Source organism: Aeromicrobium panaciterrae (genome assembly GCF_039537165.1).
GTDB classification, from domain to species: domain Bacteria; phylum Actinomycetota; class Actinomycetes; order Propionibacteriales; family Nocardioidaceae; genus Aeromicrobium; species Aeromicrobium panaciterrae.
Map to the genome: position 1 here is coordinate 1913937 of NZ_BAAAZZ010000002.1, position 56519 is coordinate 1970455.

Annotated in this window: 57 protein-coding genes (2 of these 57 cut by a window edge); 35 read left to right on the forward strand and 22 right to left on the reverse strand. The window is 68.3% G+C overall.

The annotated features are described in order from the left end of the window. Window positions 1-301 carry the 3' portion of a precorrin-6A synthase (deacetylating) gene (gene cobF / locus ABD683_RS10215; RefSeq protein ID WP_344769648.1) on the forward strand. 431 nt of this gene lie to the left of the window's left edge, so 301 of the gene's 732 nt are visible here — the last part of the coding sequence; its start codon lies off the left edge, out of view; its stop codon occupies window positions 299-301. Here the strand turns inward: cobF and ABD683_RS10220 are convergent, their stop codons facing one another. Next, the gene (locus ABD683_RS10220) at window positions 302-1018 is read right to left on the reverse strand and encodes an SDR family oxidoreductase (RefSeq protein ID WP_344769650.1); all 717 of its coding nucleotides are present in this window, start codon (window positions 1016-1018) and stop codon (window positions 302-304) included. Between the two features lie 95 nt (window positions 1019-1113). On the opposite strand from ABD683_RS10220, the gene ABD683_RS10225 reads away from it, so the two are divergent. Then, window positions 1114-1671: a TetR/AcrR family transcriptional regulator gene (locus ABD683_RS10225; protein ID WP_344769652.1), complete on the forward strand. Its 558-nt coding sequence runs from the start codon at window positions 1114-1116 to the stop codon at window positions 1669-1671. A gap of 1 nt (window position 1672) precedes the next feature. Here ABD683_RS10225 and ABD683_RS10230 read toward each other — a convergent pair whose 3' ends face one another. Continuing rightward, entirely contained in the window at window positions 1673-2236 is a 564-nt protein-coding gene (locus tag ABD683_RS10230; protein WP_344769654.1) for a TetR/AcrR family transcriptional regulator, read from the reverse strand. 94 nt (window positions 2237-2330) lie between these two features. Here ABD683_RS10230 and ABD683_RS10235 point away from each other — a divergent pair, with 94 nt between their 5' ends. Beyond that, entirely contained in the window at window positions 2331-2759 is a 429-nt protein-coding gene (locus tag ABD683_RS10235) for an organic hydroperoxide resistance protein (RefSeq protein ID WP_344769656.1), read from the forward strand. Between the two features lie 3 nt (window positions 2760-2762). Here ABD683_RS10235 and ligD read toward each other — a convergent pair whose 3' ends face one another. The 3 genes from ligD to ABD683_RS10250 are packed head-to-tail and all read right to left on the reverse strand — an operon-like array spanning window position 2763 to window position 5417. After that, a complete protein-coding gene (gene ligD / locus ABD683_RS10240; protein WP_344769658.1) occupies window positions 2763-3719 on the reverse strand; it encodes a non-homologous end-joining DNA ligase in 957 nt (318 codons plus the stop codon). 17 nt (window positions 3720-3736) lie between these two features. Further along, the gene (locus tag ABD683_RS10245) at window positions 3737-4561 is read right to left on the reverse strand and encodes an SCO6745 family protein (protein ID WP_344769659.1); all 825 of its coding nucleotides are present in this window, start codon (window positions 4559-4561) and stop codon (window positions 3737-3739) included. 16 nt (window positions 4562-4577) lie between these two features. Next, a complete protein-coding gene (locus ABD683_RS10250) occupies window positions 4578-5417 on the reverse strand; it encodes an SCO6745 family protein (protein WP_344769660.1) in 840 nt (279 codons plus the stop codon). 37 nt (window positions 5418-5454) lie between these two features. Between ABD683_RS10250 and ABD683_RS10255 the strand changes: the two genes are divergently transcribed. The 3 genes from ABD683_RS10255 to ABD683_RS10265 all read left to right on the forward strand — a co-directional run bounded on the left by ABD683_RS10255 (window position 5455) and on the right by ABD683_RS10265 (window position 8028). Beyond that, window positions 5455-6483, forward strand: a complete 1029-nt coding sequence (locus ABD683_RS10255) for an NADP-dependent oxidoreductase (protein WP_344769662.1) — start codon at window positions 5455-5457, stop codon at window positions 6481-6483. Between the two features lie 172 nt (window positions 6484-6655). Further along, window positions 6656-7045 (forward strand): MerR family transcriptional regulator, encoded by a 390-nt coding sequence (locus tag ABD683_RS10260; RefSeq protein ID WP_344769664.1) that lies wholly within the window; start codon window positions 6656-6658, stop codon window positions 7043-7045. Beyond that, complete coding sequence (locus ABD683_RS10265; RefSeq protein WP_344769666.1) at window positions 7042-8028, forward strand: aldo/keto reductase; 987 nt, start codon at window positions 7042-7044, stop codon at window positions 8026-8028. The genes ABD683_RS10260 and ABD683_RS10265 overlap by 4 nt, the downstream gene beginning before the upstream one ends. Before the next feature lie 10 nt (window positions 8029-8038). On the opposite strand, the gene ABD683_RS10270 is transcribed toward ABD683_RS10265, so the two are convergent. Both ABD683_RS10270 and ABD683_RS10275 read right to left on the reverse strand, forming a co-directional pair. Further along, window positions 8039-8671, reverse strand: coding sequence for a DUF2461 domain-containing protein (locus ABD683_RS10270; protein WP_344769668.1), 633 nt, complete (start codon window positions 8669-8671; stop codon window positions 8039-8041). A 33-nt stretch (window positions 8672-8704) separates the two neighbouring features. Continuing rightward, window positions 8705-9274 (reverse strand): TetR/AcrR family transcriptional regulator, encoded by a 570-nt coding sequence (locus ABD683_RS10275; protein ID WP_344769670.1) that lies wholly within the window; start codon window positions 9272-9274, stop codon window positions 8705-8707. A gap of 49 nt (window positions 9275-9323) precedes the next feature. On the opposite strand from ABD683_RS10275, the gene ABD683_RS10280 reads away from it, so the two are divergent. Then, complete coding sequence (locus ABD683_RS10280) at window positions 9324-10292, forward strand: zinc-binding dehydrogenase (RefSeq protein ID WP_344769672.1); 969 nt, start codon at window positions 9324-9326, stop codon at window positions 10290-10292. Between the two features lie 9 nt (window positions 10293-10301). Here the strand turns inward: ABD683_RS10280 and ABD683_RS10285 are convergent, their stop codons facing one another. From ABD683_RS10285 to ABD683_RS10295, 3 genes are read right to left on the reverse strand one after another with little or no spacing between them, the layout of a single operon-like run. Beyond that, a complete protein-coding gene (locus ABD683_RS10285; protein ID WP_344769674.1) occupies window positions 10302-10853 on the reverse strand; it encodes a TetR/AcrR family transcriptional regulator in 552 nt (183 codons plus the stop codon). A 16-nt stretch (window positions 10854-10869) separates the two neighbouring features. Further along, window positions 10870-11742 (reverse strand): alpha/beta fold hydrolase, encoded by an 873-nt coding sequence (locus tag ABD683_RS10290; protein ID WP_344769676.1) that lies wholly within the window; start codon window positions 11740-11742, stop codon window positions 10870-10872. Between the two features lie 40 nt (window positions 11743-11782). Further along, the gene (locus ABD683_RS10295; protein WP_344769678.1) at window positions 11783-12742 is read right to left on the reverse strand and encodes an NADPH:quinone oxidoreductase family protein; all 960 of its coding nucleotides are present in this window, start codon (window positions 12740-12742) and stop codon (window positions 11783-11785) included. Window positions 12743-12807: 65 nt separating this feature from the next. Here ABD683_RS10295 and ABD683_RS10300 point away from each other — a divergent pair, with 65 nt between their 5' ends. Continuing rightward, the gene (locus tag ABD683_RS10300) at window positions 12808-13344 is read left to right on the forward strand and encodes a phosphatase PAP2 family protein (RefSeq protein WP_344769680.1); all 537 of its coding nucleotides are present in this window, start codon (window positions 12808-12810) and stop codon (window positions 13342-13344) included. Window positions 13345-13364: 20 nt separating this feature from the next. Further along, window positions 13365-15884, forward strand: coding sequence for a DEAD/DEAH box helicase (locus tag ABD683_RS10305; protein ID WP_344769683.1), 2520 nt, complete (start codon window positions 13365-13367; stop codon window positions 15882-15884). Window positions 15885-16074: 190 nt separating this feature from the next. On the opposite strand, the gene ABD683_RS10310 is transcribed toward ABD683_RS10305, so the two are convergent. Continuing rightward, window positions 16075-17379: a cytochrome P450 gene (locus ABD683_RS10310; RefSeq protein ID WP_344769685.1), complete on the reverse strand. Its 1305-nt coding sequence runs from the start codon at window positions 17377-17379 to the stop codon at window positions 16075-16077. A gap of 97 nt (window positions 17380-17476) precedes the next feature. Continuing rightward, complete coding sequence (locus ABD683_RS10315) at window positions 17477-18943, reverse strand: flavin-containing monooxygenase (RefSeq protein ID WP_344769687.1); 1467 nt, start codon at window positions 18941-18943, stop codon at window positions 17477-17479. A 74-nt stretch (window positions 18944-19017) separates the two neighbouring features. Here ABD683_RS10315 and ABD683_RS10320 point away from each other — a divergent pair, with 74 nt between their 5' ends. Next, complete coding sequence (locus ABD683_RS10320) at window positions 19018-19635, forward strand: TetR/AcrR family transcriptional regulator (RefSeq protein ID WP_344769689.1); 618 nt, start codon at window positions 19018-19020, stop codon at window positions 19633-19635. Here ABD683_RS10320 and ABD683_RS10325 read toward each other — a convergent pair. Then, window positions 19629-20156, reverse strand: a complete 528-nt coding sequence (locus ABD683_RS10325) for an inorganic diphosphatase (protein WP_425548532.1) — start codon at window positions 20154-20156, stop codon at window positions 19629-19631. The two genes, ABD683_RS10320 and ABD683_RS10325, sit on opposite strands and share 7 nt — an antisense overlap. Window positions 20157-20213: 57 nt before the next feature. On the opposite strand from ABD683_RS10325, the gene dacB reads away from it, so the two are divergent. The 11 genes from dacB (at window position 20214) to ABD683_RS10380 (ending at window position 29765) form a co-directional block, all read left to right on the forward strand. After that, window positions 20214-21620: a D-alanyl-D-alanine carboxypeptidase/D-alanyl-D-alanine endopeptidase gene (gene dacB, locus ABD683_RS10330; RefSeq protein WP_344769693.1), complete on the forward strand. Its 1407-nt coding sequence runs from the start codon at window positions 20214-20216 to the stop codon at window positions 21618-21620. Window positions 21621-21715: 95 nt separating this feature from the next. Next, window positions 21716-22762, forward strand: coding sequence for a zinc-dependent metalloprotease (locus ABD683_RS10335; RefSeq protein ID WP_344769695.1), 1047 nt, complete (start codon window positions 21716-21718; stop codon window positions 22760-22762). A gap of 2 nt (window positions 22763-22764) precedes the next feature. Then, window positions 22765-23715: a tRNA lysidine(34) synthetase TilS gene (gene tilS, locus ABD683_RS10340; RefSeq protein ID WP_344769697.1), complete on the forward strand. Its 951-nt coding sequence runs from the start codon at window positions 22765-22767 to the stop codon at window positions 23713-23715. A 4-nt stretch (window positions 23716-23719) separates the two neighbouring features. Then, the gene (gene hpt, locus ABD683_RS10345; protein WP_344769699.1) at window positions 23720-24277 is read left to right on the forward strand and encodes a hypoxanthine phosphoribosyltransferase; all 558 of its coding nucleotides are present in this window, start codon (window positions 23720-23722) and stop codon (window positions 24275-24277) included. Between the two features lie 152 nt (window positions 24278-24429). After that, entirely contained in the window at window positions 24430-26427 is a 1998-nt protein-coding gene (gene ftsH / locus ABD683_RS10350; protein WP_344769701.1) for an ATP-dependent zinc metalloprotease FtsH, read from the forward strand. Further along, window positions 26424-26990 carry a GTP cyclohydrolase I FolE gene (gene folE, locus ABD683_RS10355; protein WP_344769703.1) on the forward strand — a complete coding sequence of 189 codons (567 nt, stop codon included), beginning with the start codon at window positions 26424-26426 and terminating at the stop codon, window positions 26988-26990. Before ftsH ends, folE begins: the two co-directional genes overlap by 4 nt. A gap of 2 nt (window positions 26991-26992) precedes the next feature. Continuing rightward, window positions 26993-27889, forward strand: a complete 897-nt coding sequence (gene folP, locus ABD683_RS10360) for a dihydropteroate synthase (protein ID WP_344769705.1) — start codon at window positions 26993-26995, stop codon at window positions 27887-27889. Beyond that, window positions 27886-28323, forward strand: a complete 438-nt coding sequence (locus tag ABD683_RS10365; RefSeq protein ID WP_344769707.1) for a nuclear transport factor 2 family protein — start codon at window positions 27886-27888, stop codon at window positions 28321-28323. The genes folP and ABD683_RS10365 overlap by 4 nt, the downstream gene beginning before the upstream one ends. Further along, entirely contained in the window at window positions 28320-28697 is a 378-nt protein-coding gene (folB, locus tag ABD683_RS10370; RefSeq protein ID WP_344769709.1) for a dihydroneopterin aldolase, read from the forward strand. Before ABD683_RS10365 ends, folB begins: the two co-directional genes overlap by 4 nt. After that, window positions 28694-29257, forward strand: coding sequence for a 2-amino-4-hydroxy-6-hydroxymethyldihydropteridine diphosphokinase (gene folK, locus ABD683_RS10375; RefSeq protein WP_344769710.1), 564 nt, complete (start codon window positions 28694-28696; stop codon window positions 29255-29257). Before folB ends, folK begins: the two co-directional genes overlap by 4 nt. A 19-nt stretch (window positions 29258-29276) precedes the next feature. Then, on the forward strand, window positions 29277-29765 hold the full coding sequence (locus ABD683_RS10380; protein WP_344769712.1) for a DUF3180 domain-containing protein: 489 nt from the start codon (window positions 29277-29279) through the stop codon (window positions 29763-29765). Window positions 29766-29776: 11 nt separating this feature from the next. Here the strand turns inward: ABD683_RS10380 and ABD683_RS10385 are convergent, their stop codons facing one another. Further along, entirely contained in the window at window positions 29777-31441 is a 1665-nt protein-coding gene (locus tag ABD683_RS10385) for a DUF885 domain-containing protein (protein WP_344769713.1), read from the reverse strand. Window positions 31442-31463: 22 nt separating this feature from the next. Between ABD683_RS10385 and ABD683_RS10390 the strand changes: the two genes are divergently transcribed. After that, window positions 31464-31751: a hypothetical protein gene (locus ABD683_RS10390; RefSeq protein WP_344769715.1), complete on the forward strand. Its 288-nt coding sequence runs from the start codon at window positions 31464-31466 to the stop codon at window positions 31749-31751. Here ABD683_RS10390 and ABD683_RS10395 read toward each other — a convergent pair. Beyond that, window positions 31748-32752, reverse strand: coding sequence for an AraC family transcriptional regulator (locus ABD683_RS10395; protein WP_344769717.1), 1005 nt, complete (start codon window positions 32750-32752; stop codon window positions 31748-31750). The two genes, ABD683_RS10390 and ABD683_RS10395, sit on opposite strands and share 4 nt — an antisense overlap. 41 nt (window positions 32753-32793) lie before the next feature. Between ABD683_RS10395 and ABD683_RS10400 the strand changes: the two genes are divergently transcribed. Beyond that, complete coding sequence (locus ABD683_RS10400) at window positions 32794-33048, forward strand: DUF4242 domain-containing protein (protein ID WP_344769719.1); 255 nt, start codon at window positions 32794-32796, stop codon at window positions 33046-33048. After that, the gene (locus tag ABD683_RS10405) at window positions 33048-33317 is read left to right on the forward strand and encodes a hypothetical protein (RefSeq protein WP_344769721.1); all 270 of its coding nucleotides are present in this window, start codon (window positions 33048-33050) and stop codon (window positions 33315-33317) included. Before ABD683_RS10400 ends, ABD683_RS10405 begins: the two co-directional genes overlap by 1 nt. Here the strand turns inward: ABD683_RS10405 and ABD683_RS10410 are convergent. The 5 genes from ABD683_RS10410 to ABD683_RS10430 are packed head-to-tail and all read right to left on the reverse strand — an operon-like array spanning window position 33314 to window position 38866. Further along, window positions 33314-33613, reverse strand: coding sequence for a YciI family protein (locus ABD683_RS10410; protein WP_344769723.1), 300 nt, complete (start codon window positions 33611-33613; stop codon window positions 33314-33316). The genes ABD683_RS10405 and ABD683_RS10410 overlap by 4 nt on opposite strands. A gap of 31 nt (window positions 33614-33644) precedes the next feature. Beyond that, a complete protein-coding gene (locus ABD683_RS10415; RefSeq protein ID WP_344769725.1) occupies window positions 33645-34787 on the reverse strand; it encodes an NADH-quinone oxidoreductase subunit D in 1143 nt (380 codons plus the stop codon). Next, entirely contained in the window at window positions 34784-36247 is a 1464-nt protein-coding gene (locus tag ABD683_RS10420) for a polysaccharide pyruvyl transferase family protein (RefSeq protein ID WP_344769727.1), read from the reverse strand. The genes ABD683_RS10415 and ABD683_RS10420 overlap by 4 nt, the downstream gene beginning before the upstream one ends. A gap of 4 nt (window positions 36248-36251) precedes the next feature. Then, a complete protein-coding gene (locus ABD683_RS10425) occupies window positions 36252-37160 on the reverse strand; it encodes an SAM-dependent methyltransferase (RefSeq protein WP_344769729.1) in 909 nt (302 codons plus the stop codon). After that, window positions 37157-38866, reverse strand: a complete 1710-nt coding sequence (locus ABD683_RS10430) for a glycosyltransferase (protein WP_344769731.1) — start codon at window positions 38864-38866, stop codon at window positions 37157-37159. The genes ABD683_RS10425 and ABD683_RS10430 overlap by 4 nt, the downstream gene beginning before the upstream one ends. Window positions 38867-38882: 16 nt before the next feature. On the opposite strand from ABD683_RS10430, the gene ABD683_RS10435 reads away from it, so the two are divergent. The 10 genes from ABD683_RS10435 to ABD683_RS10480 all read left to right on the forward strand — a co-directional run bounded on the left by ABD683_RS10435 (window position 38883) and on the right by ABD683_RS10480 (window position 54054). After that, window positions 38883-41834 carry a bifunctional glycosyltransferase/CDP-glycerol:glycerophosphate glycerophosphotransferase gene (locus tag ABD683_RS10435; protein WP_344769733.1) on the forward strand — a complete coding sequence of 984 codons (2952 nt, stop codon included), beginning with the start codon at window positions 38883-38885 and terminating at the stop codon, window positions 41832-41834. After that, a complete protein-coding gene (locus tag ABD683_RS10440) occupies window positions 41831-42241 on the forward strand; it encodes a hypothetical protein (protein WP_344769735.1) in 411 nt (136 codons plus the stop codon). The genes ABD683_RS10435 and ABD683_RS10440 overlap by 4 nt, the downstream gene beginning before the upstream one ends. Window positions 42242-42346: 105 nt before the next feature. Continuing rightward, window positions 42347-43249: a Rossmann-like and DUF2520 domain-containing protein gene (locus tag ABD683_RS10445; protein ID WP_344769737.1), complete on the forward strand. Its 903-nt coding sequence runs from the start codon at window positions 42347-42349 to the stop codon at window positions 43247-43249. A gap of 32 nt (window positions 43250-43281) precedes the next feature. Next, on the forward strand, window positions 43282-44097 hold the full coding sequence (panC, locus tag ABD683_RS10450; protein ID WP_344769739.1) for a pantoate--beta-alanine ligase: 816 nt from the start codon (window positions 43282-43284) through the stop codon (window positions 44095-44097). Window positions 44098-44099: 2 nt separating this feature from the next. Further along, window positions 44100-44534, forward strand: coding sequence for an aspartate 1-decarboxylase (panD, locus tag ABD683_RS10455; protein WP_344769740.1), 435 nt, complete (start codon window positions 44100-44102; stop codon window positions 44532-44534). Between the two features lie 6 nt (window positions 44535-44540). Further along, window positions 44541-45317: a type III pantothenate kinase gene (locus ABD683_RS10460; RefSeq protein WP_344769742.1), complete on the forward strand. Its 777-nt coding sequence runs from the start codon at window positions 44541-44543 to the stop codon at window positions 45315-45317. A gap of 59 nt (window positions 45318-45376) precedes the next feature. After that, window positions 45377-47410 (forward strand): acyltransferase family protein, encoded by a 2034-nt coding sequence (locus ABD683_RS10465; RefSeq protein WP_344769744.1) that lies wholly within the window; start codon window positions 45377-45379, stop codon window positions 47408-47410. A gap of 62 nt (window positions 47411-47472) precedes the next feature. Next, on the forward strand, window positions 47473-48930 hold the full coding sequence (lysS, locus tag ABD683_RS10470) for a lysine--tRNA ligase (RefSeq protein WP_344771587.1): 1458 nt from the start codon (window positions 47473-47475) through the stop codon (window positions 48928-48930). Window positions 48931-48940: 10 nt separating this feature from the next. Beyond that, on the forward strand, window positions 48941-51457 hold the full coding sequence (locus ABD683_RS10475) for an AMP-binding protein (protein ID WP_344769746.1): 2517 nt from the start codon (window positions 48941-48943) through the stop codon (window positions 51455-51457). An 86-nt stretch (window positions 51458-51543) separates the two neighbouring features. Beyond that, window positions 51544-54054 (forward strand): ATP-dependent Clp protease ATP-binding subunit, encoded by a 2511-nt coding sequence (locus ABD683_RS10480; RefSeq protein WP_344769748.1) that lies wholly within the window; start codon window positions 51544-51546, stop codon window positions 54052-54054. 41 nt (window positions 54055-54095) lie between these two features. Here ABD683_RS10480 and ABD683_RS10485 read toward each other — a convergent pair whose 3' ends face one another. Then, a complete protein-coding gene (locus ABD683_RS10485; RefSeq protein WP_344769749.1) occupies window positions 54096-54968 on the reverse strand; it encodes an HhH-GPD family protein in 873 nt (290 codons plus the stop codon). Window positions 54969-55014: 46 nt separating this feature from the next. Here ABD683_RS10485 and ABD683_RS10490 point away from each other — a divergent pair, with 46 nt between their 5' ends. Beyond that, on the forward strand, window positions 55015-55698 hold the full coding sequence (locus tag ABD683_RS10490; protein WP_344769750.1) for a hypothetical protein: 684 nt from the start codon (window positions 55015-55017) through the stop codon (window positions 55696-55698). A gap of 4 nt (window positions 55699-55702) precedes the next feature. Here the strand turns inward: ABD683_RS10490 and disA are convergent, their stop codons facing one another. After that, window positions 55703-56519 carry the 3' portion of a DNA integrity scanning diadenylate cyclase DisA gene (gene disA, locus ABD683_RS10495; protein WP_344771588.1) on the reverse strand. The gene runs 284 nt beyond the window's last position, so only the last 817 of its 1101 coding nucleotides appear in the window; its start codon lies off the right edge, out of view; it ends in the stop codon at window positions 55703-55705.

Genomic DNA, 56519 nt, shown 5'->3' on the forward strand with positions numbered 1-56519 from the left:
CGCCGCGCGGCACCGCATCGTGCTGCACGAGATCGGCCAGCCGATCACGGTCACGACGGCCCGCAAGCTGGGGGAAGCCGTCGATGCGGGTGCCGACAACATCCTGGTCATGCTGAGCGCGCGTCTGGAGCTCGCCGGGCTTGAGGACTGGCACATCTGGTGGGGCGCCAACCTCGGCACTCAACACGAGCGACTCGTCGCCGGCCGGGTCGGCGAGGTGGCTGCCGAGATCGACGCAGCCCGCGCCGCCACGAAGGCTGACGCGGGCTGGGTCATGGACGCCTACCTGCTGCGGAGCTGATCAGGCGGGCTGAGCCGCCAGCTGCGGGTAGACCGCCTCGATCGGCAGGCCCGGCGCGGCCTTCGCCTGGTGACTGATCTCGTCGGCGAGCACCTCGAGGTCGCCGGCCTCGATGCCGTCGAGGGCCGAGCGCACGACGTCAGCAGGGGCCGACTTCGGCGCGTCGACACCGGCGACCATGTCGGTGTCGACATAGCCCACGTGCAGCCCGACGACCTGGACGCCTCGGGGTGCGAGCGCGAGACGGATGCCGTTCGTCGCGCTCCAGAGCGCAGCCTTGGTCGGCTCGTACGAGCCGCCGAACGAGACCCATGACAGGGCTGAGTGCATGTTGAGGATGACGCCGTTGCCGTTGTCGGCGATGCGGTCACCCAGGAGCGAGGCGAGGCGCAGGGGTCCGAAGTAGTTGGTCTCGAACTCCTGGCGGATCGCGGTCTGGTCAGCCGTCAGCAGCGGTCCGCCGGCGACGATCCCGGCGTTGTTGATCAGGACGTTGACGTCGGGGGTTGCGGCAACAGCGGCCTCGACGGACTCGGCGTCGGTCACGTCGAGCTGGAGCGCGACGACGCGCGGGTCACTCGTGTCGATCGTCGAGGCGTCGCGGGCGGTGGCGTACACCTTGGCAGCGCCGCGCTCGAGGAGCTGGAGGACGAATTCCTTGCCCATCCCGCGGTTGGCGCCGGTGACGAGGGCGGTCTGGTTGGCGAGTGAGGTCATGGTGGGTCCTAGGGTGAGAAGTAAACAGATTGGTGTACTTCGGAAGAGTACACAGATCGGTTTACTTATCGCAACCTTCCGCGTATTCTGTTGCGGTGACCACGACCATCAAGCCCAAGCCGCGCGAGCGCCTGCTCGCCGCAGCCGAGGACCTGTTCTACACCGAGGGCGTCCACATCGGCGTCGACCGGCTGTGCGACGTCGCCCAGGTGTCGAAGCGGTCGATGTACCAGCACTTCGGCAGCAAGGACGAGGTCCTCGTCGAGATGCTCAAGCTCCGGGCGTCCCACGTGATGGAGGGGCTGGACACCGCTGCGGATGCCGCACCGCGCGACCGGATCCTCGCGGTGTTCGACTCGCTCGCCGCCCAGGCGATGACGCCGCAGTTCCATGGCTGCCCGTTCGTGAACGTGGCCACCGAGCTCAAGGACCGCACGCACCCGGCCGCGGTTGCGGCGCTGGGCTACAAGCTCGAGCTCAACGCGTTCTTCGAGGAGCAGGCGCGCCTCGCGGGTGCCGGGGACCCGCAGGCCCTCGGTGTCCAGCTCACGATGATGTTCGACGGCGTCAGTGCCTACAGCGTCGTACGCGGCGAGGCGTCGCCGGCGGCCCGATCAGCCGTCGAGGTGCTGCTCGCCGCCCAGGGCATCTGAGTCAACGGCCGATCACGGCGCGGCCCGCCGTGACGAGGGTCGCGGAGACTGCCTGGGCTGAGTCGCCGACGTAGCCGGCGACCATGGCGCCGTCGCGCAGCATCATGAGCTGCTCGGCCTTGCCGTCCACGTCAGCGACGCCGAGCTCGGTGAGCAGCTCGCGGAACTGGCCGATCAGCCAGGTGCGGTGGTCGCGCACCACGCGACTGGCGGGGTGGTCGCGGGGCAGCTCGGCAGCGGCGTTGATGAAGGCGCAGCCGCGGAAACCCGGCGTGCACATCACCGAGCCGACGGATTCGGCGTACCACTCGAGCACGCCGGCCGGATCGTCCGTGAGCTCGGCGCGTTTCGCCGTCAGGGCGTCTTCGACCGCCGCGACCTGTTGCGTGAGGTAGGCGGTGATGAGGTCGTCCTTGGTCGGGAAGTGTCGGTAGAACGTGACCTTGGAGACGCCGGCCTCGGCGATGAGCCGATCGGCGCTCACCGCACGGATGCCGTCGGCGTAGTAGCGACGTGTCGCGGCATCGAGGATGCGCTCGCGCACGGGGGAGGCGGTGGTCGGCATCGTCACACTCCTTCGGGTTTGCCATCGTCCCATGATCGTGGTTTGATCTGAGGTAGACGTACTAGTTAGTCTACATCAACCCAAGGAGCTTCACATGCCCGAGCAGATCCTCTACACCGCAGTCGCCACCTCGACCGGAGATGGCCGCAACGGCCACGTACGGTCGACCGACGGCCTGGTCGACACCGACGTGCGCATGCCGGTCGAGATGGGTGGGGCCGGCGGCGCGACCAACCCTGAGCAGCTGTTCGCTGCCGGCTACGCCGCGTGCTTCCACTCCGCGCTCAAGGCCACCAAGGCGCAGCACGGCGTCGACGTCACCGACTCGGCCGTCACCGCCGAGGTCGGCATCGGCCCGAACGGCCTGGGCGGGTTCGAGCTGGCGATCACCCTGCACGTCGAGCTGTCGGGCGTCTCGCAGGCGGAAGCCGAGAAAGCCGTCGCCGTGGCGCACGAGGTGTGCCCCTACTCCAACGCGACCCGCGGCAACGTCGACGTCACCCTCGACGTCGAAGTCGCCTGAGACTCAGCTCTCCGGGTCGACCGGTGGCTCGGCGCCTCCGTGCTCGTCCCGGTCGGCCCAGTCCAGCAGCGGGGCGATGTCGAACGATGTCTGGTCGATGCCGTCGTGGAGGTCGCCCAGCTTCTGGTAGCGCGGCGGCACCGTCGCGATCGTGAAGTCGTGCGGGTCGACGTCGTCGACCTCGTCCCAGCGGATCGGCGTCGAGACGCGCCCGTCGGCGAACCCGCGGACGGAATAGGCCGCGGCGATCGTGTGGTCGCGGGCGTTCTGGTTGTAGTCGACGAACAGCTGCGCCGGGTCGCGGTCCTTGCGCCACCACGTCGTCGTGACGTCATCGGGGGCGCGTCGCTCGACCTCGCGGGCGAATGCGAGAGCAGCACGCCGTACGTCGTGGAACCCGCGATCGGGCGGGATGCGTACGTAGATGTGCAGACCCGACCCGCCGGAGGTCTTGGGGAATCCGGTGGCCCCGAGCCCGTCGAGCACCTCGTGGGCGACGTGGGCGACGCGTCGTACCGTGTCGAAGTCACACTCCGGCCCGGGGTCGAGGTCGATGCGCCACTCGTCGGGCTTCTCGGTGTCGGCGCGGCGGCTGTTCCAGGGATGGAACTCGACGGTCGACATCTGAACCGCCCAGATCACGGTCGCCAGCTCGGTCACGCAGACCTCGTGGACGATGCGGTCGTAGCGCGGGAAGTGGATGGGCACGGTCTCGAGCCACGGCGGGGCGCCCGGAGGCACCTTCTTCTGGTGCACCTTGTCGCCGGCCAGTCCCTTGGGGAACCGGTGCAGCATGCAGGGCCGCTCGTACAACGCGTTGACGATCCCGTCGCCGACCGCGAGGTAGTAGTCGATCAGGTCGTGCTTGGTCCACCCGTGCTCGGGGAAGTAGACCCGGTCGGGGTTGGTGACCCGCACGACCTTGTCGTCGACCTCGATCTCGATCGCTGGGGAAGCCATGTCTCCACGGTAGAGCGTCAGGCGGGACTGAACAGGGTCCTCAGGGCACGCGCGGCCGCCCGGATGTCCTCCGTCACGTCAACCGCGGCGGCGATGGCCTCGTCGGTCATCCACGCCTCGCAGACCTGGTCGGTACGGTCCTCGAGCTCGTTGCGGAACGCGGTGCCCGACTCGGTGAGCTGACCCGCGCCGTCGAGCCAGCCGCGCTCGCGGAGCCGCTCCTTGCCCGCGGCCCATTCCTCGTCGCTCCATCCGCGCAGCGACTGCTGGTTGGGGAACGTACGTCCGGCCGCGACGTTGAGCACGTTGGCGTCGACACCGTTGAGACCTTCCGCGAGGAGCAGCGCGATGTGGCAGTCGCCGCGGTACTCGCGTACGACGGCGTCGAGCAGCCAGAAACGTTCGAGGTCGTCCGGCGGCAGCGACAACGAGGCGTGCGCGGCCGCCAGCGGCTTGCCGGCCAGGTCGAGCCCGCCGACGACCTTCTCCAGTGCGTCTGCCAGCGGTGCCGCCTGCTCGGCGGTCACGGCTTTGCCCAGCACGCCGGTCGCCAGCTCGAGACGCGATGCGAGCACGGCCTCCGGGGTGGCGAACGACCACGCATCCGGGATCGCGCGGTGGACCAGGTGCGGCGCAAAGCCGTGGAACGTCGCGATGACGAGCTCCGGCGATGCCGCGCCCAGCGGTGCCGAGCGGGACGCGAAGTAGCCCATCCACGAGCCCTTGAGCCCGATCGCCTTGTAGTGGGTCGCGGCCTCGGGCACCAGGTAGACGAAGTTGTTGAGCGCCTCGACCGAGCGCCAGAAGGGTGTGGGGATCTTCATCGCGTCAGTCTGGCTCATGGAGGACACGTCGTTGTCACGGGTGCTGTGTCGCGGTGGGGTTGGGGAAGCTCACGACGCCCGACTTCAGCACGGCGCGGGCGAGCGTACGTAGGCCCTCCTCGACCGTGATCGCGCGCCCCGTCGCCTCCCGGTCCATCCCGGCAGCGCACACACGGTCGGTGGCGTCCTCGATCTGCTGGCGGGCGGACCTGCCGGACTCGGTGATCGTGCCGTCGGCGTCGACCCAGCCTCGGCTCGCGAGCTGGGCGTAGCCCGCGGCCCACTCGTCCTCGGTCCAGCCGCGCATGTTGCGCTGCTCGACCGCCGTGAGGCCGGCCGCCACCGCGAGCGTGTTGGCCGAGACACCGTCGAGGCCGGCGGCGGTGAGCACCGCGATGTGGCAGTCGCCGCGATATTCGCGGATCGCCGAGGCGGCCCACCAGAGCAGTCCGGTGTCGTCGGTCGGTCGCTCGAGTGCTGCGTGCGCCGCGGCGAGCGGCTTGCCGGCGAGGTTGAACCCGGAGACGATCGCCGCGAGCTCCCTGGCGACGCGGGCGGTGTCAGCGCCCTCAGCCTCCGTCGCGGGAGCGAGCGTGTCGCGAGCCAGGTCGAGACGTGCCGTGAGGATGTCGTCACGGGACGCCAGCGACCACGCGTCCGGCAGTGCGCGCTGCACCATCCGTGGCGCGAAGCCGTGGAACGTCGCGATCACCATCTCGGGTGGCGGCGTGCCCATCGGCGCGGACCGGGAGGCGAAGTAGCCCATCCAGTAACCCTTGAGCCCGAGGGCCTCGTAGCGCGCCTTGGCGTCGGGAGCGAAGTAGACGACGTCGTGCAGGACCTCGACCGAGCGCCAGAACTTGGTGGTGGGCATGAAGGCGAGTATGCCGCAGCGGGTAGGGTCACCAGCCGTGACCGAGAACACCCAGATCCTGCTTGCCTCCCGGCCCACCGGCGAGCCCACCCACGACAACTTCCGGCTCGAGTCGACCCCGGTTCCGACGCCGGGTGACGGGGAGGTGCTGCTTCGTACGATCTACCTCTCGCTCGACCCCTACATGCGCGGCCGGATGAATGACGCCAAGTCCTATGCCGCGCCGCAGCCGCTCGACGAGGTGATGCAGGGCGGCACGGTCGCCGAGGTCGTCGAGTCACACGACCCTGCGCTGAGCCCCGGCGACTTCGTGCTGTCCTACCACGGGTGGCAGTCGTACGCCGTGCTGCCGGCGAAGCACGTACGCAAGCTCGATCCCGCCCGGGCGCCGATCTCCACCGCCGTCGGCGTGCTCGGCATGCCGGGCTTCACGGCGTACGCGGGACTGCTCCAGATCGGCAAGCCGCAGCCGGGCGAGACCGTTGTGGTCGCCGCTGCAGCCGGGCCCGTCGGATCGGCCGTCGGGCAGATCGCCAGGATCAAGGGTGCTCGTGCCGTCGGGATCGCCGGCGGACCCGAGAAGGTCGCGTGGCTCACCGAGCTCGGCTTCGACGTCGCCCTCGACCACCGGTCACCGACGTTCAAGGACGACCTCAAGGCGGCCGTGCCGGATGGCATCGACGTCTACTTCGAGAACGTCGGCGGCCACGTCTGGGATGCCGTGCTCCCGCGGCTCAACACGTACGCCCGGGTGCCGGTCTGCGGACTCATCGCCAACTACAACGCGACGGAGCTGCCCTCCGGGCCGGACCGCACGCCGTACCTCATGACCTCGATCCTCACCAAGAGCATCACGATGCGCGGGTTCATCCAGGACGAGTTCGTCAAGGAGCACTACAAGGACTTCCAGCGCGACGTCGCGGGCTGGATCGCCTCGGGCGAGCTGCGCCACCGCGAGGACATCGTCGCCGGCCTGGAGAATGCGCCCGAGGCGTTCTTCGGCCTGCTCACCGGCAAGAACTTCGGCAAGCTCCTGGTCCAGGTCGGCGACGATCCGACGCGCTAGTTCGCTGCTGGAGCGGTGGATCCTCAACCGAATGGGGCCTCGTTCGGGTGAACGGTGGATCATCAACCCAAAGCGCAGTTATTGGGTTGAGAACTCACCGCCCACCGGCGCATTGGGGTGTGTGACGGATTCGATTTGACCTGGAGCGCACTCCAGGGTGAATGCTGCAGGTATGACCACAACCGCGATCCCCGCCGAGGGACTGACGATCAGCGCCGCGGCCGAGGTCAGTGGCCTGACCGTCGACACGCTGCGCTACTACGAGAAGGAGGGGCTCACCCTCCACAAGCCGGAGCGGTCGACGTCCGGTCAGCGCCGGTACGCCGAGAGCGACGTGCGCTGGCTCGGCACGTTGGTGATGCTCCGCAGGACCGGTATGCCGATCCGCGACATCCGGCGCTTCGTCGACCTCTACCGGATCGAGGGCAGCGAGCCCGACCGGCTGGCGATCCTCGAGTCGCACCGCGAGCACGTACGTGAACAGCTCCGCGAGGTGCAGACGCACCTCGAGGCCATCGACCGCAAGATCGATTTCTACAACACAAAGGTGATGAACAAGTGAAGACCACAACATGGGGAAGCCAGGGCCTGGTGGCCAGCGTCGAGGGACTCGGCGCGATGGGCATGTCGGCGTTCTACGGCAACCGCGACGACGAGGAGTCGGCGGCCACCCTGACCCGCGCACTCGACCTGGGCGTGAGCCTCATCGACACCGCCGAGATGTATGGACCGTTCCTCAACGAACAGCTCATCCACCGCGTGATCGGCAGTCGCAGCGACGAGTACGCGTTGGCGACCAAGACGGGCGTCGAGGTCACCGATGACGGTGAACGCCTCGGTACGAACGGCTCGCCGGCCTACCTCCGCAAGGCCCTGGAGCGGTCCCTGCGCAATCTCGGCCGCGAGACGATCGACCTCTACTACATCCACCGGGTCGACCCTGCGATCCCGATCGAGGAGACGTTCGGTGCGATGGGCGAGTTCGTCGCCGAGGGCAAGGTGAAGTACCTCGGGATCTCCGAGGCCGCGCCCGAGACGATCCGTCGAGCTCACGCCACGCATCCGCTGAGCGCCGTGCAGACCGAGTACTCGCTGTTCGAACGCAGCCCCGAGGTCAACGGTGTGCTCGACACGACCCGTGAGCTGGGCATCGAGTTCGTCGCCTACTCACCCCTGGGTCGCGGAATCCTTACCGGAGCGATCACGTCCACCGAGGACCTCGAGGCCGACGACTTCCGTCGCCACAACCCGCGCTACTCCGACGAGAACCTCGTGCACAACCTCACGATCGTCGACAAGGTGCGCGCCCTGGCGGGCGCCAAGGGCATCACGCCGGGACAGCTCGCGCTGGCCTGGGTCCTGCACCAGGACGGAGTGGTTGCTATCCCGGGTACGAAGCGTCGCACCTATCTCGAGGAGAACGTCGCGGCAGCCGATGTCGAGCTGTCCGCCGAGGATCTCGCTGACCTCGACGCGGCGGTTCCCGTGGGTGTCGTCGCGGGTGAGCGCTACCCGGAGGCCGGGATGAAGGCGGTCCACAACTAGGTCGACCGGCCTAGCCCTTGGCCTGCGCGAGGACCCAGTCGATCAATGGCCGGGCCTCGCGCCAGTCGGCGCGTACGTGGTCGAGCAGCTCGGGCGTGTGGATGAACGCCTCGAAGCCGTAGTTCTTGCCGATCGTCATCGACTTGTGCCGGAGGAGCTCGATGCGCGGATGGTCGACGTCGTAGCCGCGCGGCGCCGTCTTGAGCCTGTCGCCGCCGAGCTCCCAGCCTGCGGCCTGCAGTCGCGTCAGCAGGTCCTCGAGCTCCGGGCCGTGCCGGTCGTGGACGATGGCTTCGCGGATGCTGGCAAGCCGGGACGCCGACGCCTCGTAGAACCCGGCGCCGACGCGTACGCCGGGCGCGCCGATCTGGACATACCACCCGGTGGACGGCCCGGCTGCGACGAAGGCGCCCTGTGCGGTCTTGTAGGGCGTCTTGTCCTTGGCGAAGCGCACGTCGCGGTAGGGCCGAAACACCTTGCCCTCCCCGAACTCCTCGCTGAGCTCGGCCATGAGCGCCTTCATGGGCGCAGCGACCTCGGTGTCGTACGTCGTTCGGTTGGCCTCCCAGTACGTCTTGGTGTTGTCCATCTCGAGGTCGTCATAGAAGTCGAGCGCAGCAACGGAGAAGCCTTCGAAAGCCATGCCGGCGAGCCTATGCCGTGATCGTGGATCCGCTCAGGGCCGGACACCTTCCAGAAGCAGCGTGGCAAGCCGTCTGGCGGCGGCCTCTCGCTTCGCGGAGGTCTTGCCGACCAAGCCGCGACCTGCTGAGAGCAGCAGCACGACGTCGGCCAGCGTGAAGTCTTCTCGCAGGTCGCCCCGCGATTTGGCGCGCTTCAGCATGCCAGCGAGTTCATCAAGCAGCTCAGCGCGGTGAGCAGCGAAGTCCACGGCTTCGGGGTACGTCGAGAGGAACGCATCGGTGAAGCCCTGGTTCTTGGCATTGAGGGCGATGATTCGCTCGATGACCGAGCGGAACCCGCGCCACGGGTCGGGGTCCGCGGCAGCATCGCGGACGATGCCGTGGCACGCGCTCATCTCATTGACGAACGCTGCGACAGCGAGGTCGTGCTTGGTGGGGAAGCGGCGATAGAGGGTGGCCGGGCCAACCTCTGCCTGCCGTGCCACTTCACGCATCGTCACCGACAGTCCGGACTCGGCGAACAGCTGGCGGGCGACGCGCAGGATTCGATCGCGGTTGTCGCTGGCGTCCGATCGCAGGGACTGAGTCAATGTCGTGGTCATCTCCCTCACTCTACCTAAGTGGACGGAGGCGTCCGGTACGTTCCGATGCATGAGAGCTGTGACCATCCAGACCTACGGAGACCCCGACGGCATGAGCGCCCGCGACGTTCCCGAGCCTCGCGTCGAGCCCGATCAACTCCTCATCGGCACGGAGGCCATCGGGGTCGGCGGTGTCGACGCGGTGATCCGTCGCGGCACGGTCGGTGGCGGAGCCTTCGGTGTCGGTCATGTGCCGGGCAGCGAGGTCGCCGGAACCGTTCTCGCGGTCGGCGATGACATCGACGACGGCTGGGTCGGCCGTCATGTCTGGGCCTTCACGGGTCTGGGTGGTGCATACGCTGAGCGGGCGGTCGCACGACTCGAGGACGTCGTCGCATTGCCGGACGGTCTGTCCTCGGTCGACGCCGTCACGATTGGGAGTGCCGCGCCGGTCGCGCATTTCGCGCTGGAGCACGGGCGTTTCGTCGCCGGTGCGAGGGTCTTGATCCGCGGCGCGGCTGGAAGCATCGGGATCGCGGCGGTCGAGCTGGCCGCTCGCGCCGGAGCGTCGGCAGTCGCGGTGACGACCTCGTCGCCGGCGCGCGGTGAGCGCCTTCGGACCCTGGGGGCAACCGAGGTCCTCGACCGTTCGGGCAAGGATGCCGCCCTGCGCACGGATGGGCAGTTCGACGTGATCCTCGACATCGCAGGCGGGCCGGAGCTGCCCGACTTCCTCGAGCGGCTCGCTCCGAACGGCCGGTTCGTCCTGGTCGGAGTTGTTGCCGGTTACCCGCCTCCCGACTTCGGCACGTCGCTGTTCGGGCTCTTCCAGCGGTCTCTCTCGTTCAGCACGTTCAGCCTCGACACCGTCTCGCGACCAGACCTGTCGCGGGTCCGCCGAGAACTGTTCGATGCCGTCGGCCGCGGAGAGCTGCATCCCGTGGTCCACGACATTCTCCCTCTCGAGCGTGCAGCCGATGCGCATCGCGTCATCGACCAGGGCGAGGTCTTCGGCCGCATCGTGCTGACCACGTCCTAGCGGATACGGCTATTCCGGCAGGAGGTCGCCGAACAAGGCAAGCAGCGACGACTCCACCTTTGCGCGAGTCGCCGCGGCGTCGTCGGCGTACGCGATCAGCAGCGCTCCCTCGACGACGGCGCTGAGGACGATCTGGGCCAGCATGGGGGCCGGCCGCGTCGAGTCGACCACCGGAGATGCCTCGACCATGGTGATGAGCAGGCCGAGGCCGTACTGCGCCTCGAGCTCGCGCCAGGTCTGCCAGCCGAGCACGGCGGGCGCATCGGTCATCGCGATCTGGCGCACCTCGGTCCGCTCGGTGATGTCGAGGAATGCCGTCAGTGCTCGAGGGAACAGGTCGCCCTGGCCGGCGGCGATGACGTCGGCGATCTCTTGGACGATCTCTTCCTCGACCTGCTCGAACACGGCACGGAACAGCCCGCGCTTGTCGCCGTAGTGGTGATGCAGTGCGCCGCGGGTGACGCCTGCTCCTCGTACGATCTCGTCCGCCGACACCGCGTTGAAGCCGCGCTCGGCGAACAACGGACGGGCCGCGGCGAGCAGCGCCGTCTGGGTCGCCAACCGGCGATCCTCCTGACTAGGCGCCAACGCGGGTCACGAACTCGATGATGTGCGCGGCGAGCTCGGCCGGCTTGTCCTCGGGGATGAACGTGTAGGAGTCATCGATCAGCACGAGCGACGCGTTCTGGAGCGCGTCGGCGAGTCGTTCGGCCAGCGACACCGGGAACAGCTTGTCCTCGGTTGCCCAGGCCAGCAGCACCGGCTTGTCGAACGCCGGGAGCTTCTCGGCGGCGGCGAGCGTGTGCTTCTTGTTGACGCCCTTGAGGAACCGGGTGAGGTCCTTGCGGATCGCCCGGTCGTGGCGGCTCGGCGCGAGGTAGGACCGTACGGTCTCAGGCGGGATGTCGCGCTTGGCCACCCAACCGAACGCGATCGGCAGGCCCTGGACCGCCTTGATGCGCACGGCCTGGGTCAGCAGGGCGAGGAAGCCGGGTACGTGGGCGAGCCGGGGCAGGGGCGCGAACGTCGGCGGGAAGAACCGCTCGAACGCGTCGCACGAGGCCAGCACGACCCGTCCGATGCGTTCGGGTCGACGGGTCATGAGCACCTGGGTGATGGCGCCGCCCGTGTCGTTGGCCACGATCGTCACGTCGTCGAGGTCGAGGCGCTCGAGGAGGTCGGCGATGAGGTCAGCCACGCCCGGCGGCGTGAGGTCGGCGTGGGGCATCGGGATCGAGTGCGAGCCGAGTGGCCAGTCGACGGCGAAGGTGTGAAGGCCGGCGGCCACGGCGTCGGGCACCACGTCGCGCCAGAGGTCGGCGTTGACGAGCAGGCCGTGCACGAACACGACGACGGGGCCCTGGGTCGGCCCGTTCTCGAAGTAGCGCACCGTGCCAGTGCCCAGATCGAGCTCGTGCGGCGTACCCAGAGCTGCAGGATGGGGAGTCATACGGCGAACATACATACGGTATGTATGTAACGTCAACCGGTCAGGGGACGAGCAGCACCTTTCCGGTGGCGCGGCGCTCGTCGAGGGTGAGCAGCGCCTGCGACGCCTCCTCGAGAGGGAACGCCGGACCGACGACAGGCTGCAGAGCGCCGCTCTCGAGGTGCGGCACCATCGCGGCCCATTCGGTGGCGATGTGCCCGGGACGCTTGAGCACGTACGCGCCCCAGCCCACGCCGACGACCGCGATGTTGTTGAGCAGCAGACGGTTGACCTTGACGGTCGGGATCTCACCGGCCGTGAAGCCGATGACCAGGAGGCGACCGTCATCCTTCAGACAGCGCAGCGAGTCGGTGAACCTGTCACCGCCGACCGGGTCGACGACGATGTCGACGCCGCCCTGGTCCGCGACGGCATCCTTGAACCCGTCGGCGAGGACGAACTCGTCGGCACCTGCCTCCAGCGCGACGGCACCCTTCTCAGGGGTCGAGGTGACCGCGATGACACGGCCGGCGCCGAAGGCCTTGGCGACCTGGATTGCCGCGGTGCCGATCCCGCCGGCAGCGCCCTGCACCAGCACGGACTCGCCCTCGACGAGGTGTCCGCGCTCGACCAGTGCGAAGTAGGCCGTGCCGTAGTTGAAGATGATCGACGCGCCCTGCTCGTACGAGATCGTGTCGGGCAGCTTGAACGTCGTGTCGAGCGGCGCGACCGCCTCCTCGGCGAACCCGCCGAGCAGGCACAGCGCCGCGACACGGTCTCCCGGGGCGAAGCCGGAGCCCGCGGGGGCACTGATCACGTCACCGGCGATCTCGGCTCCCGGCGTGAAGGGAAGGTCGGGCTTCATCTGATAGAGCCCGCGGCTCTGCAGCACCTCGGGGAACGCGACCCCCGCCGCGCGCACGCGGATCAGGACCTGGTCATCGCCGGGCTGCGGGCTGGGGAGCTCGTTGACCTCGAGGGCCGTGGGACCGTCGAGCGTCGTGATCTGGACAGCTTTCATGGGCGAGACACTACCGCAGGACTAAGCGAGCGCTTAGTCCCGCATGCCCTCGATACGCTGGTGCGATGCAGGGACCCGACGACCAGATCATGAGCTGGATCGACGACCACCGGGTCTCCTGGATCACCTCGTTCACGAAGGCGTTGCTGCACGTCAACGAGACCCACTGGATCCTCGCGATGTTCGGACTCGTCGCTGCCATCGTGATCGTGTGGCGACGAGCGTGGCGCGTCGGGATCTCCACGGTATGGGCCGTCCTGACCGCGGGCTGGATCTCGAGCCTGCTCAAGGAGCACTTCGAGCGGCCGCGGCCCCAGTTTCCCGACGCGCTGGTCCAGGTCGACGGCTGGGCGATGCCCTCCAACCACTCGTCCGTGCTTGCGGCGGGCTGCATCACGTTCGTGTGCGCTGTCGCCTGGTCGTCGAAGCGGGCACGCCTGTGGACGTCAGTCGTCCTCGCGCTCGGGACGCTGGTGATCTGCATGGCGATGGTCTATCTCGGTGCTCACTGGCCGACCGACGTCCTCGCCGGGTGGGCGCTGGGGGGCGCGATCGGGGCGGCGTTCGGGTTCGTCTTCAAGCCACGCGCGGACGCTGCCTGACCGCCGGACACAATGGAGCGATGCGCCTCATCGATATCCTCCCGGCCGGGACGACGAACGACGAGGACGCCGTCTACGACGCGATTGCCCAATGGGTCGAGAGTCGCGGGCTGACCCTCTATCCGGCGCAGGACGAGGCGATCCTGGAATGCGTGGCGGGCTCCAACGTCATCCTTGCCACACCGACCGGATCCGGGAAGAGCCTCGTCGCCACCGGCGCCATGGCTGCGGCGTTGGCACGCGGCGAGTGCAGCGTCTACACCGCACCGATCAAGGCGCTGGTGAGCGAGAAGTTCTTCGACCTGTGCGAGATCTTCGGAGCCGAGAACGTCGGCATGGTCACCGGCGACGCTGCCGTGAACGCCGATGCGCCGATCATCGCCGCCACAGCGGAAATTCTCGCCAACATGGCGCTGCGTGAAGGCGCCGGCGCCGACATCGGACTGGTCGTGATGGATGAGTTCCACTTCTACTCAGATCCCGATCGCGGCTGGGCGTGGCAGGTCCCGCTGATCGAGCTTCCACGCGCCCAGTTCCTGCTGATGTCGGCAACGCTGGGTGACACCTCGATGTTCGAGGCCGATCTCGCCCGACGTACGGGTCGCGAGACCACGGTCGTCAGCTCGACCGAGCGACCGGTTCCGCTGGTCAGCGAATACGTCACCTCGCCGGTGCAGGAGACCCTCGAGCAGCTCATCGAGACGGGTCAGACGCCGGTGTACGTCGTCCACTTCACCCAGCTCTCGGCGCTCGAGCGGGCGCAGGCGCTCACCAGCATCAAGGTCGCGACCCGCGCCGAACGCGACATCATCGCCGACGCGCTCGGCGACTTCCGGTTCTCCTCGGCGTTCGGCAAGACCCTGTCGAGGCTCATCCGGTCGGGAGTCGGCGTGCACCATGCCGGGATGCTGCCGCGCTATCGCCGGCTCGTCGAGACGCTGACCCAGCAAGGACTGCTCAAGGTCGTCTGCGGCACCGACACCCTCGGCGTCGGCATCAACGTCCCGATCCGCACCGTGCTGTTCAGCGGACTGTCGAAGTACGACGGCAACCGACAGCGCCAGCTCCAGGTGCGCGAGTTCCAGCAGATCGCCGGGCGCGCCGGTCGGGCCGGCTACGACACGATCGGCCACGTCGTCGTCGAGGCGCCCGAGCACGACATCGAGAACGCCCGGCTGGTCCGCAAGGCCGGAGACGACCCCAAGAAGCTCAAGCGGGTCAACCGCAAGAAGGCGCCCGAGGGATTCGTGTCGTGGGGCGAGAAGACATTCGAGAAGCTCTCGACCGGCACGCCTGAGTCATTGGTGTCCCGGATGAAGGTCAGCCACTCGATGGTGCTCGACGTCATCTCGCGACCCGGTGATGCGCGGGCCTCGCTCGAGCGACTCCTGCGCGAGAGCGGCGAGACCGAGGAGTCGCAGGACAAGCTGTTGGCCGAGGTCGACGAGATCATCGACGCCCTGCTCGCCGGGGAAGTCGTCGAACGGATCGACCCGCCGGACGCCGAAGGCCGTTCGCTGCGACTCACGATCGACCTGCAGGCCAACTTCGCGCTCAACCAGCCGCTGTCGCCGTTCGCGGTGGCCACGCTGGAGCTGCTCGACAGCGAGTCGCCGACGTACGCGCTCGACGTCGTGTCGGTGATCGAGGCGACGCTCGACGACCCGCGGCCGATCGTCAACGCGCAGCGCCACCGTGCCCGCGGCGAGGCGGTCAACGAGATGAAGATGGACGGCATCGAGTACGACGAGCGGATGGAGCTGCTGGAGGAGATCACGCATCCCAAGCCGCTCGAGGAGCTGCTCACGGCGGCGTACGAGACCTATCGCGGCGGGCACCCATGGGTCGCCGACCACGAGCTGCGGCCCAAGTCGGTCGTCCGCGAGATGTGGGAGCGGGCCATGACGTTCTCAGAGCTGATCGGCGACTACCAGCTCGCCCGGTCCGAAGGGCTCGTGCTGCGCTACCTGTCGGACGTCTACAAGACGCTCGGGCGGACGGTGCCCGTTGCAGCCAGGAACACCGAGCTGGAGGACCTCACCGAGTGGCTCGGCGAGCTGGTGCGCCAGACCGACTCGAGCCTGCTGGACGAGTGGGAGCAGCTGATCCATCCCGGTGATGATCCGGCCGACGTACGCCCCAAGGCGCTGGGCGCCGAGACCCCGCGCCCCGTCACGGGCAACCCCCGCGCCTTTCGGGTGCTGGTCCGCAACGCGATGTTCCGGCGGGTCGAGCTCGCGGCGTTCGGTCGCTGGACCGCGCTCGCTGAGCTCGATGGCGAGGACGGCTGGGATGCGACGGCTTGGATGGACGCGATGGCGGCCTATCGCGAGGAGTACGACTCGATCGGGACGGGCCCGGGGTCCCGTGGTCCAGAGCTGTTCATGGTCGAAGAAGGCTCGACGACGTGGACCGTGCGCCAGACCTTCGACGATCCGGAGGGTGATCGGGACTGGGGCATCACGGCCCAGGTCGACCTGGCACTGAGCGATGAGATCGGCGAGGCCGCCGTGACGATCCTCGATGTCGGGCCGCGCTGAGGCCGAGGCCGCTTGCGGCCGAGCGTCGAAGCGCGCCAGAGAGCGGAGCGACCGTGAGCGTGCCACGCCGAAGGCGTCCGACTGCGAGGCGTGGCGAGATGCCCACCCAGCGTTGGGATCACTTGGTCACCGCGCCTCGGGCTTCGCCCTCACATTCGGCCGCGGGCGGCCTCATTGGCGAACGAGACTGTCAGCGGGCGGTGAGCTTGAGCGGTGCCTTGTCGCCCGGAACGTTGGTGATGTTGCGCAGCTTGTTGGGTGCCACCGTGGGTGCCTCGACCGAGTAGCGCTGCAGCACCTCGCGGAGCACGACGGTGCCCTCCATCAGTGAGAACGCGGCGCCGATGCAGCGGCGTACACCGCCACCGAACGGGATCCACGTGTTGGGTGCGATCTTGTCGACCAGGAAGCGCTCGGGGTTGAACACGTGCGAGTCGGCAAAGCTCGCCTCGCGGCTGTGTGACAGCATGATCGACGGGGTGACGGTGGTGCCCTTCGGGAGCAGCCGGCCGCCGACGACCTGGTCGCTCTGCAGCGTGCGGGCCACGAAGTCGATGATCGGGTGAAGGCGCATCGACTCCTTGAGACAGGCCTCGAGGAACGCCTCGTCACCGTTGTCTGCCGCGGCGAGCGCCTTGGCCAGGATCTCGGGACTGCGCCCCAGCTCGTGCAGTGTCCACGACAGCGCCGAGGCGGTCGTCTCGTGACCCGCCAGCATCAGGGTGATGAGCTGATCGCGCATCTCGATGTCGCTGAGCGGCTCTTCGCCCTCGGTGTCGCCGACCCGCAGCAGCCGTGAGAGCACGTCGTCGCGGCCGTCGAGGTCCTTGGCCTCCCGACGCTCGGCGATCTCGGCGAACAGGATCTGGTCGACCTCCTGCTGGTTCTTGAAATAGCCGCGCCACGGCGGGAGTGCGAAGAGTCGGGGGTACGACCACGCCAGCAGCATCTTGGCGTCGATGTTGACCATGCGGTTGACCTTGGGGCGCAGCACGGCGAGGCGCTTCTCGTCGGTGACGCCGAACACGACCTGCAGGATGACGTCGAGCGTCAGCGCGTTCATGCGGTCGAGGGTCATCAGCTTGTCGCCGTCGCGCCAGGAGTCGACCTCGACCTTGGCGATCGCCTCGACGAGAGGTTGGTAGGCACGCATCGACGGGCCGGTGAAGGCCGGCATCAGGAGCTTGCGTCCGCGCTGGTGTTCCAGGTCGTCGGTGATCAGCAGTGAGTGCTCACCCATGACGGGCTTGAGGATCGCGTTGCCCTCGCCGGCGTGGAACTGCGCCGGGTCGGCGGCGAAGATCTCCTTGATGTCGACCGGGTCGCTGAAGACGACGAACGTACGCGGACCCGGCAGGATCTGGATCGAGAAGGTGTCGCCGAACTTCTCATGGATGCCCGGAACCAGGCCCTGCCGATCGCGCAGGAACTTCCAGGTCATGAGCCATGCGGGCGTCTTGGGTCCCGCCGGGATGCCTGGCAGCTCGTCCGTCATGCCGCCACTCACCTTCGGAGATTTCGATTCTCGAGCGCGGCGGCCTGACCAGCAGTGCTCTCTGGCGCCCTCGCTGCGCTCGGTCGGCGCGTCGTCATCAGGCAGCCTTCTCCCACTCGAAGTCCTTGGCCTCGACCCTGCGGGTCTCCCACCAGTACTGGAACGTGAACTTGGGCCAGATCGTACGGTTCTTGCCCTGGCTGTCGAGGTACCAGCTGGTGCAGCCGCCCTGGGTCCAGATGCCCTTCTCGACGAGCTTCTGGATCTCCTTGTTGAACTCGGTCTGCGCCGTCAACGTCGCCTCGGCGGCGACAGCGCCGCGCTTGTCCATCTCGTCGAGCATCTTGATGATGAACTTCGTCTGCTGCTCGATCATGAAGACCACCGAGTTGTGACCGAGCGCCGTGTTGGGGCCGAGCATGAAGTAGAGGTTGGGGAAGCCGTGCACCGTCATGCCCATGTAGGTCTCGGTGCCGTGCTCGCGGAACTGGTCGGCGAGGTTGACGCCGTCCTTGCCCTTGACGTCGAGGTAGTCGAACGCGTCGATCACGTGGAAGCCGGTGCCGTAGATGATGACGTCGGCGTCGTGCTTGACGCCGTTGGCGTCGATGACGCCGTCCTTGACGATCTCGGCGACGCCGTCGGTGCTCAGCGTGACGTTGTCGCGCAGGAACGTCGGGTAGTAGGTGTTGGACTGCAGGACGCGCTTGCAGCCGAGGCGGTAGTCAGGCGTCAGCTTGGCGCGCAGCTCGGGGTCGGGGATCTTCTTGGCGAGGTAGCGCTTCACGATCTTCTCGGCGACCGGGAGGATCTTGACGTGGCCGTTGAAGCCGATCGCGCGCGCCTCGAGCGCCCAGTAGAGCGCGTTGCGATAGGCGCGCGTGGCTCCGGGGACCTTGGCGAAGACCTTCTTGCGCCACTCCGGCGTGGGCTTGTCCTTCTTGGGCAGGACCCACGCAGGGGTGCGCTGGAAGACCGTCAGGTGGCCGACCTCCTGGGCGATGATCGGGATGAACTGGATGGCGCTGGCGCCGGTCCCGATGACGACGACCTTCTTGTCCTTGAGGTCGACGTCGTGGTCCCACTGGGCGGAGTGGAACTTGGGTCCCTCGAACGAGTCGGCGCCGGCGATCTCCGGAACGTTGGGGATGTGCAGCCCGCCGACTCCGGCGACCACGACACGGGCTTCGTAGTCCTCGCCGCCCCGGGTCTTGACGGTCCAGACCGAGCGATCGTCGTCCCACGTCGCGCCCGTGACCTCGACGCCGAACGTGATGTAGGGACGGATGCCCTTCTCGTCGGCGACCTTGCGCATGTAGGCCCAGATCTCGGCCTGTCCGGAGAAGCTCTTGCTCCAGCTGTGGTTGAGCTCGTACGAGAACGAGTACATGTGGCTCGGGATGTCGCACTCGCAGCCGGGGTAGGTGTTGTCGCGCCAGGTGCCTCCGACATCATGGGCCTTCTCGAGGACGACGAAGTCCTCACGGCCTGAGTCGCGCAGCTTCATGGCAGCACCCATGCCCGAGAACCCGGTGCCGATGATGACGATGTCCTTTTTGATCACGTTTCGGATACTATCGGTATCTGGAATGCTTGCCAATGTGACACCGGGCGCTTCCGAATGAGAGGGGACAAGCGATGACCGTCAACGAGGTACGCGCCGTCAGCCGGGCCGAGCGCCAGGCGCAGACCCGCGAGAGCCTGATCGCGGTGGCCCGCGAGATGTTCCTCACCGACGGCTACGCCGCGACGTCCCTCGACAAGGTCGCGCTCGAGGCGGGCTTCTCCAAGGGCGCGGTCTACTCCAACTTCTCCGGCAAGGAAGAGCTCTGCATGGCGGTGCTCGACAGCATCCACGAGGAGCAGATCAACGGCGTCGTGACCGCGTTCACGCAGGGCACCGACCTCGAGGGACGGATCGACGCCTTCGCCGCGTGGGCCCAGGAAGGCGTCGGCAAGCCGAGCTGGACGGCACTCGAGGTCGAGTTCGCCGCCGTCGCGCGCCAGAGCCCGTACGTCGCCTCCGAGCTCAAGAAGCGCCACCGCGCGATCGTCGCCGCGGCCGCTGACCTCGTACGTCAGGTGACCGGCGAAGCCGGCATCGAGCTCAAGATGCCCGCCGAGCAGGCTGCCACGATCCTGCTCAGCCTCGGCATCGGCCTCGCCGCTCTCCGGTCGCTCGACAGTTCGGTCGACATCAGCGTCCTCGCCGACACCATGCGCACCCTGCTCAGCGGAGGAGCAACGGCTCAGTAGCCACCATTGGCCTTGAAGCGCTCGAAGCTGGCGGCCACCTCGGCCTCGGCCTCGACACGGCCGACCCAGTTGGCGCCTTCGACTGACTTGCCGGGCTCAAGATCCTTGTAGACCTCGAAGAAGTGCTGGATCTCGAGCCGGTCGAACTCGGGTACGTGGTGGATGTCGCGCAGGTGCTCCTGGCGCGGATCCGACGCCGGCACGCACAGCACCTTGTCGTCGCCGCCGGCCTCGTCGGTCATGCGGAACATGCCGATCGCGCGGCAGGCGATGACGCAGCCGGGAAACGTGGGCTCCGAGAGGAGCACGAGGGCGTCGAGCGGATCGGTGTCGAGGCCCAGCGTGTTGTCGATGAAGCCGTAGTCGGCGGGGTACTGGGTCGAGGTGAACAGCGTCCGGTCGAGGCGGATGCGATGCGTCTCGTGGTCGACCTCGTACTTGTTGCGATTGCCCTTGGGGATCTCAACGGTGACGTCGAAAATCACGGGTGCCTCCGGCTGGTAGCTGTGTCTGTGTGAAATCGTGTGGCGTCTGGCGCGAGGAGCGCGGCGCGACGGTGTCTCTATAGTCTGGCCCATGTGACGGACCGGGGCATACGCAGGGGTGCACGTCCTCGCGGCGCAATCGCGATCCCCGTCGGCGCGCTGGTGCTCGCGCTGATCGCCTCGGCGGTGCTCTGGACGCGCGGAAGCCTCAACCCGCTGATCTGCGACGGCGACTGCGGACCCGCGTACGTCACGGCTCCCGGCGCTCTCACGGATGCCTCCCGGCCCAAGGGCGCGACACCCCATGCGGCTCCGTCCGGCACGGTCGACGGCGCCAAGGTCGAGGCAGCCGTCGCCGGGGCGCTCGGTGATGACGCACTCGGTGGCCACGTCGGTCTCGCGGTCGTCAGTCCAACCGGTGAGGTGCTGGCGACACGAGGCAGCGGCACGTACGTGCCCGCGTCGACCGCGAAGGTGCTCACCGCGTTCGCCTCGCTCGCCACGGTCGGCCCGCAGGAGCAGTTCCACACCCGCGTCATGCTCGCCGGCGATCAGCTGGTCCTCGTCGGTGGCGGTGACCCCTACCTCCTCGTCAAGAAGCCCAAGGTGCCCGACCGTGCCGTCCGCGCGGATCTGACGACGCTGGCGACGCGAACCGCGACGGCGTTGAAGCGCGACGGTGTCACCGCGGTCAGCCTGGGCTACGACGCCTCGCTGTTCACCGGCCCGTCCGCGAGTGCGGGCTGGCCCTCGATGTACGTCACCGCCAACATCGTCACGCCGGTCAGCGCGCTGTGGGCCGACCAGGGCGAGGCGCACGGCATCCGGTCCCGCGATCCCGCGCTGAGTGCGGGCAAGATCTTCGGCCGCCTGCTCGAGGAGCGCGGCATCCAGGTCACCGGCGGACCGGCTGCCGCTCGTGTGCCCGATGGCGCCAAGGAGGTCGCGTCGATGGCCAGTGCGACCGTCGCGCAGATCGTCGAGGCGCTGGTCCGTACGAGCGACAACCAGGCTGCCGAGGTGATGTTGCGCCACGTCGCGATCGCGGCGGGCAAGCCGGCGACGTTCGAGGGCGGCGCCGAGGCGGTGACCGAGGCGTTGACCAAGGCGAGCATCGACACGACCGGGCTGAGGCTGCGCGACGGCAGCGGGCTGTCCCGCGACGACCGCGTGTCGCCGACCACGCTGGCCCAGACCATGCTGGCCGCGCTGGCCAGCCTGCGCACCTCCTCGCTGCTGGGCGACCTGCCGGTGAGCGGGTTCAGCGGGACGTTGCTTGAGCGGTTCTCGGGGTCGAAGGGTGCGTACGGCCAGGTGCGCGCCAAGACCGGCACGCTGACCGGGGTGCACTCGCTGGCCGGCTATGCCACCGAGGCGAGTGGTCTGCCGGTCTACTTCGCGCTGATGTCGGACGGCACGCCGGAGATCCCGCTCGCCGCCGCCGAGGCTGCCCTCGACCGAGTGGCCGCTGCGATTGCAGCCTGCTCGTGCAGTAGCTGAGCTCGCGAGCGGGGCCATCGGCTCATCCCGCCTCGCAGTGGCAGCTTCGCTGCGGGACGCTCACGGCCGCTTCGGCCTCCGCGTAAGTTGTAGGCATGATCGATTGGAAGCTCGCGCTGTCGACGGCGACCCGGCTGACCAAGCCCGGCCCCGACATGGGTGCCGCCGAGGTGGCCGAGGCGGTCGCGGAGCTCCGCGAGGGCGCGGCACGCTCTGAAGGACCCGTACGCGAGTTCAGCCGGCTGCACGCGACGTCGGCCACAGCACCCGTGCTGGTCGTCGATCGACCGCGGTGGATCGAGGCCAACCTCGACACGTTCCGCACGCTGATGGACCCGGTGATGGACAAGCTCCGGGCCGCCGACAAGATGCCGTCCGGGCTGAGCCGAACCGTGGGCAGCAAGGTCGGTGGCGCCGAGGTCGGCGCACTGATGTCGTTCATGTCGACCAAGGTGCTGGGCCAGTTCGACCCGTTCTGGAACGGTCCCGGCGGTGAGGGAGGGCGGCTCCTGCTGGTCGCGCCCAACATCGTCCAGGCCGAGCGCCAGCTCGGTGTCGACCCGCACGACTTCCGGCTCTGGGTCTGCCTGCACGAGGAGACCCATCGCGTGCAGTTCACCGCCGTCGAGTGGATGCGCGACCACATGCGGTCGTTGCTCGACGAGTTCATCGACGCGACCGACCTGGAGTCAGGGGCACTCTCGGCGATGGTCGGCGACTCGTTCGGCGAGATCGTCAAGATCGTCCGCGGGGAGTCCGACACCTCGATCAACGAGTTGTTCCAGAACCCTCGCCAGAAGGAGATCGTCGACCAGCTCACCGGCATCATGTCGCTGCTCGAAGGGCATGCCGACGTCGTCATGGACGGTGTGGGGCCCGAGGTGATCCCGAGCGTCGACGTGATCCGCCGCAAGTTCAACCAGCGCCGCCAGGGCGCCGGAGGCCTCGACAAGATGTTGCGCCGGCTGCTCGGCGTCGACGCCAAGATGCGCCAGTACAAGGATGGTGCCGCCTTCGTGAACACCGCGATCGACACGGTCGGGATCGACGGATTCAACGCCGTGTGGGAGAAGCCGGCCAACCTCCCGGGCAAGGCCGAGATCCTCGATCCGAAGTCCTGGGTCGCCCGCGTACACGGCTGACCATGGCGCCACTCGACCCGGCAGTCGCGGCGGGACGCAATCTCGTACGCCGTGCCCTGGCCGATCTCGGCCCGGGCAGCCGGGTGGTCGTGGCGGTCTCCGGCGGCGCTGACTCGTTGGCGCTCGCCCGGGTGACGGCGTTCGTGGCGGGCCAGGAGTCGTGGGACCTGCGCGCCGTCATCGTCGACCACCAGCTGCAGGACGGATCGGCCGACGTCGTGGAGCGGACGGCCAAACAGCTCGCCGCGATCGGGATCGACGCCGAGGCCGTGACGGTCGACGTCGGGACGGACGGTGGACCCGAGGCTGCTGCACGCTCCGCCCGGTACGCCGTGCTCGGGGCGCAGCAGGCCGACGCGGTGCTGCTGGCGCACACCCTCGACGACCAGGCCGAGACCGTGCTGCTGGGACTGGGCCGCGGGTCCGGCCCACGCTCCATCGCGGGCATGGCGGAGGTCAACGGTGTCTTCCGGCGGCCGTTCCTCCAGCTTCGGCGCAGCGACACCGAGCAGATCTGCCGGGCGACGGGGTTGACGTGGTGGACCGACCCGCACAACGCCGACCCGGCCTACCGCCGCGTGCGTGTCCGCACCGAGGTGATGCCGGTCCTGGAGGACGTGCTGGGTGGCGGCGTGGCCGAAGCGCTCGCCCGTACGGCCGACCAGGTCCGGGCAGACGGCGCGCACCTCGACGCCATCGCCGACGCCGTCGAGCAGCCGCTCGACATCGCCACGCTCGCCGCGCTGCCCGACGTGATCCGCTCGCGGGTGCTGCGCCGTACGGCCCTTGACGCCGGAGTCAATCCGTCAGAGCTCGCCGCCGTGCACCTGGCGGAGATCGACCGGCTGGTCACCGATTGGCACGGCCAGCTGCGCATCGAGCTGCCGGGAGGTGTCGCCTGCGTCCGAGTGGGGGATTCCCTCGCGTACGTCACGACCCCTGTGGGAGGGTGAACCCGTGGATCAGACGCATGTTGCCGGAGAGATCGAAGCCGACCAGGTCCTGCTGACCGAGGAGCAGATCATCGCTCGCCTCGCCGAGATGGCGGCGCAGATCGAGGCCGACTACGAGGGCAAGGACCTGCTGCTCGTCGGTGTGCTCAAGGGTGCCGTGATGGTGATGGCCGACCTCGCACGCAGCCTCAACCGGCACGTCGAGATGGACTGGATGGCGATCTCGTCCTACGGCTCGGGCACCAAGTCGTCAGGCGTCGTACGCATCCTCAAGGACCTCGACACCGACCTCAAGGACCGGCACGTGCTCGTCGTCGAGGACATCATCGACACCGGCCTGACGCTGTCGTGGCTGATCACCAACCTCAAGTCACGCGGCCCGGCGTCGGTCGAGATCGCGACGCTCCTGCGCAAGCCCGAGGCGGTCACGATGGACGTCGACGTGACGTATGTCGGCTTCGACATCCCCAACGCGTTCGTCGTCGGCTACGGCCTCGACTACGACGAGAAGTACCGCAACCTGCGCTGCATCGGCACCCTCTCGCCCCACGTCTACTCCTAGGAGGGCCTCGATCGGGAGGCCCCACATCGTGACCGTGCGCTCCAGCAGGAACTAACCCTGATGCGGGCATCGTTCCATGGGTGTAACGGTCGGCGTGTACCGTCTAGATACCCACTATTTACTAGGGAGAAGTGGACTCGTTCCACACCGTCATGAATCTGAAACGCCTCTTCAAGGGTCCATTGCCCTGGATCATCCTGATCGCCGTGATCGTGTTCACGGTGCTCGGCTTCGCCAACTCCGCCGACGGCTACAACGAGGTCAAGACCTCGACGATGGTCGGCTACATCGACGACGGCAAGGTCAAGGACCTCAAGTTCGTCGAGGGTGACCAGGAGATCAGGGCCACCCTCAAGCAGGGCGGCAAGAAGGTCCGGGCCACGTGGCTGGGCGATCAGGGCTACGAGCTGGTGCAGAAGGCCGACAAGGCCAAGGCGGACAACACGCTCCCCAACTACGACGTCGAGATCCCCAAGAGCAGCCCCATCGTGAGCCTGCTGATCAGCATCGCCCCGTTCGTGCTGATCTTCTTCTTCATCATGTGGATCATGAACAACGCCGCCGGTGGTGGCGGCCGCGTCATGCAGTTCGCCAAGTCCAAGGCGAAGCTGATGAACAAGGACACCCCCAAGACCACGTTCGCCGACGTCGCCGGGTGCGACGAGGCGATCGAGGAGCTCGGCGAGATCAAGGAGTTCCTCCAGGCCCCGGCGAAGTTCCAGGCCGTGGGCGCCAAGATCCCCAAGGGCGTGCTGCTGTACGGCCAGCCCGGCACCGGCAAGACGCTGCTGGCTCGTGCCGTCGCCGGCGAGGCGGGCGTCCCGTTCTACTCGATCTCGGGCTCTGACTTCGTCGAGATGTTCGTCGGCGTCGGCGCCAGTCGTGTCCGCGACCTTTTCGAGCAGGCCAAGGAGAACGCGCCCGCGATCGTCTTCATCGATGAGATCGACGCCGTCGGACGCCACCGTGGCACCGGCATGGGCGGCGGCCACGACGAGCGCGAGCAGACCCTCAACCAGCTGCTGGTCGAGATGGACGGCTTCGACGTACGCGGCGGGGTCATCCTGATCGCCGCGACCAACCGCCCCGACGTCCTCGACCCGGCGCTGCTGCGCCCCGGTCGCTTCGATCGCCAGATCGGCGTCGAGTCGCCTGACCTCAAGGGCCGCACCCAGATCCTCAAGGTGCACGCCCGCGGCAAGCCGATCGCTGCCGATGTCGATCTTGAGGCAGTCGGCCGGCGTACGCCCGGCTTCAGCGGTGCCGACCTCGCCAACGTCCTCAACGAGGCCGCGCTGCTGACAGCCCGCAACAACGACAAGATGATCGACAACGCCGCCCTGGACGAGGCGATCGACCGTGTCATCTCCGGTCCGCAGAAGCGCACCCGCCTGATGAACGAGAAGGAACGCCTCATCACGGCCTATCACGAGGGTGGCCACGCGCTGGTCGCCGCGGCGCTCCCGCAGAGCGACCCCGTCCACAAGATCACGATCCTGCCGCGCGGTCGCGCGCTCGGCTACACGATGGTGCTGCCCGACGAGGACAAGTACTCCCAGACGCGTGCCGAGCTGCTCGACAAGCTGGCCTACATGATGGGTGGCCGCGCCGCCGAGGAGCTGGTGTTCCACGATCCGACGACGGGTGCCGGCAACGACATCGAGAAGGCCACCGGGCTCGCCCGGTCGATGGTCACGCAGTACGGCATGACCGAGCGCCTCGGTGCCGTACGTCTCGGCGAGGACCAGAGCCAGCCGTTCCTCGGCCGCGACATCGGACACGCGCGCAACTACTCGGAGTCGGTTGCCGCGATCGTCGACGAGGAGATCAACAAGCTGATCACGTTCGCGCACCAGGAAGCGTTCGACATCCTCGACGAGAACCGTGACGTGCTCGACGAGCTCGTCCGCGAGCTGATGGAGAAGGAGACGCTCGACAAGGCCCAGGTAGCCGAGATCTTCAAGCCGCTGCGTCGCCGCGAGATCCGTCCTCCGTGGACCGGTTCCAAGACCCGCGTTCCGTCCAAAGTCCCGCCGATCGTCGGTGCACCTCGCCCGAGCACCAACGGTCACGCTCCCGAGGTCGGCGTGGTCATCGGCCCCGACACCGGGCCCGACGCGCCGTCGCCGGATGCGCCGGAGACTGCGTGACGGTCGATCTGCCTCGCGCCGAGGCGGCAATCCGCGAGCTGCTGTTCGCGGTCGGCGAGGATCCTGACCGGGACGGTCTCCGCGACACGCCAGCGCGCGTCGCCAAGTCCTACATCGAGCTGCTCGCCGGTCTCGACCAGCGGCCGGAGGATGTCCTGACCGCGGTGTTCGAGGTCGGCCACGACGAGCTCGTGCTGGTCAAGGACATCGAGATGTGGTCGATGTGCGAGCACCACCTGGTGCCGTTCTTCGGCGTCGCCCATGTCGGCTACATCCCGTCCGAGGGCGGCAAGGTCACCGGCCTGTCCAAGCTCGCCCGCGTCGTCGACGTGTTCGCGCGTCGCCCGCAGGTGCAGGAACGCCTCACCACCGAGATCGCCGAGGCGCTGGTGAAGCACCTCGAGCCGCGCGGCGTGATCGTCGTGATCGAGGCGGAGCACCTGTGCATGACGATGCGGGGCGTGCGCAAGGGCGGTGCCAAGACGATCACGAGTGCCGTACGCGGCCAGCTGCGCGACCCGGCGACCCGAGCCGAGGCCATGGGCCTCATCACCTCGCGCTAGCGATGCTCCCCGGACTCGCCGACGACCGGTGCGTCGTGATGGGCGTCGTGAACGTCACGCCCGACTCGTTCTCCGACGGCGGCAAGTGGCTCGACCCGGTCTCGGCGATCCGCCATGGTGTCGAGCTCGCCGAGCAGGGTGCCGATCTCGTCGACGTCGGCGGTGAGTCCACCAGACCCGGCGCGATCCGGATCGACGTCGATGAAGAGCTGCGCCGCGTCGTACCCGTGATCGAGGGCCTGGTCGCGGAAGGCATCACGGTCTCGGTCGACACGATGCGCGCCGCCGTGGCCGAGCGGGCCCTGGAGGCTGGCGCGGCGATCCTCAACGACGTCTCGGGGGGCCGGGCAGATCCCGCGATGGTCGGCGTCGCGGCGGTGGCGCGGTGCCCTCTCGTGCTGATGCACTGGCGCCAGCACTCGGCGGTGATGCAGGACCGGGACCACACGACGTACGACGACCTGGTCGCCGACGTGATCCGCGAGCTGATCGAGCAGGTCGAGGTCGCGCTGGCCGCCGGCGTCGACCGCAACCACATCATCATCGACCCGGGACTGGGGTTCTCCAAGACCGGTGACCAGAACTGGTCGGTGCTCGCCCATCTCGACCAGCTCACCCAGCTGGGTTATCCCGTGCTGGTCGCTGCGAGCCGCAAACGGTTCCTGGGGGAGCTGCTGGCCGCTGACGGCGAGCTCCGCCCGATCGACCAGCGTGAGGACGCGACGACCGCGATCACGGCCCTGTGCGCCCAAGCCGGTGTGTGGGGCGTACGCGTCCACGAGCCGGCCGCATCGGCTGACGCCGTACGCGTGGTGGCACGCATGCAGCGAGGTACTCCCCCTACGCGTCTGCACGTGGGCGCTCAGTCAAGAGGTGCGCGTGGGGGGACTCCCACTTGACCGAGGCCGCATTGGCGACGCACAGGGCGTTCTATGACGCCGTGGAGACGGGGGACGTCGACCTCATGGCGTCGCTGTGGGTCGATGACCACGGCACGTCGTGCGTGCACCCCGGGGCGGTGCCGCTGCGGGGCACGTCGGCAGTGCTGCGGTCGTGGACCGTGCTGATGGCGAACGTCGGCTACATCCAGTTCTTCCTGACGGACCTCGACATCTCGACCCTTCCGCCGGGCGATGATGACCCGGCGGTCGTCACGATCACGTGCACCGAGAACATCCTCTCGGGCGCCGAGCAGCTGGGGCCGGAAACCTTCTCAGGGGCCAAGGCGGTGTGCACCAGTATCTTGGTACGTGACGGCAGCGGGTGGAAGTTCTGGTCCCGTCACGCTTCACCGGTCGCCGAGATCGGCGACCCAGATCCGGAGGACAGATGACGATTCCCGCAGGCCTGGATCGCATCGACCTGATGGGCGTCAGCGGCCACGGCTACCACGGACTGTTCGACTTCGAGCGCGAGCACGGCCAGCAGTTCTCGGTCGACGTGAGCCTGGGTCTCGACCTCGGCCCGGCGGCCCGCGACCACGACCTGGCCAAGTCCGTCGACTACGGAGTGCTCGCCAAGGGGGTGCACGACGTGATCGAAGGCGATCCGGTCGACCTCATCGAGACCGTCGCCCTCCGCATCGTGGACATGTGCCTCGCCGACGAGTCGGTGCAATGGGTTAGCGTGACGGTGCACAAACCTGAAGCGCCCATCGCGGTGACGTTCTCCGATGTCGCCGTCACGATCGAGCGGAGCAAGCAGTGACCGAATCACCCACCCCGTACGTGCTTGACGCCGACACGATGACCGGTGGCATGCGCCCCATCCGTCAAGCCGTGCTGGCATTCGGGTCCAACCTGGGTGATCGTCACGGCAAGCTGCAGGGCGGGGTCTCGACGCTCGAGGACACCCCGGAGGTCACGGTCGTCGCGATCTCTTCGGTCTACGAGACCGACGCCGTCGGCGGTCCCGCCGACGCCGGCAAGTTCCTCAACGCCGTCGTGCTGATCGACACGACGCTCACGGTCCACACGCTGCTTGATCGTGCCCTGGCGATCGAGGACGCGTTCGGCCGCGAGCGCTCCGAGCCCAATGCCCCGCGCACCCTCGATGTCGACCTGATCGTCGTGGGTGACCGCATCGCCGATGACGAGCAGCTGACGCTGCCGCACCCGCGAGCACATGAGCGGGGCTTCGTGCTCGTGCCGTGGCTCGAGATCGATCCGGAGGGCGAGATCCCCGGCAAGGGCTTCGTCGCCGACCTCATCGCCGATGTCGACACCTCAGGCGTCACGAAGCGCGAGGACCTCGAGATCATCTTGTGATTCCCGGGCTGGCCAGCGCATGAACAAGTCCAGGCGTACGTCGGCGCTGTTGCTGGCCGCGCTGATCGGCACCGGGCTGGTTCTCGGACGCATCGTCCCCGAGCTGCTCCTGCGCGCCGACCGCAGCGTCCCGGTGGTCGGCTGGGGTGCCGCGCTGGCGCTGTTCCTCGGAGCACTGGTCCTCGGGTTCCTCGCCTGGAGCACCTGGCAGAGCCTGCACAAGAAGAACCAACGCATGACATCCGACCATGGCGTCACGATGCTGGCGCTCGCCAAGGCCAGTGCCGTCGTCGCGGCCCTGTTCGCCGGCGTCTACGGCGGTTACGCGGTGTCCTACCTCGACTCGTTCGACTCGCCGCTGGGCAAGGACCGGGTCATCCATGCGGGCGCCGCCGCGATTGCGGGACTCCTGATGATGGCGGCGGCGCTGGTCCTGGAGCGGGCTCTGCGCATACCGGGTGACGACGACGAGTCCGAGGGCGGCAAGACCGCCCCCACGCCGGCCTGACCGAGGCCGCCCTAGCCCAACAAGGCTTGGCGCAGGGTGCCGAGACCGACGCTGCCGACCCCGAGGGCGCGGCGGTGGAACTCCTTGAGGCCACCGCCAGGCGACTCCGTGGCGTTGGCGGCGACCCACTCGGCACGGAGCTGCTCCCAGATGCGCTGGCCCACCTTGTAGGACGGCGCCTGGCCGGGCCAGCCGAGGTAGCGGTTGACCTCGAAGCGTACGAACGGCTCGTTCATGTTGACGTGCTGCGCCATGAAGCCGAAGGCGTCGTCGCCGGTCCAGGTGCCGGAGCCGTCCGGCTTGGGCTTGCCGAGGTGCACGCCGATGTCGACGACGACGCGGGCCGCACGCATGCGCTGGCCGTCGAGCATGCCGAGCCGGTCGGCGGGATCGTCGAGGTGGCCGAGCTCGGCCATGAGCCGCTCGGCGTACAGGGCCCAGCCTTCGCCGTGGCCGGAGTTCCAGCTGAAGCGGCGCCAGGCGTTCAGCTCGGCACTGTTGTGGACGGCGAGTCCGCACTGGAGGTGATGACCGGGGACACCTTCGTGATAGACCGTCGTCAGCTCGCGCCAGGTATCGAACTCGGTGACGCCCTCAGGCACGCTCCACCACATCCGGCCGGCGCGCTTGAAGTCCTCGCTCGGCGGCGTGTAGTAGATGCCGCCCTCCTGGGTCGGCGCGATCATGCACTCGAGCCGGCGCATCGGCTCGGGGATGTCGAAATGAGTGTCACCGAGCTCGGCCACGGCGCGATCGCTGGTCTCATGCATCCAGGCCCGGAGCGCATCGGTGCCGTGCAGCTTGCGACTCGGATCGGAGTCAAGGTGCTGGATCGCCTCGGCCACCGTGGCGCCGGGCAGGATCCGGTCGGCGACGGCGTTCTGCTCGGTGACCATCCGGTTGAGCTCCTCGACACCCCACTCGTAGGTCTCGTCGAGGTCGATCTCGGCACCCACGAAGTAGCGCGAAGCGATCGCATAGTGGTCGCGGCCGACGCCGTCGGCCTGCGGCGCATGCGGCGCGAGCTCGTGGTCGAGGAACTCCACGAGGGCAGCGTAGGCCTCGGTCGCCGCCGTGGCACCCGTCTCGAGCTCGCGAGCCAGGGATGACGGCGCGTCCGGGCGGGCGGCGAGAGCCCGGAAGAAGCTGTCGGCTCCGGTCTGCTTGGACGCCTGCGCCGCGACCTCGCGGACCTGGCGCACGGCCGGCGCATTGTCCGCCGCGATACCGGCTCGCAGTGACTCGATGTAGCCCGCCATCGCGGACGGGATGTTGTGCATGCGTTGCGCGACGTGGGCCCAGTCGTCGTCGGTCTCGGTCGCCATCAGGTCGAAGATGTCGCGGAGGTCCTGTCCGGCCGACGCGATGACGTTGAGGTCGCGTTGCCAGAAGCCGGCGTCGTGCTTCTCGAGGTCGAGCTCGAGCGTACGGATCAGCTCGGCCTGCGTGATCGCGTCGACGGTGTCGACGGACTGGGCATCGCGTACGCGAGCCAGCATCGATCGCGCTGCGTCCGCGTAGGCGGCGTGGCCGTCGGGCGAGCGGTCGGAGTAGTCGGCCTCCCGCCCGGGACGTCCGAGGTGGATGTGCAGCTCTGGGGTGAGGTCGAGCAGGGTGTCGAGCCACTCCTCTGCCAGCTGGTCGAGGCCCGTCGGGTTGCGAGATGGTTCAGCCATGGCTCCAACCTACGATGGCCCCATGTCACTGACCCTGTGTGTGCAGCTGTGGGCCGTGCCGGGCAACGAAGCGCTGCTGGAGGCCTACGAGGACGAGGTGCTCGGCCTGCTCGGCGAGCACGGAGCGCGGCTTTTGCAGCGGGTGCGCAGCCTGGTGGCCGGTGACGGACCGTACGAGGTGCAGATCATCGAGCTGCCCGGCGAGGCCGCTCTCGAGTCCTACATGGCTGACCCGCGGCGGCTTGCGTCAGCAGACCTCCGCGACCGTGCGGTGGCTCGTACCGAGATCGCCAGGGTTGCCCAGATCTAGGGCGCGGCAACGCGCCAGACGCTGGGCGCCGTTCCATGGTCGCGCTTGAAGGCGCGGCTGAACGCCTCCTCGGACTCGTAGCCGACCCGGTGTGCGACGGCGGTGACAGACAGGAGCGTGGTGCGCAACAGGTCTTCGGCGACATGCATCCGCCAGCCGGTCAGGTAGCGGATCGGCGCAAGTCCGAGCACGGCGCGGAACCGCTCGTCGAGCACGGTGGACGAGACCGTGGACTCCCGTGCGAGGTCAGCCAACGTCCACTTGTTGGCCGGGTCGCCGTGGATCGCCGCAAGAGCGGGGGCGACGACCGGGTCGTGCAGGGCAGCCAGCCAGCCGGTGTCGGTCGCGGGTGCGTTGGCCAGGTGCAGCTTGAGCACCTCGCGAAGCAGCAGCTGCGGTATCTCGGTCGGCGAGGCGATCCGGTCGTCGGTCACCTGGCTCGTCTGCTGAAGGACGAGGTCACTGCTGGCCTTGACCCACATCCGGACCGGACCTTCGGGCGGAGTGACGACGAAGACCGGCGGGAAGACACCCAGGCGGCGATCGAACAATCGGTCGTCGCAGGCGAGGTAGCCGCAAATGAGCTCGCTGCGCGCCCCGCCGAGGCCATGGACGATGTGGGGCATCGAGCTCCACGGCGGCGGGTCGACGAGCTGCGTGATGGGCACCAGCTCGGCTGTCTCGTGTCCGCCCATCCGGTGCTGGTCGTTGTAGGGGAGCACGACGACGTCACCCTCGTGGGCCCACACCTTGTCCGAGCCGGCCTCGATCCAGCAGCTGCCGGAGGCGACCACGTGGAAGAGCACGATCTGTGCCGCATCCGGCGCGAGGACGGCCGCGACGTCATGTGCCGCCATCGACTCGTACGCCCATGCCTCGGTGTACTCGCTGTAGAGGAAGATCGCACCCTTCAGCTGGACCTGATCCAGGGCGTGTGAAAGCGCGGCGGATCGGTCATTTCCTGCGGCATCCCGGTCATGGTCCGGTCGCGCCATCGTCATGAGACTGAGTGTGACAGTCACAACTCGAAGGAGACAGCGAAATGCCGCTCTACATGGATGTTCACGAAAAGCTCCCTGAAGGCGCAGGCGCAGCAGATGTCGCCGAGGCGCACAAGGCCGACCTGGCAACCCAGGAGGCGTACGGCGTCAACTACCTGCAGTACTGGGTCGACGAGGCCAACGGCAAGGCGTTCTGCCTGGTCGACGCACCTGATCCTGACGCAGCGATCGCGGTGCACCGTGAGGCGCACGGACTGGTCGCTGATCGCATCTATCCGGTCGTCGAGGGCGCCTGATGTCCGGCGCTGAGGGGTTCAATGCCTCGGGATTCTCCCGCTGGATCAATGGATCGAGCGGACGCGCATTCCGGCTCGTTGCCGGCTCCGCGTGGCTCGTCCTCGGGCTGGTGTTCCGCGAGCACTGGTGGGGTGTGGCGGCCATGGCGTGGAGCTTCTTCCCCCTCAGCGCGGGCATCCTTGACCTCTGCTGGATCAGCGCGGCACTCGGTGGGCCACTGCGGAGCAGGACGATTCGGGAGCGACAGGCCATCAGCCAGCGGGCCTAGTGCTCGAGCGAGTTCATCATGACGTTCCAGGCCATGGCGCGGTCGGGTACGAGGTTGTCGTGGACCGCCCACGGGTCGTCGCGCATGATCTCCATCGCCTCTTCGGGGCTGTCGACGTTCATGACGACCATCGCGCCGGAGCCGTCGACCCACGGGCCGGCGATGTAGATCAGTCCCCGGTCGTCGAGATCGTTCATGAAGTCCCTGTGCTCGGGCCACAGCGGCTGCTCCTGAGACGGCTTGTCGAGCAGCCGGGTGCTGCCGGCCCGGGTGAAGACCACGATGCGCTGCGTCATGGCAGCACGCTACGACCGGCCGGCGACAGATTTACTTGTCGATGTCGCCGACGACGAAGAACATCGAGCCGAGGATCGCGACGAGGTCGGCGACGACGCAGCCCTGCACGATCTCGGGCAGCACGGCCACGTTGTTGAACGACGCCGTGCGCAGCTTGAGCCGCCACGGTGTCTTCTCGCCGCGGGACACGAGGTAGTAGCCGTTGAGGCCGAGCGGGTTCTCGGTCCACACGTACGTCGACCCCTCAGGCGCCTTGAGGATCTTGGGCAGCCGCACGTTGACGGGTCCGGGCTCGAGCTCGGCCAGCCGCGCCAGGCATGCATCGGCGAGGTCGAGCGCGACCTTGGTCTGCTCGAGCAGCACGGCGAACCTGGCGAAGCAGTCACCCTCGGTGCGCACGGGAACGCGAAGGGTGTCCTGCAGCTCGCCGTACGCGAGGTAGGGCTCGTCGCGGCGCAGGTCGAAGTCGAGGCCCGACCCGCGGGCGATCGGGCCGGACACGCCGTAGGCCTCGACGAGCTCGCGGGAAAGCACGCCGACGCCGACCGTACGCGCACGGAAGATCTCGTTGCCGAACACGAGATCCTCGATCTGCTGCAAGCGGCTCCGCACGGTCGAGACCGCTGTCGAGGCGCGACCGGTCCAGCCGGCGGGGAGATCCTCCTTGAGGCCGCCGACCCGGTTGAACATGTAGTGCATCCGGCCGCCGGAGACCTCTTCCATGATCTCCTGGATCGTCTCGCGCTCACGGAACGCGTAGAAGATCGGCGTGATGCCGCCGAGCTCGAGCGGGTAGGAGCCGAGGAACATCAGGTGGTTGAGCACGCGGTTGAGCTCGGCGAGCAGCGTACGGATCCAGGTCGCGCGCTCAGGCACCTCCATGCCGAGCATGTCCTCGACCGCGAGCACGACGCCGAGCTCGGAGCTGAACGCACTCAGCCAGTCGTGGCGGTTGGCCAGCACGATGATCTGGCGGTAGTCGCGCACCTCGAAGAGCTTCTCGACACCACGGTGCATGTAGCCGATGATCGGCTCGCACGCCATGACGCGTTCGCCGTCGAGGGTCAGGCGCAGCCGGAGGACGCCGTGGGTCGCAGGATGCTGGGGCCCGATGTTGAGCACCATGTCGGTCGTGGCGAAGCCCGTGCCGACGCTTGCGGTGACCTCCGTCATGAGCGGCGGAACCAGCCCTGGACCATGCGGATGAAGCGCTTGGTGAGGCCGCGGGGGGAGTTGCGCTCGAGGCGTTCGAGGCGCGCATACAGCTCGTCGATCTGGCGGCCCTGCGTCTTGACGGTGTCGTGGAGCCGGGCGTGGCGGCTGCCGGCGCCGTGCCACGGGGGGTGCGGGTAGGGCTGGTCGTACGCCTGCGCGTGCCGGGTGATGTCGAGGACCATGCCGTCACGCAACCACTGCAGCCGGGATGCGATCTCGCGACCGTCGGACGCGATGAGCGGGCGCACGGCGGGCGGGAACGTGGCCGCCGCGAGTCGCTCGTCGAAGTCCCCGGTGCCGTTGCCCGCGGTCCAGATGTGCTTGAGGTCGTTGCGCTCGAGGAATGCGGTGTAGCGGTCGAAGCCCTGGGGCAGCTCGGCGTTGAACGCCGTCATGTCGGCCTGCTCGTAGAGCTCTTCGACCTTGAGGTCGGCGCTGAGCTCGGGCGTCAACCGGTAGGGCATCTGGTGGTAGTCGGCGAGCTCGAGCGTCCGCGAGTCGTGCGCGAGCAGCAGTGCCGGGGTGCGGCCCAGGAGCGCGGCGACGTTGCCGTGGAAGCGGGTGCCGTACGCGAAGTGCTGAGTCGCGAGGAAGTCGTACCAGGGCCAGGTGTCCAGGAACAGCCGGATGCGATCGGACTGGTAGAGCGGGTGGTCCATGTGCACGGGTACGAGCGGGTCGTGGACGTGGGGGAATGGCACACCCCACAGCAGCATGCGTAGGTCGTTGGCGTCCTGGCCGATGTAGGTGAGGTTGGGGTGGCGCTCGGCCTGTGCCATGGCGAACGCGCCGATGCCCGGCACTTCCGGGGTGAGGTTGAGCGCCAGCGGGCTGTCGGCCGTGAGCGCGTCGACCTTCTTGGTCACGGAGAAGTCGCGGCCGTGCAGGAACAGCGACGGGCAGCCGATGACGTCGACCGAGTCGGCGGGGAAGCCGAGGCTGACGAGGTAGGACTTGGTGAACTCCCCGCGTACGCCGATCGAGGCTGACCGGTCGAGGATGAGACCGACGAAACGCTTGACCGTGTCGGCGATGGGGGCGAGGGACTCGATGCCCTGCCCGTGCTTGGCCTGTGCCCCGATGCCGACGACTGTCGTGGGGATCTTGACGCGTTCGAGCAGCTCGCTGAGCCGGTCGAGCCGTGAGGCGAAGTCGGGGCGGAACGCATTGGCCAGCGGGATCACGAAGTGGTCGAACTCGTGATTGATGCGCGAGCCGTCGCCGCGCTCGGGCGGCATGCGCTCCGACAGCGTGCCGTTGGACGTCAGCTCGGCGCCGTCGACCGCAAGGGCCCTCCACACCGAGTGCTGGAAGAGGTAGTTGCCGCTGTTGCTGTTGAAGACGTCCTGCGTCAGCGTCGACTCCGCGACGACAGGCGTGAACGGGTCCTTGCCGGACCGGATCAACAGGCGGCTCATGACGTCATCCTTCCACGTCGCGGGTGTCGACAAGAGCCCATCTGAAGTCTCCCCAGCCGCCGCGTGATCGCAGCTCAGCGGCCTGGCTCGCACGGGCGAGGGCGAGGGCGTACGCGGTGGGGTCGTTGCCGGCCAGCTCGAGCGGTGGCCGTGACCCGTCGATGCCCAGGTCGGCGAGCGCGTCGCGCTGCGTCGTGAGGGTCGCACCGACGGCGGCGGCGACCGCGTCGAGGGCGACGTGGGCCGTGACGTCACGGCTGCCGTCGGGCACGACGTCGACCTCGCGGCCGTCGGCGTAGGACCGGAGCGACCCGAACGGTGGCCGGGTGTCGCGGGTGTGCGCGTAATCGATCGCGAGCGCGATCCCGTCGACCCGGGCGACCGCATCCGACCAGGCCGTGTCGCGCGGTTCGCCGACCTCGGCGCGTTCCCCAGGGGTGCTCAGCGGCCACCACTCGTCGAGCCACGGCGAGTCGTACGCCTCGCCGAGCGACTCCTCGCCGGTGGCGGGGTCGACCTCGACGAGATGTATGCCGTCGTCCGCCAGCTCGACGACGTCGCACGGGATGTTGTCGAGCCACTCGTGTGCGATGAGCAGACCCTCGACGCGATCGGGGAGTGCCGATGACCAGGAGATCGACGCGTCGATGGCCGGCCGGTCGGCGAGATCGACTCCGTGCAGCGACAGCGACGGGTCTAGGGCGTGCAGGGCGGTCAGCAGCTCACCCGCACCGGCGCCGACATCGACCACCGACGTCAGACCTTCACGGTGCACCAGGGTCAGGACCGCCTCGGCGAACAGCGGGCTGGCGTTGACCGAGGTCGAGAAGTGCTCGGCTGGGGACGTGCGGAGGTAGAACCCGTCGTGACCGTAGAGCGCCTCCTGCCAGGCATGGCGCCAGGGCACCTTCACTTGCGCAGGCCCGTACGGCGCAGCGCGGCACCGATCACGGAGCGGGCCGAACGACGTACGGAGGCTGGGATCGGCACGAACTCGGCGGCGTTGCGCCACACGTAGCCGACGCGCAGCTGGCCGTTGGCGGGAATCTCGGCTCGGGAGAGCGTTCCGGCGAATGACAGGTCGGATTCAACGTGTAGCGGGATCGTCACGACGGCCGGGTCGTTCGGCGCCCAAGCCTGCGCGACCAGCTCGACGTCGTCGCCGGCGCCAATCAGCTCGAGCTGCCCACGAACCGTGACCGGATCGTCTCCTTGATCGAGCGCGACGGACCAGTGACTCCTCGGCTGGACGCGGGATACCTTGAGCTCAACCACTTTCTCAAGCACGTGCTGCCAGTCGGCCAGGAATCGCCGGTGGTCATGGTCAGCGGCCTTGGCTCGCGCCGCCGTACGCATCGGCTCGAGGTCGGAGCCGAGCAGCTCGACGGTCCGGTTGGCGAGCGCGTCGACGTCACCGAACGGGACAAGCCCCCCGTCGACGCCATCGGTGATCTGCTCGCGGGGCCCGTACGGCATGTCCATGCTGACGACGGGTACGCCGTGGCTCATGGCCTCGAGCGTCGACAGCGGGTAGCCCTCGAAGTCGCTGGTCAGCCAGAACAGCGACGCGGTCCACAGCGCCTCGCGGGCGTGCGGGTCGTGACCGTGCAGCGTCATCCGCTCGCCGTGCCGGGCGGCATCGATGCGGGCCTTGAGCTCGTCGCGCAGCTCGCCGTCGCCGTAGACGTCGAGCGTCGCCTCCGGTACGGCAGCCGCGACCAGGTCGAACGCCTCGATGGCGCGGTCGATCCGCTTCTGGCCGTCGAGCCGCGCGATCATCGCGATGGCGTGCGGACGGCGTACGGGCAGCGGGTCGGGCTCCGGCACCGGCTCGACCGGGTTGGGGACGACGAACAGGTTGTTGGTGGCGCCGTATCGCAGCGCGATGTCGTCGCGCTGCCGCTCGGTCAGGCTGAGCAGCCCGTCGTAGCGCCGGATGTGATCCATCGACGACTTGTAGGACTCGCTGACCGGTGAGCTCCAGACGCGTGCGCCGGTGAGGTGCGGGTTGTGCATTTGGTGCATCAGGTGGATGCGCGGGTCGTCGAGCAGCCCGAGCTCGTCGGCGACGAAGCGGCTGTCGCTGATCAGGAACACGCGGCCCTCGGCAGGGATGATCTGCCGCGTCCACCAGCGCCACAGGCCCCCGAGCGTCGGCCAGCTGCCGACGGGTCGCTCGTCCTGGTCGAAGATCGCCACCTGGCCGTCGACATGCGTCGGGGGAGTGCGCGCATACAGCGAGCCGTCGGGCCGCAGGAACTCCCAGACGTCGCCGCTCTGCCGACGCCAGGCGTAGCCGTCCTCGACCTCGTCGGCGAACGACCCGGAGGACGCGGCGACCTCGGCTGTCGGCAGCCCGGTGAGGTCGCGGACCCGGAGGTCCTCGTGGAGGTTGATCAGCGGGCTGTCGTCCATCAGCTGGCCGGTACGGCGCATCTCGGCGCGGATGGGTTCGTACGTCGGCACCGGGTTGTAGGTGACGATCGGCAGCTCGACGCCCGCATGCGTGCGGAACAGCCGGTGCCGGAGCATGGCCAGACGTGTCTGCCCTCCGGCGCCGATGCGCACATTGCCGATGACGGAGAAATAGCTGCCGTCAGGGAGGACGAGGTCTGACATCGCTTAGCATCCTAGGGTGCCCAGCCGCCCGAGCCTTGTGCGTCGCGCCGCCTCCAGGGCGCGGCGTGAGGTCGACGCCCGCCGGGGTGCCGTACGCGGTGGGCCGCTGCTCAGCATCGTGATCCCGATGTACAACGCCGAGACCCGCATCGACGCGTGCCTGAAGTCAGTACGCAAGCAGCGCTACCGCGAGGTCGAGGTGGTCCTGGTCGACGACGGATCCACCGACGGGACGCTGGCGATCGCACGGCGCCATGCCGCCAAGGACCGCCGGATCACGGTGCTCACGCAGGCCAATGCCGGACCGAGCGCCGCGCGCAGCACGGGCGTGGCCCAGGCGACGGGGACCTACCTGACCTTCGTCGACGCCGACGATCTCGTGACCCTCGATGGTCTTGCCGACGCCATCGCCTCGCTCGAGGAGTCCGGCTCAGACCTGGCGCTGATGCCGTACGAGCGGTTCCGCGGCAACAAGACCTCGACGCCACGCTGGATCGCCGACCTCCACTCCTCACCGCGTCGTGGGGTCACCATCGCCGATCAGCCGGATCTGCTGGTCAACGCCATCGCCTGCTCGACGCTCTACCGTCGGTCGTTCTGGGACGAGGCGGGGCTCGAGTTCCCGGGGGTCGTGTACGAGGACCAGTCGCTCACCGCCGATGCCCAGGTGCACGCTCGCGCCGTCGACGTCACGACGACGCTGGCCTACCGCTGGCGCGAGGAGACCGGGTCCCGGTCACAGGTGCTGTCAGCGGGGACGCTCAACGCGTTCTTCAACGCCGTCGAGTCGGCACTGGCGATCCTCGACGCCGTGCCCGGTGCCCGGCATGCCCGGACGCTGCAGGTGCTCGGCAACGACATGCCGCACTACCTCAGGGCGATCCCACGGGTGCAGGATCCGGCATACGTCGAGACGCTCTTCGACCGCCTGCCCGCGCTGCTCGACGGGGTCGACGCGGCCGAGCTGATCCCGACGGCAGGCGTGCAGTTCCGGGTGGTCTACGAGATCGTCCGGCGTGGTGACAAGCAGCGGCTGTTCGACTTCATCACGCAGGGCGGCTACGACCTCAACGCCCACGACGGTTCGGTCGGTCCCGAGGGGCCGATGATCCACCTGCCGGGCTGGGAGGCGGGAGACCTCCCGACGGCGGCGTTCGTCGTGTCCGAACGACAGTCCGTGCTCGAGCCGACGATCCTGCGCTCTCGGGACGGGGTGATGACGGTGTGGGGCTTCCTGCGTCACCTCGACGACGAGACCTCCGAGCCGACTGCCCGCGCGTGGGTCGGTGGATCCGAGATCCCGGTGACCCGGTCCGAGGAACGCCCGGGCCTGCGCCTCGGCGCCTGGCGGGAGTCGTACGACCACAGTGTCTGGGAGATCCCGGCTTCGGGCGGCAAGGTCGAGCTCGAGGTGACGTTTGCGGGTCGTACGCGGCGCGCTGCCGTACGCGAGGTCGATCCCGAGGGCTCGGCGGGATTCGAGTCCACTGCTCCGACGGACGGCGTCACCGCCGTCGAGGTGGCGGACGAGGCGATCACGGTCGTCGGAGGTGCAGTGACCGCGCTGCGTTCGCCCGTGCTGACGCTGAAGGGCGGACCGACGTTCCCGACCACCGCCGCACGCTGGGGCCGCGGCGAGCTGCCGCTGCCCGGCGGTCTGTACGAGCTCGTCGGCGCCAAGGTCTCGCAGGAGCTGCGCGACCAGCTGCCGATCCCGTTCGAGACCTCGACGCTGCGCGGCTTCGTCGTGCGCACCAAGAAGGATGGTCTCGGCATCCGACTGGTCAAGCCTCGGGCCGACGAGGCGCAGACGATGTATGGCCACCGCGCCCTGCGCCGCGCCTACCGCGAACGCGACGTCGAGGTCGACACGAACGTCGCGATGTTCCAGTCCTACTGGGCCGAGACCGCGACCGACAGTCCGCTTGCGATCTCGCTGGAGCTGCAGAAGCGCCGCCCCGACATGCAGCTCTACTGGGGCGTGCTCGACCACTCCGTCCCGGTGCCCGACGGAATGATCCCGGTCGTCGCAGGATCGCCCGAGTGGTACGACGTATTGGCCCGCGCGAAGTACCTCGTCCGCAACACCGAGCTCGGCGCCTACACACTCCTGCGACCCGGACAGGTGCACGTGCAGACGTTCCACGGCCAGCCGTTCAAGACCATGGGTGCCTCGTTGTGGCGCGACGTCGAGCGCAAGCCGGAGTTCCTCGTCGAGCACGAGGCCACGACGCGGCGATCGGACTACTGGAGCCTGATCACGACGCCGTACGAGGCAGCTGACGAGTTCTACCGCGACAACTACTTCTACGACGGGCCGATCCACCACGAGGGCCTGCCCCGTACCGATGGCCTGATCGGTGAGCGTGCCGCCGAAGCGCGCGCCCGTACGCGCCAGCTGCTCGGACTCCGCGACGACCAGATCGCGGTGCTCCACGCCGCGACCTGGCGTGAGGACCAAGCCGGTGCCAACAACACCTCGCGCGACGTGCAGTTCGTCGACCTCGCGAAGCTCGCCAAGGAGCTCGGCCCGCAATACGTGATCCTGCAGCGCAGCCACGGCTCGGTGGCTCGTGGCACCCGACGGCACGGTGACCGGCCCGGCGTCATCGACGTCACCGACTACCCCGAGATCAACGACCTGATCGTGGCCTCCGATGCCGCGATCCTCGACTACTCGTCGCTGCGTTTCGACTTCGCGCTGACAGGTCGCCCCATGGTGTTCCTCGTACCTGATCTCGACCGTTACGAAGGCGAGCTCCGCGGCTTCCTGTTCGGCTTCGCCGACAGTGCCCCCGGACCGCTGGTCGCTGACAAGGCCGGCGTCGTCAAGGCGCTGCGCGATCTGGACGCCGTCACGCGGACGTTCGCCGCGGACTACGACCGCTTCAATCAGCGCTTCAACCGGTGGCACGATGGCCACGCCACCGAACGACTGGTCGACCGGATGCTGGAGGACTTCGCATGATCGGACTTCTGCTCGGGATCGTGCTGGGCGTCTCGGCGGTCTTCCTCGTCCGTCGCCTCGACGGTGAGCCGTGGATGTACGCGTACGCGCTGCTGGTGCTGCCGTTCGTCTACATCGTGTTCGCGGTGGTCAATGACGCACCCAACACGGCGGGCAAGGAATTCGTGGCTGGTGTGCCGTTCATCGCCGCCGGCATCGCGCTGCTGTGGTTCAGGTTCCGGTACGCGACGATGATCGTCGGCGCCTTCTGGATCCTGCATGCGATCTACGACGTGGTGCACGACGACTTCTTCATCAACCGGCACGTGCCCGACTGGTATCCCCTCGCCTGCTTCGGCACGGATGTCGTCATCGGCGGATACCTGCTGTGGCTCGGCGTGCGCGAGAAGCGCCCCGCCGCTGTGTGATCGACGGCATAGGGGCGAACCGGTGCGGCCGCCCGAACGCGGCGATAGAATGGACACGTCAATTTGTCTGGTACCCGTCAGGGACTGGAACGAAAGGCATCACGCATGACGCGTCCAACTCTGGGCGTGATCGGAGCCGGCAAGGTCGGCGCCGTTCTCGCTTCTCGCCTCCGCACTGCGGGCTACCCGATCTCGGGTGCCACGGGCCGTACGGAAGCGACCCTGCTGCGCATCAGCACGCTGCTGCCCGGCGTCGACGTCCGCACCCCCGCTGAGGTCGCCGAAGCCAGCGACGTCATCCTGATCGCGGTTCCCGACGACAGCCTGATCGCCGTCGCCGAGGAGCTCGCCGCCTCGGGCGTCGTACGCCCGGGCCAGTTCGTGCTGCACACGAGCGGCCGCCACGGCACCGACGCACTCGCGTCGCTGACCCGACTCGGCGCCCGCCCCATCGCGTTCCACCCCGCCATGACCTTCACCGGCACCTCGGTCGACTTCGAGCGCACCTGCGTCTTCGGCCTCACCGCGGCCGACGCCGATCGCCCGTTCGCCGAGGAGCTCGTTGCCGCTCTCGGTGGCATCCCGATGTGGGTCGCCGAGACCGACCGCGCGCTCTACCACGCGGCACTCGCGCACGGCGCCAACCACCTCGGCACCCTCGTCGCCCAGTCGATGGATCTGCTGCGCCAGGCCGGCGCCACCGATCCGGCCGCCGTCCTGCGCCCGCTGCTCAACGCATCGCTCGAGAACGTGCTCGCGTACGGGGACGCCGCGCTCACCGGACCGGTCGTACGCGGTGACATCACCACGATCCGTGCTCACATCGACGCGCTCGCCGCTGCGGGTGTCGACGACGCGACGGTCGACGCCTATCTCGAGCTGGCCCGCGCCACCGCGAGTCGTGCCGAGGCCGACGGCCGCATCGCTCCCGCCACCGCGGGCAGCATCCGCTCGGTCCTCGACGAGGCCGACTGGGACACCATGGCCCAGATCGCTGCAGGGATCTGACGATGTCCATCACGACCAGTCCCATCAAAATCGTGCGGACACGCGCTGAGCTGGTCGCCGCCGTCGGCGACTCGACGGTCGCGTTCGTCCCCACCATGGGTGCGCTGCACGACGGTCACGTCCAGCTCCTCAAGCACGCTCGCCCGTTGGGCGAGAAGCTCGTCGCCTCGATCTTCGTCAACCCGACGCAGTTCGCACCCGGCGAGGACTTCGAGGACTACCCGCGTACGTTCGACGCCGACCTCGAGCGCTGCGCCGAAGCCGGCGTCGACATCGTGTTCGCGCCGACCGTCGAGACGATGTACCCGGACGGCTTCGACACCACCGTCACGGTCGACCCGGGACCACTCGGCTCGATCCTCGAGGGTGCCGCCCGCCCCACCCACTTCCGTGGAGTGCTGACGGTCGTCGCCAAGCTGTTCGGCCTCGTACGTCCGGACGTCGCCGTGTTCGGCGAGAAGGACTACCAGCAGCTGACGCTGATCCGGCAGATGGCGAGCGAGCTTGCCCTCGGCGTCGAGATCGTCGGTTGCCCGACCGTGCGCGAGGCTGACGGCCTGGCCATGAGCTCTCGCAACGTCTACCTGACGGCCGACGATCGCGAACGCGCCGCTGCCATCTCCGCCGCCCTGCGCGCGGGTGTCGCCGCGGGCCCAGATGGCGCCGATGCCGTGCTCGCTGCCGCCGCCGCCGTACTCGATGCCGCCGGCATCACCCCCGACTACCTCGTCCTGACCAACCCCGAGCTCGGTAATCCCGAGCCCGGCCAGGAGTCTCGCCTGCTCGTCGCTGCCCGCGTCGGCAAGCCGCGCCTCCTCGACAACACTGCACTCACGCTAGGGAGCTGACCATGCTGCGGACCATGATGACTTCGAAGATTCACCGCGCGACGGTGACGCAGGCTGACCTGCACTACGTCGGCTCGGTGACCGTCGACCAGGACCTGCTCGACGCGGCCAACCTGCTGCCGGGCGAGATGGTGCACATCGTCGACATCGACAACGGTGCCCGCCTCGTCACCTACACGATCGCCGGTGAACGCGGTAGCGGCGTGATCGGCATCAACGGTGCCGCCGCCCGGCTGGTGCACGAGGGCGACCTCGTGATCCTCATCGCGTACGGCCAGATGGAGGACGCCGAGGCGCGGGAGTTCGAGCCGAGCGTCGTGTTCGTCGACGCCGACAACAAGATCATCGGTACGGGCAGCGATCCGGCCGAGGCGCTGCCGGGCACCGGCCTGGTGCGCGGAGACATCGTCGACAACCCACTGCTCGCCACGGTCTGATCAATCATGAGCTTGCTCTGCCTCGACGTCTCCAACAGTCACACGACTATTGGTGCGTTCGACGGCGAGGAGCTGATCGCTCACTGGCAGGTCTCGTCCGACGAACGACGTACCGCGGACGAGTGGCAGCTACTGATTGCCGGCTTGGTGATGCAGAGCGACATCAAGCGGATCGAGGCCGTCAGCATGTGCTGCACGGTCCCGTCGATCCTCGTCGAGCTGCGCGGCCTGCAAGACCGCTACTACGGCGACATGCCCGTCGCGATCGTCGGCCCCGGCGTCAAGACCGGCGTACCCATCCATACCGACAACCCGCGTGAGGTTGGCGCCGACCGCATCGTCAACGCACTGGCCGCCGCCGAGCTGTACGGCGGTCCCGCGATCGTGGTCGACCTCAACGGCACCGCGACGATCTTCGACGTCGTCGACGACGCCAACCGCTACATCGGGGGCGCCATCGCACCCGGTGTCGAGCTGTCGCAGGAGGGCCTGGCCCGCCGCGGTGCACAGCTCCGCAGCGTCGAGCTCGCACTGCCCCGCGACGTCATCGGCAAGAACACCGTCGAGGCGATCCAGTCCGGCCTCGTCTTCGGCTTCGCCGGTCTCGTCGACGGGATGGTCGACCGCATCATCGACTCGCTCGGAGCAGACCCCGACCACGTCACGGTGATCGCGACGGGTTCGTACCCCGAAGCCGTGATCGACCAGTGCAGCACCATCACGACTCGCGATCCATGGCTCACCCTGACGGGCCTGCGCCTGATCCACGAAAAGAATCAGTGACAGACCCGAATCACGGTCTGGGCAGCTGCGTGCGTTGAGCCGCCGACTACGCTCGCTGGGTGACTGGAGACGCTGGCGGTACGACCTTCCGCCGTGACATCCAGGGCCTGCGGGCCATTGCTGTCGGCGTGGTGGTCGTCTTCCATCTCTGGCCGCACCGGCTGACCGGCGGTTTCGTCGGCGTCGACGTCTTCTTCGTGATCTCGGGCTATTTGATCACGGCCCACCTGCTCGACCGCCCGCCGTCCTCGGGTCGTGACCTTGCGTCGTTCTGGGCTCGACGCATCCGGCGCCTCCTTCCGGCGGCACTGCTTGTCATCGCCTCGACGCTGGTCGCATCACGCCTGGTGGCGCCAGCTACGCAATGGGCGCAGGCGGCCAAGGAGGCGGTCGCCTCGGCGTTCTACGTCGAGAACTGGATCCTCGTCGGCTCGGCCACCGACTACCTCGCCGCAGCCGGGGTGCCGAGCCCGTTCCAGCACTTCTGGTCGCTGAGCGTCGAGGAGCAGTTCTACGCCGGCTGGCCACTGATCATCGCCGCAACGTTTGCGTTGGCTCGACGGCGTGGCGCCGATGCCAGACGAGCCGTACTGATCGCCGTCGCCGTGGTCGCCGCAGCATCGTTCGCCTGGTCCGTGATCGCCACCGCCAACGAGCCGGCCGCCGCGTACTTCACGACTCCGACCCGGTTGTGGGAGCTTGCCGCGGGCGGACTGCTCGCCGCGACCGGCACGATCCGGCTCGCGCCCGTCGCCGCCAACCTGCTGGCCTGGTTCGGCCTCGGCGCCATCGCGGTGAGCCTGTTCGTCATCGACTCGTCGACCCCGTTCCCCGGCTCGATGGCGGCATTGCCGGTGCTCGGCGCCGTCGCGTTCCTGGCAGCCGGCGCACACGGTCGCGGCTCACCGACGGGACCGCTCGGCTGGCGGCCGATCCAGTGGCTCGGCGACGCGTCCTACTCCGTCTATCTCTGGCACTGGCCCCTGATCGTGCTGGCCCCGTATGCGCTCGACCGTGAGACGGGCCTGGCCGACAAGCTCGGCATCGTCGCGCTGACGCTGGTGCTCGCGGGCCTGACGCGAACCTACGTCGAGGAGCGCTGGCGCCGCGGACGTACGAGCACGCCGCTGCGTCGACCGTTCCAGCTCGCCCTTGCCGGGATGCTGGTGATCGGCGTCGCCGGCGCGGCGCAGGGACTGGAGGTACGACACGACGAACGTATTGCAGCGTCGAAGCAGGAGGCCGCGCTCAAGGAGCTCGCCGGCTGCGTCGGTGCCGCGGCACTGGCCAGGCCCGCGCAGTGCCCACGTGACAATGCCGGCCCGGTGATCCCCGACCCTGCCGCGGCGGCGAAGGATCGCCCCGACACGTTCGCCAACACGTGCTTCGAGACGCCGCCCTACACGGCGACACCGTCCTGCGAGTTCGGCACGGGACCCGTACGCATCGCCCTGATCGGCAACTCCCACGCGGCACACTGGCAACCCGCATTCGAGTCGATGAAGGGCGTCACGTTGACGACCTACCTCGCCTCCGAGTGCGCGACCGTCGGGTCGCTGCTCACGTTCGACACCGACAAGAAGGCCAAGGGGTGCCTCGACTGGACCAACCGGGTGTTCGACAAGGTCAGCGGCTCGCAGTACGACCTGGTCGTCACGTCGCAGCGCAACGTGCGGTCGATCGTCGGCCACGAGGGCGCCGACCGGATCGGCACCCTGCGTGATGGCTACCGCTCCTACCTCGAGCGGCTGACCAGGACCGGCGCCCACGTCCTCGTCATCCGCGACACCCCGTTCCCGGGCACGACGATCGCCGACATCCCCACCTGCATCGCGTCTCATCTCGACGACCAGGCGGCGTGCTCCGCCCCGACGAGCCGATGGATCCCGGACGATCCACTGGCCGATGCGGCTGAACAGGTCGAGGGCGCCTCGGTGGTCGACCTCAACTCATACATCTGCGCGCCGGAGCGCTGCTACGGCGTCAACGGCGGCATCGTGACGTACCACGACGGCTCGCACTTGACCGAGACGTACGCCCGGACGCTCGGTCCCTACCTCGCCGCTGCAGTCCAGAAGTCCCTCGGCCGATAGGCTTGCTCCTCGTGAACGACGCCACCCCGACACCTCCGGCAGAGGACGACCTGCCCGAGCAGATGCTCGTGCGCCGCAACAAGCGCCAGCAGCTGCTCGACGCCGGCGAGGACCCCTATCCCGTCGTGGTCGATCGCACCCACACGCTCAAGCAGATCGTCACCGCCTATGACGCCGAGGCACTCGGTCCCGACGTGCAGACCGGCGACATCGCATCGATCACCGGCCGCGTCATCTTCCTCCGCAACACCGGCAAGCTCTGCTTCGTACGCCTGCGTGAGGGCGATGGCACCGAGCTGCAGGCCATGCTGTCGCTCGACCTGATCGGTGAGGAGCGCCTCGCGGCGTTCAAGTCGCTGGTCGACATCGGCGACCACCTCGCCGTCACCGGCGAGATCATCACCAGCCGTCGCGGCGAGCTCTCCGTACAGGCAACGTCGTGGCAGATCGCTGCCAAGACCGTGCGACCGTTGCCCAACGAGCACAACCCGCTCTCGGACGAGGCGCGAAGCCGCATGCGCTACGTCGACCTGATCGTGCGACCCGAGGCACGCGAGAACGTGCGCGTGAAGGCCAAGGTCCTGCAGTCGCTTCGTGCCACACTGGACGAGCGTGAGTACGTCGAGGTCGACACCCCCACGCTCCAGCACACCAACGGCGGCGCCGCGGCCCGGCCGTTCGAGACGCACACCAACGCGTTCGACGAGGACATGCTGCTGCGCATCGCGATCGAGCTGCACCTCAAGCGCGCCCTGGTCGGTGGCGTCGACCGCGTCTACGAGATCGGCAAGACGTTCCGCAACGAGGGCGTCGACAACACCCACAACGTCGAGTTCCTGATGCTGGAGGCCTACGAGGCCTACGGCTCGTACGACACCATGGCCGAGCTGACCCGTGACCTGGTGGTCAACGCGGCCCGTGCCGTCGGGCGCACGGTCGTGCCGGGACGCGACGGCACCGAGATCGACCTTGAGGCGCAGTGGCGACGGGCGACGATCCACGAGCTCGTCTCCGAGGCGACCGGCACCACGGTCGACAACGACACGCCGGAGGCCGACCTCAAGGCGCTCGCGGCCCAGCACGAGGTCGCGCTCCAGGACCACTGGGGCCCCGGCGAGATCGTGCTCGAGCTGTTCGAGAAGCTCGTCGAGCACACCCTGATCCAGCCGACGTTCGTCTGCGACTACCCCGAGTCCGTACGACCCCTGGCCAAGAAGCACCGCACCAAGCCGGGGCTCGTCGAGGCCTGGGACCTCATCATCAACGGCGTCGAGCTTGCTCCTGCCTACTCCGAGCTCAACGACCCGGTGATCCAGCGCGAACGGCTCGAGGAGCAGTCACGCCTCGCCGCGGCAGGTGACCCCGAGGCGATGGACGTCGACGAGGACTTCCTGCGGGCTCTCGAGTTCGGTATGCCTCCCGCCGGCGGCATGGGGCTCGGTGTCGACCGCCTGGTGATGCTGCTGCTCGGTATCGGCATCCGCGAAGCCATCCTGTTCCCGCTGTCGCGCGCCGAATAGACCGACGTCCGTGAGCTCGTACCTCGGCGACCTCGGGCGGCTCGGCGACGCGCCGGCGCTGCTCTCCGAGGACGGCAACCTCTCGTACGCCCAGCTCGCCGCGGCCGCCGACGCCGCCGCTGCCTCGTGGGGTTCCGGGCGACACCTCGTCCTGATCGCCTGCGTCAGCTCGGTCGACACGGTCGTGGCGCAGGTGGCCGCGTTGCGGAACGACCACCCCGTGATCATGGCGCCCGCCTCTGACCCGGCTCTGGTCGCTCATCTCACCGACGTCTACCAGCCCGATGTCGTGGTCACTCCGGACGGGACCACCCTGCGAGGCAACCCGCCGCCGATGCACCCCGATCTCGGTGTCCTCCTGCTGACCTCGGGATCCACCGGATCGAGCAAGCTCGTGCGGCTCCGTCACCGCGCCGTCGAGGCCAACACGGATGCCATCGCCGAGTACCTCGAGCTGACTCCCGCAGATCGCGCGATCACCAGCCTGCCGGTGTTCTACGGGTACGGGTTGTCGATCCTCACCTCCCACCTGGCGGCCGGGGCGAGCATCGTGCTGACCGACTACTCCGTCACGGATCCGTGCTTCTGGGAGCTCGCCGAGCGCCATCGGGTCACCTCGATCTCCGGCGTGCCCTACACGTTCGAGCTCATCGAGCAGGCCGGAGGCTTTGAGCTTCCCGACTCGGTCCGCTACGTGACGATGTCCGGCGGCCACTCCCCGCCGGAGCGGGTCAGCCGGTGGGTCGAGATCGGCAAGGAGCGCGGTTTCGTCGTCTTCTCGATGTACGGCGCCACCGAAGCCACGTCACGCATGACGTACGTGCCGCCAGCGATGGTCGAGGCCGCTCCGGACGCGATCGGTGTCGCGATTCCCGGCGGACAGATCCGGCTCGACCCCGTGACAGACGTCGACGAGCCCGGTGTCGGCGAGATCGTCTACCGCGGCGACAACGTGATGATGGGCTACGCCGAGAGGGCGTCCGACCTGGCGTTGGGTTCGCTGGTCGACGAGCTCCACAGCGGTGACCTCGCCCGGCTCGGCGACGACGGCCTCTATCGCTGGATGGGCCGCCGTAGCCGCATCGCCAAGGTGTTCGGCCTGAGGATCGACCTGGTGCACGTCGAGAAGGCGCTCGCGTCGCGGGGCATCAAGGCGGCGTGTGTCGACGCCGAGCCGGGGATCACGGTGTTCGCGATCTCCGGCGAGCACGTGCTCGATGCCGTCTCCGACATCACCGGCCTGCCCCGACACGCCATCGCGGTGCGCAGCATCGACCGGATGCCGATGACGACCGTCGGCAAGCCCGACCACGGCCGGCTGCGCCAGCTCGCCCAGGAGGCCGTGGTGGTGCCGAAGGCCGTCAAGCAGCGGCGTTCGCCCGAGGAGGCGGTGCGCCACGCGTACGCACTGGTCCTCCACCGACCCGACGCCACGGCGGCGGACACGTTTACCTCGCTCTCGGGCGACTCGCTCAGCTATGTCGAGCTGTCGGTGCGACTGGGTGACCTCGGGGTCGACACGTCGCCCGGCTGGCAGCACCGCACGATCGCCGAGCTCGCCGGCACGACTCGCGCGCGGGCCTCGTGGTCGATGCTTGACTCGACGATCATCCTGCGTGCCGTCGCGATCATCCTCATCGTCATGAACCACACGCACGTCTATGTGCTGACCGGCACGGCACACGTGCTGCTCGGCGTCGCGGGCTACAACTTCGCCCGGTTCCAGCGCAGCGAGTCGAGCCGGACCAAGCTGTGGCGCTCGCGCTGGCGCTCGTTGCTGACCGTCATGGCGCCGGCCATGGCGTGGATCATCGCCGTCACGGTGCTGTTCGGGGCGTACGACTACCGCTCGATCCTGCTGAGCAGCGGGTTCACCGGGTTCACCGACGACTACGCCCGGCGCCTGTGGTTCGCCGAGGACTACTTCTGGATCCAGGTGTTCGTGATCCTGCTGCTGGCCGTCCCGTACGTCGACCGGCTGCAGCGCCGCAACCAGCTCCTGCTCGCCTCGACCGTGCTGGTGCTGACCTGCGTCATGCGTCTCGCCTACACCGGGTGGCACGCCGACTTCTGGCAGCACCACGAGTACGACATCCCCGCGATCGCCTGGTGCTTCGCGATCGGCTGGGTCGCCGCGCTGCTGAAGGGGCACGCCGGCCGCCTCGCCCTGTCCGTCGTCGCGGCAGCCTCGACGTTCGGCTTCTTCCAGGACCTGTCGCGCGAGATCGTGCTGCTCGTCGGGCTGATGGTCGTGATCTGGGTCCCGCTCATCCCGGTCCCGCGGTTCGTGATCCGGCCGCTCGGCCTGATCGCGGGTGCCACGCTGTTCATCTTCGTCAGCCACTTCCAGACCACTCCAGGCCTGATCGACGTCAACCCGTGGTTCGCGCTGGTCGTCGGCATCGTTTTCGGTGTTGTCCTCGAGCGGGCCTGGTCGTATGCCGTCGGGCTGGTCCGGTCGCGTACGACGCCGACCTCGACGCCGGTTCCGCCCACAGCGAACGCCGGAACACCGGCCTCCGGGTGAAGGTTGAGTGACGTATATGGACATTCGGCTCGCCGTTTCCCATACCCGACTAAACTGAACTGATAGTCCAGCAGAGGGGGACGCCCATGTTCGAAAGATTCACTGACCGTGCTCGTCGCGTGGTCGTGCTTGCCCAAGAAGAGGCACGCATGCTCAGCCACAACTACATCGGCACGGAGCACATCCTCCTCGGCCTGATCCATGAGGGTGAGGGTGTCGCTGCCAAGGCGCTCGAGAGCCTCGACATCTCGCTGGAGGCCGTACGCGGCCAGGTCGAAGACATCATCGGCCAGGGCCAGCAGGCTCCCAGCGGCCACATTCCCTTCACGCCGCGCGCCAAGAAGGTCCTCGAGCTCAGCCTCCGCGAGGCGCTCCAGCTCGGACACAACTACATCGGCACCGAGCACATCCTGCTCGGCCTCATCCGCGAGGGTGAGGGCGTTGCCGCCCAGGTCCTCGTCAAGCTCGGCGCCGACCTCAACCGCGTGCGCCAGCAGGTCATCCAGCTCGTCTCCGGCTTCCAGGGCAAGGAAGCCGAGCAGGCCGGCGGCCAGACCGAGAGCGCGCCCAGCACGTCCGCCGTCCTCGACCAGTTCGGCCGCAACCTGACGCAGGCTGCCCGCGAGGGCAAGCTCGACCCGGTCATCGGACGCGACGACGAGGCCGAGCGCGTCATGCAGACGCTGTCGCGCCGCACCAAGAACAACCCTGTCCTCGTCGGTGAGCCCGGCGTCGGCAAGACCGCCGTCGTCGAGAGCCTCGCCCAGGACATCGTCCGCGGCGACGTGCCCGAGACGCTGCGCGACAAGCAGATCTACACGCTCGACCTCGGCGCACTCGTCGCCGGCTCGCGCTACCGCGGTGACTTCGAGGAGCGCCTCAAGAAGGTCCTCAAGGAGATCCGCACCCGCGGCGACATCATCTTGTTCATCGACGAGATCCACACGCTCGTCGGCGCAGGTGCCGCTGAAGGCGCGATCGACGCCGCCAGCATCCTCAAGCCGATGCTGGCTCGTGGTGAGCTGCAGACGATCGGTGCGACGACGCTCGACGAATACCGCAAGCACTTCGAGAAGGACGCTGCGCTCAACCGCCGCTTCCAGCCGATCCTGGTCGACGAGCCGTCCGTCGTCGACACGGTCGAGATCCTCAAGGGCCTGCGCGATCGCTACGAGGCGCACCACCGCGTCTCCATCACCGACGAGGCGCTGGTCGCCGCGGCCACGATGGGCGACCGCTATGTCTCCGACCGCTTCCTGCCCGACAAGGCGATCGACCTGATCGACGAGGCCGGAGCCCGCCTGCGCATCCGCCGCATGGCGACGCCGCCGGAGCTGCGTGAGTTCGACGACAAGATCACCGATGTCCGCCGCCGCAAGGAAGGCGCCATCGACGCCCAGGACTTCGAGGCCGCCGCCGCGTTGCGCGACGAGGAAAAGAAGCTCATCACCGCCAAGGGCGAGCGCGAGAAGCAGTGGAAGTCGGGTGACCTCGACACCGTCGCGGTCGTCGACGAGCACCTGATCGCCGAGGTCCTCGCCAAGGCCACCGGCATCCCCGTCGGCCAGCTCAGCGAAGAAGAGTCCAGCCGCCTGCTCAACATGGAGGAAGAGCTCCACAAGCGGGTCATCGGCCAGGACGAGGCCATCAAGGCGCTGTCGCGGGCGATCCGTCGTACGCGGGCCGGCCTCAAGGACCCCAAGCGTCCCGGCGGATCGTTCATCTTCGCCGGGCCCTCGGGTGTCGGCAAGACGTGGCTGTCCAAGGCGCTCGCCAACTTCCTGTTCGGCGACGAGGACTCCCTCATCCAGCTCGACATGTCGGAGTACAGCGAGAAGCACACCGTCTCGCGCCTCTTCGGCTCGCCTCCGGGCTACGTCGGCTACGAAGAGGGCGGTCAGCTGACCGAGAAGGTCCGCCGCAAGCCGTTCTCCGTCGTGCTGTTCGACGAGATCGAGAAGGCACACCCCGACATCTTCAACTCGCTGTTGCAGATCCTCGAGGAGGGCCACCTCACCGACGGTCAGGGCCGAGTCGTCAACTTCAAGAACTCGGTCGTCATCATGACCACCAACCTCGGTGCGCGTGAGATCTCCAAGGGCGTCAACCTTGGCTTCAGCCAGGCCGGCGACACCGCGGGTTCCTACAACAAGATGAAGGAACGCGTCTCGATCGAGCTCAAGCAGCACTTCCGTCCTGAGTTCCTCAACCGTGTCGACGAGATCATCGTCTTCCCGCCGTTGACCCAGGACGAGATCCTGCAGATGGTCGACATGATGATCGACTCGCTCGAGAAGCGCATGGCCGAGAAGGACATGAGCATCGAGTTGACGACCGAGGCCAAGGAGCTGCTCTCCACGCGTGGCTTCGATCCGGTGCTCGGTGCGCGTCCGTTGCGTCGTACCGTCCAGCGCGAGATCGAGGACGTCATGGCCGAGAAGCTGCTGTACGGCGACCTGCGCGCCGGTCAGCTGGTGCTGGTGGGCGTCGAGGGTGAAGGCGCCGAAGCGGTCTTCACGTTCGAGGGTCGCGCCAAGGCCGACCTCGAGCTCACGGAAGTCACCACGCCGCCAGCCGTCGAGGCCGCAGCCGAGTAGTTCTCAGCAAGAGCCCCTGACCTTCGGGTCAGGGGCTCTTGTCATGTCGGGAGCCGGTAGAGGTCGTCGTCGAGCGGCTCGACGAGTCCGTCCGCGACCAGCCCGTCGAGGGCGCGCTCACGTTGTATCGCGTCGGGCCAGACCAGGTCGAGCTGGACCTTCGGCACCGGCACGGGGGAGTCGCGCAGCACCGCCATGAGTCGGCCGCGGCACTGGCGATCCGTACCCTTCCACGCCTGACCCCTCCGGGCTGGTCCGTCGTACGCGGGGTAGCCGGCCGCTCGCCACCGACATGTGTCGACGACCGGGCAGGCGTCGCACCGCGGCGCCCGCGCGGTGCAGACCAGCGCTCCGAGCTCCATCGTCGCGATCGCCCAGCGGTGGGCGTCGTGCTCGGGCAGCAGGGATGCCGCCAGCGTACGTTCGGCAGCCGTCACCGACGGTGCCGGGAACTGCTCGCCCGACACGATGCGTGCCAGCACCCTGCGCACGTTGGTGTCGAGCACGGCATGGCGCTGCTGGAAGGCGAACGAGGCGACGGCAGCGGCGGTGTAGTCGCCGACGCCGGGCAGCGCGAGGAGCTCGGCGTACCCCAAGGGCACCTCGCCGCCGTGGTCGGCGACGATTGCGGTGGCGGCGGCGTGCAGGCGCAGGGCGCGACGGGGATAGCCGAGTCGGCCCCACATGCGTACGGCCTCTCCGGTGCTGGCCGCTGCCAGGGCTCGCGGTGTGGGCCAGCGCTCGATCCACGCCTCATACACCGGCAGGACCCGTGACACGGGTGTCTGCTGCAGCATGAACTCCGAGACCATGACGCCCCACGGCGATGCGTCGCCGCGCCAAGGGAGGTCGCGGCGGTGGGCGTCGAACCAGCTGATGATGCTGTCGTGCAGCTCGGTGGTGTCCGGTGTCATGGCGAGTCGATCCTCGCACGGCGTCCCAGCCGATTAACCTCAGAGCGTGAGCCAGCGACGGTTGCCCGCCGAGATCTATTGGCGCCGACGACTCCTGGTGCTGGCTGCCCTGATCGCCGTGGTCTGGGTGGGCCTGAAGGTGCTCGGCGGCGGAGACGATCCGAAGGCCGATCCGAAGCCGACTGCCACCGCCACCGTGAAGGCGACGCCCCTACCCGCGCCGACCGACGGCGTGCTGTCGGTCAACCTGACGAGCGGCACCAGCACCTGCGACCCCGAGAAGGTCCGGGTGACGCCGACGGTCAAGTCGGGTCAGCAGGCCAAGGCGCCGGTGTCGATCGGTCTGGTCGTCAGCTCGACCGAGACCAAGGCGTGCTCATTGACCCCGGGAGCGGCCGACCTGCTGGTCGTCATCAGCGCCAACAAGGTCGCCGTCTGGGACTCGACGGTCTGCAAGACCTCGCTCCTGAGCGCTCCGGTGGCGATCTCACCGGGCTGGTCGACCCTGGCGCTGACCACGTGGTCGGGACGCGGATCGGGCAGCAAGTGCGCCGCGGGCGAGGGCTTCGCGACGCCGGGCAAGTACACGATCCAGGTCGGCACGCTCGGCGGCGAGCCGGGCAAGACCACGTTCACGCTCAGTCCGGCACCCAAGCCCACTGCGACCGCCACCCCGACCCCGTCGAAGACCCCGACGCCGAAGACATCGACCAAGCCACCGGACGAGTGACGGGTCAGACGTAGCGTTCGAGGATGCTGGACTCGGCGAGGCGCGACAGGCCCTCGCGGACGCCTCGGGCGCGGAGGTCGCCGACGCCCTCGACGATCTGCAGGTCCTCCATGCTGGCGGCCAGCAGCTTCTGCAGCGAGCCGAAGTGCTCGATGAGTCCGTCGACCACGGTCGCCGGCAACCGGGGGATGCGGGCGAGGAGCCGGTAGCCGCGAGGTGCCAGCGGGCTGTCGAGCGTGTCGACCGAGCCGATGCGCAGGGCCTGCGCGACGGTGCCGAGGTCGACCAGCTCAGGGGATGGGATGTCGGCGAGCGCCGCGAGGACGGCCTCGGTCGTACGCGCGCGCCGTCCGGTGGGCATGTAGTCGCGGATGATCAGCTCGCGCTCGGCGTCGACGCCGCCGATGAGCTCCTCGAGCTGGAGGGCCAGTAGTCGACCGTCGGTGCCGAGCTCCAGCACGTACGTGTCGATCTCCCCCGCGATGCGACTGACCATCTCGAGGCGCTGCGCGACCGCAGCCACGTCGCGGACCGTGACGAGGTCCTCGATCTCGAGGGCCGACAGCGCATCGGACACCTCGTCGAGGCGGTTGCGGTAGCGCTCGAGCGTCTGGAGAGCCTGGTTGGCGCGCCCGAGGACCGCTGCGGTCTCCTCCAGCACGCGGCGGAGATCGTCCTGGTAGAGCGCGATGATGTGCATCGACGCCGACACCGAGATGACGGGAACGCTGGTCTGCCGGGCGACCCGGTCGGCCGTACGGTGGCGGGTGCCGGACTCCTCGGTGAAGATCGACGGGTCGGGCATCAGATGCACGCCGGCC

Bases quoted from the DNA above. Each gene is read 5' to 3' on its own strand.
- ABD683_RS10220 (WP_344769650.1), bottom strand. From the start codon at position 1,018: ATGACCTCACTCGCCAACCAGACCGCCCTCGTCACCGGCGCCAACCGC.
- ABD683_RS10230 (WP_344769654.1), bottom strand. From the start codon at position 2,236: ATGCCGACCACCGCCTCCCCCGTGCGCGAGCGCATCCTCGATGCCGCG.
- ABD683_RS10235 (WP_344769656.1), top strand. From the start codon at position 2,331: ATGCCCGAGCAGATCCTCTACACCGCAGTCGCCACCTCGACCGGAGAT.
- ligD (WP_344769658.1), bottom strand. From the start codon at position 3,719: ATGGCTTCCCCAGCGATCGAGATCGAGGTCGACGACAAGGTCGTGCGG.
- ABD683_RS10245 (WP_344769659.1), bottom strand. From the start codon at position 4,561: ATGAGCCAGACTGACGCGATGAAGATCCCCACACCCTTCTGGCGCTCG.
- ABD683_RS10250 (WP_344769660.1), bottom strand. From the start codon at position 5,417: ATGCCCACCACCAAGTTCTGGCGCTCGGTCGAGGTCCTGCACGACGTC.
- ABD683_RS10260 (WP_344769664.1), top strand. From the start codon at position 6,656: ATGACCACAACCGCGATCCCCGCCGAGGGACTGACGATCAGCGCCGCG.
- ABD683_RS10270 (WP_344769668.1), bottom strand. From the start codon at position 8,671: ATGGCTTTCGAAGGCTTCTCCGTTGCTGCGCTCGACTTCTATGACGAC.
- ABD683_RS10275 (WP_344769670.1), bottom strand. From the start codon at position 9,274: ATGACCACGACATTGACTCAGTCCCTGCGATCGGACGCCAGCGACAAC.
- ABD683_RS10280 (WP_344769672.1), top strand. From the start codon at position 9,324: ATGAGAGCTGTGACCATCCAGACCTACGGAGACCCCGACGGCATGAGC.
- ABD683_RS10290 (WP_344769676.1), bottom strand. From the start codon at position 11,742: ATGACTCCCCATCCTGCAGCTCTGGGTACGCCGCACGAGCTCGATCTG.
- ABD683_RS10295 (WP_344769678.1), bottom strand. From the start codon at position 12,742: ATGAAAGCTGTCCAGATCACGACGCTCGACGGTCCCACGGCCCTCGAG.
- ABD683_RS10300 (WP_344769680.1), top strand. From the start codon at position 12,808: ATGCAGGGACCCGACGACCAGATCATGAGCTGGATCGACGACCACCGG.
- ABD683_RS10305 (WP_344769683.1), top strand. From the start codon at position 13,365: ATGCGCCTCATCGATATCCTCCCGGCCGGGACGACGAACGACGAGGAC.
- ABD683_RS10310 (WP_344769685.1), bottom strand. From the start codon at position 17,379: ATGACGGACGAGCTGCCAGGCATCCCGGCGGGACCCAAGACGCCCGCA.
- ABD683_RS10320 (WP_344769689.1), top strand. From the start codon at position 19,018: ATGACCGTCAACGAGGTACGCGCCGTCAGCCGGGCCGAGCGCCAGGCG.
- ABD683_RS10335 (WP_344769695.1), top strand. From the start codon at position 21,716: ATGATCGATTGGAAGCTCGCGCTGTCGACGGCGACCCGGCTGACCAAG.
- tilS (WP_344769697.1), top strand. From the start codon at position 22,765: ATGGCGCCACTCGACCCGGCAGTCGCGGCGGGACGCAATCTCGTACGC.
- ftsH (WP_344769701.1), top strand. From the start codon at position 24,430: ATGAATCTGAAACGCCTCTTCAAGGGTCCATTGCCCTGGATCATCCTG.
- folP (WP_344769705.1), top strand. From the start codon at position 26,993: ATGCTCCCCGGACTCGCCGACGACCGGTGCGTCGTGATGGGCGTCGTG.
- folB (WP_344769709.1), top strand. From the start codon at position 28,320: ATGACGATTCCCGCAGGCCTGGATCGCATCGACCTGATGGGCGTCAGC.
- ABD683_RS10380 (WP_344769712.1), top strand. From the start codon at position 29,277: ATGAACAAGTCCAGGCGTACGTCGGCGCTGTTGCTGGCCGCGCTGATC.
- ABD683_RS10385 (WP_344769713.1), bottom strand. From the start codon at position 31,441: ATGGCTGAACCATCTCGCAACCCGACGGGCCTCGACCAGCTGGCAGAG.
- ABD683_RS10390 (WP_344769715.1), top strand. From the start codon at position 31,464: ATGTCACTGACCCTGTGTGTGCAGCTGTGGGCCGTGCCGGGCAACGAA.
- ABD683_RS10395 (WP_344769717.1), bottom strand. From the start codon at position 32,752: ATGACGATGGCGCGACCGGACCATGACCGGGATGCCGCAGGAAATGAC.
- ABD683_RS10400 (WP_344769719.1), top strand. From the start codon at position 32,794: ATGCCGCTCTACATGGATGTTCACGAAAAGCTCCCTGAAGGCGCAGGC.
- ABD683_RS10405 (WP_344769721.1), top strand. From the start codon at position 33,048: ATGTCCGGCGCTGAGGGGTTCAATGCCTCGGGATTCTCCCGCTGGATC.
- ABD683_RS10410 (WP_344769723.1), bottom strand. From the start codon at position 33,613: ATGACGCAGCGCATCGTGGTCTTCACCCGGGCCGGCAGCACCCGGCTG.
- ABD683_RS10415 (WP_344769725.1), bottom strand. From the start codon at position 34,787: ATGACGGAGGTCACCGCAAGCGTCGGCACGGGCTTCGCCACGACCGAC.
- ABD683_RS10420 (WP_344769727.1), bottom strand. From the start codon at position 36,247: ATGAGCCGCCTGTTGATCCGGTCCGGCAAGGACCCGTTCACGCCTGTC.
- ABD683_RS10430 (WP_344769731.1), bottom strand. From the start codon at position 38,866: ATGTCAGACCTCGTCCTCCCTGACGGCAGCTATTTCTCCGTCATCGGC.
- ABD683_RS10440 (WP_344769735.1), top strand. From the start codon at position 41,831: ATGATCGGACTTCTGCTCGGGATCGTGCTGGGCGTCTCGGCGGTCTTC.
- ABD683_RS10445 (WP_344769737.1), top strand. From the start codon at position 42,347: ATGACGCGTCCAACTCTGGGCGTGATCGGAGCCGGCAAGGTCGGCGCC.
- panD (WP_344769740.1), top strand. From the start codon at position 44,100: ATGCTGCGGACCATGATGACTTCGAAGATTCACCGCGCGACGGTGACG.
- ABD683_RS10460 (WP_344769742.1), top strand. From the start codon at position 44,541: ATGAGCTTGCTCTGCCTCGACGTCTCCAACAGTCACACGACTATTGGT.
- lysS (WP_344771587.1), top strand. From the start codon at position 47,473: ATGCTCGTGCGCCGCAACAAGCGCCAGCAGCTGCTCGACGCCGGCGAG.
- ABD683_RS10480 (WP_344769748.1), top strand. From the start codon at position 51,544: ATGTTCGAAAGATTCACTGACCGTGCTCGTCGCGTGGTCGTGCTTGCC.
- ABD683_RS10485 (WP_344769749.1), bottom strand. From the start codon at position 54,968: ATGACACCGGACACCACCGAGCTGCACGACAGCATCATCAGCTGGTTC.